Source organism: Enterobacter sp. V89_11, from assembly GCF_029967775.1.
Classification (GTDB): domain Bacteria; phylum Pseudomonadota; class Gammaproteobacteria; order Enterobacterales; family Enterobacteriaceae; genus Enterobacter; species Enterobacter ludwigii.
This window is the reverse complement of sequence record NZ_JASCAN010000001.1, coordinates 1-57,671: the sequence shown is the minus strand read 5'-3', so window position 1 is coordinate 57,671 and position 57,671 is coordinate 1. Positions and strand designations below refer to the sequence as shown.

Annotated in this window: 54 protein-coding genes and 1 other annotated feature (1 of these 55 running past the window's edge); of the genes, 41 read left to right on the top strand and 13 right to left on the bottom strand. The window is 51.0% G+C overall.

Annotation, left to right across the window (positions count from 1 at the left end; genetic code table 11):
• Positions 1–1,556: the 5' portion of a TerC family protein gene (locus QLG09_RS00270; RefSeq protein WP_126487905.1), read on the bottom strand. 28 nt of this gene lie to the left of the window's left edge; 1,556 of the gene's 1,584 nt are visible here — the first part of the coding sequence; the start codon lies at positions 1,554–1,556; its stop codon lies beyond the left edge, outside the window.
• Between the two features lie 692 nt (positions 1,557–2,248).
• Between QLG09_RS00270 and QLG09_RS00265 the strand changes: the two genes are divergently transcribed.
• The 32 genes from QLG09_RS00265 to ugd all read left to right on the top strand — a co-directional run bounded on the left by QLG09_RS00265 (position 2,249) and on the right by ugd (position 39,012).
• Positions 2,249–3,388 (top strand): polysaccharide export protein, encoded by a 1,140-nt coding sequence (locus tag QLG09_RS00265; protein ID WP_014170829.1) that lies wholly within the window; start codon positions 2,249–2,251, stop codon positions 3,386–3,388.
• A 6-nt stretch (positions 3,389–3,394) separates the two neighbouring features.
• The gene (gene wzb, locus QLG09_RS00260) at positions 3,395–3,838 is read left to right on the top strand and encodes a low molecular weight protein-tyrosine-phosphatase Wzb (protein ID WP_063215308.1); all 444 of its coding nucleotides are present in this window, start codon (positions 3,395–3,397) and stop codon (positions 3,836–3,838) included.
• A 2-nt stretch (positions 3,839–3,840) separates the two neighbouring features.
• Positions 3,841–6,003, top strand: a complete 2,163-nt coding sequence (gene wzc, locus QLG09_RS00255) for a tyrosine-protein kinase Wzc (RefSeq protein ID WP_020883260.1) — start codon at positions 3,841–3,843, stop codon at positions 6,001–6,003.
• A 22-nt stretch (positions 6,004–6,025) separates the two neighbouring features.
• Positions 6,026–6,868, top strand: a complete 843-nt coding sequence (gene wcaA, locus QLG09_RS00250) for a colanic acid biosynthesis glycosyltransferase WcaA (protein WP_014170826.1) — start codon at positions 6,026–6,028, stop codon at positions 6,866–6,868.
• Positions 6,868–7,359 (top strand): colanic acid biosynthesis acetyltransferase WcaB, encoded by a 492-nt coding sequence (gene wcaB, locus QLG09_RS00245; RefSeq protein WP_014170825.1) that lies wholly within the window; start codon positions 6,868–6,870, stop codon positions 7,357–7,359. The genes wcaA and wcaB overlap by 1 nt, the downstream gene beginning before the upstream one ends.
• Positions 7,356–8,573 carry a colanic acid biosynthesis glycosyltransferase WcaC gene (gene wcaC, locus QLG09_RS00240; protein ID WP_282488664.1) on the top strand — a complete coding sequence of 406 codons (1,218 nt, stop codon included), beginning with the start codon at positions 7,356–7,358 and terminating at the stop codon, positions 8,571–8,573. Before wcaB ends, wcaC begins: the two co-directional genes overlap by 4 nt.
• Positions 8,548–9,768: a colanic acid polymerase WcaD gene (gene wcaD / locus QLG09_RS00235; RefSeq protein ID WP_020883262.1), complete on the top strand. Its 1,221-nt coding sequence runs from the start codon at positions 8,548–8,550 to the stop codon at positions 9,766–9,768. Before wcaC ends, wcaD begins: the two co-directional genes overlap by 26 nt.
• Before the next feature lie 16 nt (positions 9,769–9,784).
• On the top strand, positions 9,785–10,531 hold the full coding sequence (gene wcaE / locus QLG09_RS00230; RefSeq protein ID WP_014170821.1) for a colanic acid biosynthesis glycosyltransferase WcaE: 747 nt from the start codon (positions 9,785–9,787) through the stop codon (positions 10,529–10,531).
• A gap of 15 nt (positions 10,532–10,546) precedes the next feature.
• Positions 10,547–11,095, top strand: a complete 549-nt coding sequence (gene wcaF / locus QLG09_RS00225; protein ID WP_020883264.1) for a colanic acid biosynthesis acetyltransferase WcaF — start codon at positions 10,547–10,549, stop codon at positions 11,093–11,095.
• 24 nt (positions 11,096–11,119) lie between these two features.
• Positions 11,120–12,241 carry a GDP-mannose 4,6-dehydratase gene (gene gmd, locus QLG09_RS00220; protein ID WP_014170819.1) on the top strand — a complete coding sequence of 374 codons (1,122 nt, stop codon included), beginning with the start codon at positions 11,120–11,122 and terminating at the stop codon, positions 12,239–12,241.
• A 2-nt stretch (positions 12,242–12,243) separates the two neighbouring features.
• Positions 12,244–13,209, top strand: a complete 966-nt coding sequence (locus tag QLG09_RS00215) for a GDP-L-fucose synthase (protein WP_014170818.1) — start codon at positions 12,244–12,246, stop codon at positions 13,207–13,209.
• A 2-nt stretch (positions 13,210–13,211) separates the two neighbouring features.
• Entirely contained in the window at positions 13,212–13,691 is a 480-nt protein-coding gene (locus QLG09_RS00210) for a GDP-mannose mannosyl hydrolase (RefSeq protein WP_072126435.1), read from the top strand.
• Positions 13,688–14,911: a colanic acid biosynthesis fucosyltransferase WcaI gene (gene wcaI / locus QLG09_RS00205; protein ID WP_014170816.1), complete on the top strand. Its 1,224-nt coding sequence runs from the start codon at positions 13,688–13,690 to the stop codon at positions 14,909–14,911. The genes QLG09_RS00210 and wcaI overlap by 4 nt, the downstream gene beginning before the upstream one ends.
• Before the next feature lie 3 nt (positions 14,912–14,914).
• Positions 14,915–16,351 (top strand): mannose-1-phosphate guanyltransferase, encoded by a 1,437-nt coding sequence (gene cpsB / locus QLG09_RS00200; protein ID WP_282488662.1) that lies wholly within the window; start codon positions 14,915–14,917, stop codon positions 16,349–16,351.
• 109 nt (positions 16,352–16,460) lie between these two features.
• Positions 16,461–17,831, top strand: a complete 1,371-nt coding sequence (gene cpsG / locus QLG09_RS00195) for a colanic acid biosynthesis phosphomannomutase CpsG (protein WP_032680630.1) — start codon at positions 16,461–16,463, stop codon at positions 17,829–17,831.
• A gap of 62 nt (positions 17,832–17,893) precedes the next feature.
• The gene (gene wcaJ / locus QLG09_RS00190) at positions 17,894–19,288 is read left to right on the top strand and encodes an undecaprenyl-phosphate glucose phosphotransferase (RefSeq protein ID WP_014170813.1); all 1,395 of its coding nucleotides are present in this window, start codon (positions 17,894–17,896) and stop codon (positions 19,286–19,288) included.
• 1 nt (position 19,289) lies between these two features.
• A complete protein-coding gene (gene wzxC, locus QLG09_RS00185; protein WP_282488661.1) occupies positions 19,290–20,768 on the top strand; it encodes a colanic acid undecaprenyl disphosphate flippase WzxC in 1,479 nt (492 codons plus the stop codon).
• Positions 20,769–20,785: 17 nt separating this feature from the next.
• On the top strand, positions 20,786–22,066 hold the full coding sequence (gene wcaK, locus QLG09_RS00180) for a colanic acid biosynthesis pyruvyl transferase WcaK (RefSeq protein ID WP_024908095.1): 1,281 nt from the start codon (positions 20,786–20,788) through the stop codon (positions 22,064–22,066).
• Entirely contained in the window at positions 22,063–23,283 is a 1,221-nt protein-coding gene (gene wcaL / locus QLG09_RS00175) for a colanic acid biosynthesis glycosyltransferase WcaL (protein ID WP_014170810.1), read from the top strand. Before wcaK ends, wcaL begins: the two co-directional genes overlap by 4 nt.
• Positions 23,284–23,295: 12 nt before the next feature.
• Complete coding sequence (gene wcaM / locus QLG09_RS00170; protein ID WP_025203690.1) at positions 23,296–24,687, top strand: colanic acid biosynthesis protein WcaM; 1,392 nt, start codon at positions 23,296–23,298, stop codon at positions 24,685–24,687.
• A 177-nt stretch (positions 24,688–24,864) separates the two neighbouring features.
• A complete protein-coding gene (galF, locus tag QLG09_RS00165) occupies positions 24,865–25,761 on the top strand; it encodes a GalU regulator GalF (RefSeq protein WP_040017950.1) in 897 nt (298 codons plus the stop codon).
• 351 nt (positions 25,762–26,112) lie between these two features.
• Entirely contained in the window at positions 26,113–27,198 is a 1,086-nt protein-coding gene (rfbB, locus tag QLG09_RS00160; RefSeq protein WP_073396117.1) for a dTDP-glucose 4,6-dehydratase, read from the top strand.
• A complete protein-coding gene (gene rfbD / locus QLG09_RS00155; protein WP_282488660.1) occupies positions 27,198–28,097 on the top strand; it encodes a dTDP-4-dehydrorhamnose reductase in 900 nt (299 codons plus the stop codon). Before rfbB ends, rfbD begins: the two co-directional genes overlap by 1 nt.
• Before the next feature lie 51 nt (positions 28,098–28,148).
• Positions 28,149–29,027 carry a glucose-1-phosphate thymidylyltransferase RfbA gene (rfbA, locus tag QLG09_RS00150; protein ID WP_014170805.1) on the top strand — a complete coding sequence of 293 codons (879 nt, stop codon included), beginning with the start codon at positions 28,149–28,151 and terminating at the stop codon, positions 29,025–29,027.
• 3 nt (positions 29,028–29,030) lie between these two features.
• Positions 29,031–29,567 (top strand): dTDP-4-dehydrorhamnose 3,5-epimerase, encoded by a 537-nt coding sequence (gene rfbC, locus QLG09_RS00145; RefSeq protein ID WP_073396114.1) that lies wholly within the window; start codon positions 29,031–29,033, stop codon positions 29,565–29,567.
• 58 nt (positions 29,568–29,625) lie between these two features.
• Positions 29,626–30,867, top strand: coding sequence for an oligosaccharide flippase family protein (locus QLG09_RS00140; protein ID WP_073396113.1), 1,242 nt, complete (start codon positions 29,626–29,628; stop codon positions 30,865–30,867).
• Positions 30,864–31,745: a glycosyltransferase family 2 protein gene (locus tag QLG09_RS00135; protein WP_158521557.1), complete on the top strand. Its 882-nt coding sequence runs from the start codon at positions 30,864–30,866 to the stop codon at positions 31,743–31,745. The genes QLG09_RS00140 and QLG09_RS00135 overlap by 4 nt, the downstream gene beginning before the upstream one ends.
• 9 nt (positions 31,746–31,754) lie before the next feature.
• Entirely contained in the window at positions 31,755–32,870 is a 1,116-nt protein-coding gene (locus tag QLG09_RS00130) for a glycosyltransferase family 4 protein (protein WP_073396110.1), read from the top strand.
• An 84-nt stretch (positions 32,871–32,954) separates the two neighbouring features.
• A complete protein-coding gene (locus tag QLG09_RS00125) occupies positions 32,955–34,871 on the top strand; it encodes an acyltransferase family protein (RefSeq protein ID WP_073396108.1) in 1,917 nt (638 codons plus the stop codon).
• Between the two features lie 4 nt (positions 34,872–34,875).
• The gene (locus QLG09_RS00120) at positions 34,876–36,039 is read left to right on the top strand and encodes an EpsG family protein (RefSeq protein WP_073396107.1); all 1,164 of its coding nucleotides are present in this window, start codon (positions 34,876–34,878) and stop codon (positions 36,037–36,039) included.
• 146 nt (positions 36,040–36,185) lie between these two features.
• Positions 36,186–37,592, top strand: a complete 1,407-nt coding sequence (gndA, locus tag QLG09_RS00115) for an NADP-dependent phosphogluconate dehydrogenase (RefSeq protein ID WP_073396105.1) — start codon at positions 36,186–36,188, stop codon at positions 37,590–37,592.
• Between the two features lie 253 nt (positions 37,593–37,845).
• Positions 37,846–39,012 (top strand): UDP-glucose 6-dehydrogenase, encoded by a 1,167-nt coding sequence (gene ugd / locus QLG09_RS00110; RefSeq protein ID WP_042716014.1) that lies wholly within the window; start codon positions 37,846–37,848, stop codon positions 39,010–39,012.
• Positions 39,013–39,065: 53 nt separating this feature from the next.
• Here the strand turns inward: ugd and QLG09_RS00105 are convergent, their stop codons facing one another.
• The gene (locus QLG09_RS00105) at positions 39,066–40,070 is read right to left on the bottom strand and encodes an NAD-dependent epimerase (protein WP_073396104.1); all 1,005 of its coding nucleotides are present in this window, start codon (positions 40,068–40,070) and stop codon (positions 39,066–39,068) included.
• 191 nt (positions 40,071–40,261) lie between these two features.
• Between QLG09_RS00105 and wzzB the strand changes: the two genes are divergently transcribed.
• Positions 40,262–41,242, top strand: coding sequence for an LPS O-antigen chain length determinant protein WzzB (wzzB, locus tag QLG09_RS00100; protein WP_078774584.1), 981 nt, complete (start codon positions 40,262–40,264; stop codon positions 41,240–41,242).
• 41 nt (positions 41,243–41,283) lie between these two features.
• Here the strand turns inward: wzzB and hisIE are convergent, their stop codons facing one another.
• The 9 genes from hisIE to hisL form a co-directional block, all read right to left on the bottom strand.
• Positions 41,284–41,895 (bottom strand): bifunctional phosphoribosyl-AMP cyclohydrolase/phosphoribosyl-ATP diphosphatase HisIE, encoded by a 612-nt coding sequence (gene hisIE / locus QLG09_RS00095; RefSeq protein ID WP_014170795.1) that lies wholly within the window; start codon positions 41,893–41,895, stop codon positions 41,284–41,286.
• On the bottom strand, positions 41,889–42,665 hold the full coding sequence (gene hisF / locus QLG09_RS00090) for an imidazole glycerol phosphate synthase subunit HisF (protein WP_138614299.1): 777 nt from the start codon (positions 42,663–42,665) through the stop codon (positions 41,889–41,891). Before hisF ends, hisIE begins: the two co-directional genes overlap by 7 nt.
• Positions 42,647–43,384 carry a 1-(5-phosphoribosyl)-5-[(5-phosphoribosylamino)methylideneamino]imidazole-4-carboxamide isomerase gene (gene hisA, locus QLG09_RS00085; protein WP_282488658.1) on the bottom strand — a complete coding sequence of 246 codons (738 nt, stop codon included), beginning with the start codon at positions 43,382–43,384 and terminating at the stop codon, positions 42,647–42,649. The genes hisF and hisA overlap by 19 nt, the downstream gene beginning before the upstream one ends.
• A complete protein-coding gene (gene hisH / locus QLG09_RS00080) occupies positions 43,384–43,974 on the bottom strand; it encodes an imidazole glycerol phosphate synthase subunit HisH (protein WP_020883288.1) in 591 nt (196 codons plus the stop codon). Before hisH ends, hisA begins: the two co-directional genes overlap by 1 nt.
• Positions 43,974–45,041, bottom strand: a complete 1,068-nt coding sequence (gene hisB / locus QLG09_RS00075) for a bifunctional histidinol-phosphatase/imidazoleglycerol-phosphate dehydratase HisB (protein WP_282488657.1) — start codon at positions 45,039–45,041, stop codon at positions 43,974–43,976. The genes hisH and hisB overlap by 1 nt, the downstream gene beginning before the upstream one ends.
• Positions 45,038–46,099 carry a histidinol-phosphate transaminase gene (gene hisC, locus QLG09_RS00070; protein WP_032678504.1) on the bottom strand — a complete coding sequence of 354 codons (1,062 nt, stop codon included), beginning with the start codon at positions 46,097–46,099 and terminating at the stop codon, positions 45,038–45,040. The genes hisB and hisC overlap by 4 nt, the downstream gene beginning before the upstream one ends.
• Positions 46,096–47,400 (bottom strand): histidinol dehydrogenase, encoded by a 1,305-nt coding sequence (gene hisD / locus QLG09_RS00065; protein ID WP_079232036.1) that lies wholly within the window; start codon positions 47,398–47,400, stop codon positions 46,096–46,098. Before hisD ends, hisC begins: the two co-directional genes overlap by 4 nt.
• A 5-nt stretch (positions 47,401–47,405) precedes the next feature.
• Positions 47,406–48,305 carry an ATP phosphoribosyltransferase gene (gene hisG / locus QLG09_RS00060; RefSeq protein WP_000886595.1) on the bottom strand — a complete coding sequence of 300 codons (900 nt, stop codon included), beginning with the start codon at positions 48,303–48,305 and terminating at the stop codon, positions 47,406–47,408.
• A gap of 45 nt (positions 48,306–48,350) precedes the next feature.
• Positions 48,351–48,474, bottom strand: a sequence feature (His leader region).
• The gene (gene hisL, locus QLG09_RS00055; RefSeq protein WP_001364200.1) at positions 48,450–48,500 is read right to left on the bottom strand and encodes a his operon leader peptide; all 51 of its coding nucleotides are present in this window, start codon (positions 48,498–48,500) and stop codon (positions 48,450–48,452) included. Its footprint overlaps the feature before it by 25 nt.
• A gap of 174 nt (positions 48,501–48,674) precedes the next feature.
• Between hisL and QLG09_RS00050 the strand changes: the two genes are divergently transcribed.
• From QLG09_RS00050 to plaP, 4 genes are all read left to right on the top strand, one after another.
• Complete coding sequence (locus tag QLG09_RS00050) at positions 48,675–49,499, top strand: SDR family oxidoreductase (protein WP_014170788.1); 825 nt, start codon at positions 48,675–48,677, stop codon at positions 49,497–49,499.
• A gap of 41 nt (positions 49,500–49,540) precedes the next feature.
• Positions 49,541–50,470, top strand: a complete 930-nt coding sequence (locus QLG09_RS00045; RefSeq protein WP_282488656.1) for a LysR substrate-binding domain-containing protein — start codon at positions 49,541–49,543, stop codon at positions 50,468–50,470.
• Between the two features lie 218 nt (positions 50,471–50,688).
• Positions 50,689–50,751 (top strand): membrane protein YoeI, encoded by a 63-nt coding sequence (gene yoeI / locus QLG09_RS00040; RefSeq protein ID WP_099458931.1) that lies wholly within the window; start codon positions 50,689–50,691, stop codon positions 50,749–50,751.
• Positions 50,741–52,099, top strand: coding sequence for a putrescine/proton symporter PlaP (gene plaP / locus QLG09_RS00035; protein WP_014170786.1), 1,359 nt, complete (start codon positions 50,741–50,743; stop codon positions 52,097–52,099). The genes yoeI and plaP overlap by 11 nt, the downstream gene beginning before the upstream one ends.
• 59 nt (positions 52,100–52,158) lie before the next feature.
• Here the strand turns inward: plaP and sbcB are convergent, their stop codons facing one another.
• Complete coding sequence (gene sbcB, locus QLG09_RS00030) at positions 52,159–53,586, bottom strand: exodeoxyribonuclease I (protein ID WP_169809771.1); 1,428 nt, start codon at positions 53,584–53,586, stop codon at positions 52,159–52,161.
• Between the two features lie 207 nt (positions 53,587–53,793).
• On the opposite strand from sbcB, the gene dacD reads away from it, so the two are divergent.
• The 4 genes from dacD (at position 53,794) to QLG09_RS00010 (ending at position 57,220) form a co-directional block, all read left to right on the top strand.
• A complete protein-coding gene (gene dacD / locus QLG09_RS00025) occupies positions 53,794–54,960 on the top strand; it encodes a serine-type D-Ala-D-Ala carboxypeptidase DacD (protein ID WP_014170783.1) in 1,167 nt (388 codons plus the stop codon).
• A gap of 131 nt (positions 54,961–55,091) precedes the next feature.
• Positions 55,092–55,565: a DNA gyrase inhibitor SbmC gene (gene sbmC / locus QLG09_RS00020; protein ID WP_032678501.1), complete on the top strand. Its 474-nt coding sequence runs from the start codon at positions 55,092–55,094 to the stop codon at positions 55,563–55,565.
• A 92-nt stretch (positions 55,566–55,657) separates the two neighbouring features.
• Positions 55,658–56,716, top strand: coding sequence for an FUSC family protein (locus QLG09_RS00015; protein WP_020883296.1), 1,059 nt, complete (start codon positions 55,658–55,660; stop codon positions 56,714–56,716).
• Positions 56,717–56,884: 168 nt separating this feature from the next.
• Positions 56,885–57,220, top strand: coding sequence for a DUF496 family protein (locus QLG09_RS00010; protein ID WP_008499467.1), 336 nt, complete (start codon positions 56,885–56,887; stop codon positions 57,218–57,220).
• 49 nt (positions 57,221–57,269) lie between these two features.
• On the opposite strand, the gene QLG09_RS00005 is transcribed toward QLG09_RS00010, so the two are convergent.
• The gene (locus QLG09_RS00005; RefSeq protein ID WP_063858300.1) at positions 57,270–57,602 is read right to left on the bottom strand and encodes a gamma-glutamylcyclotransferase family protein; all 333 of its coding nucleotides are present in this window, start codon (positions 57,600–57,602) and stop codon (positions 57,270–57,272) included.
• Between the last annotated feature and the right edge of the window lie 69 nt (positions 57,603–57,671).

Below are 57,671 nucleotides of genomic sequence, written 5' to 3'. Positions count from 1 at the left end.
TCCCGCAGTGGAGTGAGCTGCACCTTCTGTACACGGTGGCTCTCAACCTGCAACGTTTTAAGCAGATAGTCCCCCACCTGAACCTCTTCTCCCGGCTGCGGGATACGCTGCAAATATTCCATCAGCAGACCGGCAATAGTGTGGTATTCGCGTTTTTCATCCAACGGCAGCGGCACATATTGCACCAGGTCTTCCAGCGGCATATGGCCGTTCGCCGTCCACGACCCGTCGGCATTTTTCTGGATGTCGTGGCGCGCATCAATCTCATCCACCTCGTTGGGCAAATTACCGGCGATGGTTTCCATGACGTCGCTGAGCGTGACCAGTCCTTCAACGGAACCGAATTCATCCACCACAAAGGCAAAGTGAGTGCGCGCGTTACGGAACTGCTCAAGGGCAGAAAGCAGCTGCAGTCCTTCAGGGAAGACCAGCGGCTGGCGTACCAGGGCGCGCAGATTGAGTGCTTCACCGTGCAGCTGCTGTTGCAGCAGGTCGATGACGTGCACCACGCCCAGCAACTCCTCTTCCTCTTCACCGCCGGTGACAACCACGCGGGTGTGCTGGTTTTTATCCAGCAGGGCGCGAATGTGCTCCTCCGGTGCCGTCAGGTCTATATGCTCGATGTCATGCCGTGATGTCATGATGCTGCTGACCGTCCGCTGATTCAGATTGAGCACCCGCTCAATCATCAGTCGCTCCTGCGGATTAAAGATCAGCCCGTCACTGTGATCGGCAAGCATCGCGGCGGATTCCGCATCCAGTTCTGCATCCTCTTTTTTCCCGCTCAGCAGGCGCATGACCGTGTCGGCCGTGCGTTGACGTAACGTCTGATTCGCTGAGAGGAAGCGGCGACGGTTGAATATCGCCAGCTGGTTCAGCGCTTCAATCATTACTGAGAAACCAATGGCGGCATACAGATAGCCTTTCGGAATGTGGAATCCAAACCCGTCTGCCACCAGGCTAAAGCCAATCATCAGCAGGAAACTCAGGCAGAGAATAACAATGGTCGGGTGGCTGTTAACGAACCGGGTCAGGGCTTTACTTGCCATCACCATCAGCGTAATGGCAATGATCACTGCGGCCATCATCACGGCCAGGTGGTCAACCATCCCGACGGCGGTGATCACCGAGTCCAGTGAGAAGACGGCGTCCAGCACCACGATTTGCGCCACCACAGGCCAGAATTTTGCCCCGCGTCGCTGGGTCGGGTTTTCACTGTCTTTGCCTTCGAGCCGCTCATTAAGTTCAACCGTCGCTTTAAACAGCAGGAACAAGCCACCGAAGAGCATGATCAGGTCACGGGCGCTGAAGCTCAGGCCGTGAACGGAGAACAGAGGCTGTGTCAGCGTGACCAGCCAGGAGATAGAGGCCAGCAGCAGCAACCGCATCACCATCGCCAAAAGCAGGCCCGTTACGCGAGCGCGGTCACGCTGAGAAGGGGGCAGTTTTTCGGCGAGGATGGCGATAAAGACCAGATTATCAATACCGAGCACCAATTCGATGACGACCAGCGTCACCAGTCCGGCCCAGATTGATGGATCGGCAATCCATTCCATAGTAATAGCAATACCTTCTGTTATATGACGAATGTCACACTTCGATCATGGATAAAGCGGCGGGAAATTGCAATGCCGGGCTGAGATTTCTCTTAATAAGGCCGAACAAAAAGAGAGCAATACGCTGGCGCTGTAAATAAGGTAATTACTTATATTTTATTACGCACAGTACATTTTAGGATATATCGCAATTAATGGTTTTTATTGTTGCTTTGTCAATATAAAGAAAATCCTAAAAGGTCAAAACTTTGCTCTTAATATTAATCTTAAAAACAGTTATTAGGACAGTTGTCTCCTTGCCTGCTATTAGGTTAGCTGCAACAATTCCTCCAGCATCAAATGTTAAATCTCCTTGTTGCTATTATTGTTTCGGTCTTCAGGAATGGTTATTGATTATCCGTCGGGCGTTTTTGCGGCTGATATATTTCCAGAAGACCTTGTTCAAGAGGGTGTCTATCCATAACACATTGTTTAGTCAGTGGATTGGTAACTGAAAGCCAAGGGCGGTAGCGTGCCTGAAAGCGTGTGAATCAGCCTCGATTATTCTGTCAATAGCCAATGGATGAATAAGCTTTTTTTAGGACTGATGCCAGTTATATTTCTATTTGATTAACTGCATGCTGAAACCCAATACGACCCGGCTTATTTTAAATTGCACAGGATAATTACTCTGCCAAAGTGATAAATAATCAATGATGAAATCCAAAATGAAATTGATGCCATTATTGGTGTCTGTGACCTTGATGAGTGGTTGTACGGTCTTTCCCGGCAGCAATATGTCAACAATGGGTAAGGATGTGATCAAGCAGCAGGATGCCGATTTTGATCTCGACAAAATGGTGAATGTTTATCCACTCACGCCACGTCTGGTCGAACAATTACGCCCACGTCCGAATGTTGCTCAGCCGAATATGTCTCTGGATCAGGAGATTGCCTCCTACCAGTACCGCGTGGGGCCGGGTGATGTCATCAACGTCACCGTCTGGGACCACCCTGAACTGACCACACCAGCGGGCCAGTACCGTAGCTCAAGCGACACCGGTAACTGGGTACAGTCAGACGGCACCATGTTCTATCCCTATATTGGCAAGGTACACGTTGCCGGGAAAACGCTCGCCGAAATCCGCAGTGATATTACCGGCCGCTTAGCGCAGTACATCGCCGATCCGCAGGTGGACGTTAATATCGCCGCATTCCGCTCGCAAAAAGCCTATATCTCCGGACAGGTGAATAAATCCGGCCAACAGGCCATCACCAACGTACCGCTGACCGTTCTGGATGCCATTAACGCCGCCGGCGGTTTAACCGACGGTGCCGACTGGCGCAACGTGGTTCTGACGCACAACGGCAAAGAGCAGCGCATTTCGCTGCAGGCGCTGATGCAAAACGGTGACCTGACTCAGAACCGTCTGCTCTATCCGGGCGACATTCTCTACGTACCGCGCAATGACGATCTGAAAGTGTTCGTGATGGGCGAAGTTAAGAAACAGAGCACCCTCAAAATGGACTTCAGCGGCATGACCCTGACCGAAGCGCTGGGTAATGCAGAGGGTATTGATCTGACCACCTCCAACGCCACCGGTATCTTCGTGATCCGTCCGCTGAAAGGTGAGGGCAGTGCGAAAGGCAAGATTGCCAACATCTACCAGCTGGATATGTCCGATGCGACGTCTCTGGTGATGGCAACGGAGTTCCGTCTCCAGCCATACGATGTGGTGTATGTCACCACCGCACCGGTTGCCCGCTGGAACCGTCTGATCAACCAGTTGCTGCCAACCATCAGTGGCGTTCGCTACATGACGGATACGGCGCGCGACATTCATACCTGGTAATCCGCGATGTTTAACAAAATTCTGGTGGTATGCGTGGGGAACATTTGCCGTTCCCCCACGGCTGAACGGCTGCTGAAACTCTACCAGCCCGAACTGACCGTTGACTCCGCAGGGCTGGGTGCGCTGGTCGGTAAAGGTGCCGATGAGCGCGCAACGAGCGTGGCCCGCGATCATAACCTTTCGCTCGACGGGCACATCGCCCGTCAGGTCACCGGCCGTATGTGCCGGGAGTATGACCTGATCCTGACGATGGAAAAACGCCATATCCATGCGCTGTGTGATATCGCACCGGAGATGCGCGGCAAGGTGATGCTGTTTGGTCACTGGGACAATGAACGCGAAATCCCCGATCCATATCGCAAAAGCCATGAGGCCTTCGAGGCGGTATACACCTTACTTGACCAGTCTGCCCGTCAGTGGGCGCAGGCACTGAAAGCTCAGCAGGGATAACAATGACAGAAAAAACAAAACCTTCTGCCGCCCCGACTTCGGGCAGTGATGAAATCGATATTGGTCGCCTGGTCGGCACCGTCGTAGAGGCAAAGTGGTGGGTGCTTGGGATCACCGCCGTGTTTGCCGCGGCGGCCGTCGTCTATACGCTGTTTGCGACGCCCATCTACAGTGCCGATGCGCTGGTGCAGATTGAGCAGAATACCGGTAACTCGCTGGTGCAGGACATTGGCTCCGCACTGGCGAACAAACCGCCGGCCTCCGATGCGGAAATTCAGCTGATCCAGTCGCGCCTGGTTCTGGGTAAAACCGTTCACGACCTCGGCCTTGATATTTCCGTCACCAAAAATACCTTCCCGATCTTTGGTGCCGGCTGGGACCGTCTGATGGGACGCAGCAACGACACGGTCAAAGTGACTGACTTTGTGCTGCCAAAAGGAAGCGCGGATCAGACCTTTACCCTGACGGTGTTAGGCCCGAAACAGTACCAGTTGACCAGCGATGCGGGCTTTAGCGCGCGCGGTGAAGTGGGGCAGATGCTGACGAAACAGGGTGTCAGCATGATGGTCAGCGCGATCCACGCCCAGGAGGGCGGTGAATTTACCGTGACCAAATTCTCCACGCTGGGAATGATTAACAATCTGCAGAACAACCTCACCGTCACCGAAAACGGCAAGGACACCGGTGTCCTGAGCATGACCTTTACCGGTGAAGATAAGGATCAGATCCGCGACATCCTCAACAGCATCACCCGCAACTATCTTGAGCAGAACGTTGAGCGTAAATCGGCTGAAGCGGCGAAAAGCCTGGCATTCCTCGCTAAACAGCTTCCGGAAGTCCGCGCTCGTCTGGATGATGCCGAGAACAAGCTGAACGCCTATCGTCAGGATAAAGACTCTGTCGACCTGCCGCTGGAAGCGAAATCCGTTCTCGACTCGATGGTTAACATTGATGCGCAGCTTAACGAGCTGACCTTCAAAGAAGCGGAGATTTCCAAGCTTTATACCAAGCGTCACCCGGCCTACCGTACGCTGCTTGAGAAACGCCGCACGCTGGAAGAAGAGAAGGCGAAACTCAACGACCGCGTCACTGCGATGCCTAAAACGCAGCAGGAAATCGTACGTCTGACCCGCGATGTGGAATCCGGACAGCAGGTGTACATGCAGCTGCTGAATAAACAGCAGGAGCTGAAAATCACCGAAGCCAGTACCGTTGGTGATGTGCGCATCGTTGACCCGGCCATCACCCAGCCTGGGGTGTTGAAGCCGAAGAAAGCCCTCATCATTCTCGGCAGCATTATTCTGGGTCTTATCCTCTCCATCGTTGGCGTGCTGCTTCGCTCGCTGTTCAACCGTGGAATCGAAAGCCCGCAGGCACTGGAAGAGAGCGGTATCAACGTCTACGCCAGCATCCCGCTGTCGGAGTGGCAAAAATCGCGTGACAGCGTCAAAACCACCAAAGGCGTTAAGCGTTACAAACAAAGCCAGCTGCTGGCCGTGGGTAACCCAACCGATCTGGCCATCGAAGCGATTCGTAGTCTGCGTACCAGTCTGCACTTCGCCATGATGCAGGCCAAAAACAACGTCCTGATGCTGACCGGTGTCAGCCCGTCAATTGGTAAGACCTTTGTTTGTGCCAACCTGGCGGCGGTGGTGAGCCAGACCAATAAACGGGTGCTGCTGATCGACTGTGATATGCGTAAGGGCTATACCCACGAACTGCTGGGTACCAATAACGTCAACGGGCTGTCGGAAATCCTGCTGGGCAAAGGTGAGATTAGCCAGAGTGCAAAACCGACGACGGTGCCGAAGTTTGACCTTATTCCGCGTGGTCAGGTGCCGCCAAATCCATCAGAGCTGCTGATGAGTGAACGTTTTAGCGAGCTGGTGGAGTGGGCGAGCAAAAACTATGACCTGGTGTTGATTGATACCCCACCAATTCTGGCGGTGACCGATGCCGCCATTGTGGGCCGCCATGCCGGCACCACGCTGATGGTGGCGCGTTACGCGGTGAACACGCTGAAGGAAGTGGAAACCAGCCTGAGCCGCTTCGAGCAAAACGGAATTGAAGTGAAAGGGGTGATCCTGAACTCCATCTTCCGTCGTGCGACCGGTTACCAGGACTACGGTTACTACGAGTACGAATACAAGTCTGACAGTCACTAATCGTTAGCTTTCGGGGAAGACCATGACTACACAACGCCCTTTAGTTTCTATTTATATGCCGACATGGAATCGTCAGCAGCTGGCGATCCGCGCAATAAAATCTGTGCTGCGACAGGATTACGATAACTGGGAACTGATCATCGTTGATGACTGTTCTTCCTCGTACGAACAGCTGCAAAAGTTTGTGACTGACCTTAACGACCCGCGCGTGGTTTACACGCACAACGAGATTAACTCCGGTGCGTGCGCGGTGCGTAACCAGGCGATTATGCAGGCTAAAGGCCAGTATCTGACCGGCATCGACGACGATGACGAATGGACGCCGAACCGTCTGTCGATCTTCCTGTCGCACAAAGCACAGCTGGTGACGCATGCGTTTTTGTATGCCAACGACTATGTCTGTCAGGGTGAAGTTTACTCGCAGCCTGCCAGCCTGCCGTTGTATCCGAAATCGCCTTACTCACGCCGCCTGTTCTATAAACGCAACATCATCGGTAATCAGGTCTTTACCTGGGCGTGGCGCTTTAAGGAGTGCCTGTTCGATACCGAGCTGAAGGCTGCGCAGGATTACGACATCTTCCTGCGCATGGTGATGGAGTATGGCGAGCCGTGGAAGGTGGAAGAGGCGACGCAGATCCTGCATATCAATCACGGGGAGATGCAAATTACCTCGTCGCCGAAGAAATTCTCTGGTTACTTCCACTTTTACCGCAAGCACAAGGACAAGTTCGACCGTGCCAGCCGGAAGTATCAGCTGTTTACCCTCTATCAGATCCGCAATAAGCGCATGAACTGGCGCACGCTGCTCACGTTGTTGTCCGTGCGTAACGGCAAGCGTCTGGCTGATGGACTTCGGGGGAAATAATGTTTCTGGAAGATTGCCGCGCTAACAGCTGGAGCCTGCGCCCGTGCTGCATGGTTCTGGCGTACCGCATCGCGCATTTTTGCTCGGTGTGGCGCAAGAAAAATGTTTTAAACAATCTCTGGGCAGCACCGGTGCTGGTGCTGTACCGCATCATTACTGAATGTTTTTTTGGTTATGAAATTCAGGCCGCTGCCACCATTGGTCGCCGTTTTACCATTCATCACGGTTATGCCGTGGTGATCAACAAATTCGTTGTAGCCGGTGATGATTTCACTATTCGCCACGCGGTCACCATCGGTAACCGTGGGCCCGACAGCCTGGCCTGCCCGGTGATTGGCAATAACGTCGAGCTGGGTGCGAACGTGGTCATCATTGGCGACATCACGATTGGTAACAACGTCACGATAGGCGCAGGCAGCGTGGTGCTGGACAGTATTCCGGATAACGCGCTGGTGGTGGGTGAGAAAGCCCGCGTGAAGGTGATCAAATGAACATTCTGCAATTTAACGTCCGTCTCGCAGAGGGCGGGGCGGCCGGTGTGGCGCTGGATCTTCACCAGCGCGCGCTGCAAAAAGGACTTCAGTCTCGTTTTATTTACGGTTATGGCAAAGGCGGTAAGAAAAGCGTCAGCCACGATAACTACCCGCAGGTGCATAAGCACACGCCGCGCCTGACTTCCGTGGCCAACATTGCCTTGTTCCGCCTGTTTAACCGCGATCTGTTTGGCAATCTTAATACCCTTTATCGCACCGTGACGCGCTCCCAGGGGCCGGTTGTGCTGCATTTCCACGTGCTTCACAGCTACTGGCTGAATCTGGAAGAGGTGGTAGCGTTTTGCCAGAATGTGCAGGCCCACAAACCGGATACCCGCTTCGTCTGGACGTTGCACGATCACTGGAGCGTGACCGGTCGCTGCGCCTTTACCGACGGGTGTGAAGGCTGGAAAAGCGACTGCCAGAAGTGCCCAACGCTGAGCAACTATCCGCCGGTGAAAGTAGATCGTGCCCATCAGCTGGTGGCCGGAAAGCGCCAGCTGTTCCGCGACATGCTCTCGCTCGGCTGTACGTTTATCTCTCCAAGCCAGCACGTGGCCGATGCCTTTAACAGTCTGTATGGGGCAGGGCGCTGTCAGATCATCAATAACGGTATCGACGTGGCGACGGAAGCGATTCTGGCCGAACTTACCCCGGTTGCAGAAACCCCGGGTAAACCAAAAATCGCTATCGTTGCGCATGACCTGCGTTACGACGGCAAAACCAATCAGCAGCTGGTGCGCGACATGATGGCGCTGGGTGACAAGATTGAACTGCACACCTTCGGCAAGTTCTCGCCGTTCGAAGGGGCTAACGTGGTGAATCACGGGTTTGAAACCGACAAGCGCAAACTGATGAGCGCCCTCAATGGGATGGATGCGCTGGTATTCAGTTCGCGCGTGGATAACTACCCGCTGATCCTGTGCGAAGCGCTCTCCATCGGTGTGCCGGTGATTGCCACCCACAGCGATGCGGCACGTGAAGTGCTGGAAAAATCGGGCGGGACCACGTTTGCGGAGCATGAGGTGCTGCCTCTGGTGCAACTGTCGAAGGCGCAGATCGCGCAGGCCGTTTTTGGTACCGACCTGGAATCGTTCCGCAACCGCAGCCGCAAGGCCTACAGTGGACAACAGATGCTGGAGGAATATGTCTCGTTCTATCAGAGTCTGTAGTTATCTGCTGCTGCCGCTGATTTACCTGCTGGTCAACGTCAAAATTGCCCAGCTTGGCGAAAGCTTCCCGATAACCATAGTGACCTTCTTGCCCGTTCTGCTTCTGCTGTATGTCGACAAAATCAACCTCAAGAAGCTGATGATGGCCTTAGGGCTGGGCGTGGGTCTGACGCTATTTAACTACATCTTTGGTCAGTCTCTGGATGCCAGTAAATACGTCACCTCCACCATGCTGTTTGTTTATATTGTCATTATTATTGGCATGGTCTGGAGTATTCGTTTCAAGGTTATTTCGCCACACAATTATCGGAAAATCCTTAGGTTCTTTTATATTGCCGTTGCGTTAATTGTTATGCTTGCTGCACTGGAAATGGCGCAAATTATTTTGACCGGTGGCAGTAGCCTGATGGAGATAATTTCGAAATATCTCATTTACAGTAACAGCTATGTATTGAACTTCATCAAGTTTGGCGGAAAGCGTACGACAGCCCTCTATTTTGAACCGGCGTTTTTTGCTCTGGCACTAATCTCAATTTGGCTCAGCATCAAACAGTTTGGTATCAAAACCCCTAAGACCGATGCTATGATTCTTGCAGGAATTGTTCTGTCAGGATCGTTCTCAGGGGTAATGACATTTATCCTGTTTTACCTGCTGGAGTGGGCGTTCCAGTACCTGAACAAAGATGCGATTAAGAAAAAACTGCCGCTGGCGATTATCTCTCTGACAGTATTTATGGTTGGCGTGATATTTGCCTTCCCGTACATCTCAGAACGCCTGGGAGATTTGGGAACCGAAGGCTCGTCATCCTATTATCGTATCATTGGTCCACTGGTGATGGTGGGTTATTCCTTAACCCATATCGATGGTGTAGTAAGATTCGGCTCACTTTACGAATATGTTGCATCATTCGGAATCTTTAACGGTGCGGATGTCGGTAAAACCATAGACAATGGCCTGTATCTGTTAATTATCTATTTTTCGTGGTTCGCCGTACTGTTGACACTGTGGTATCTGTTTAAAGTTTTCAAAATGATGATTAACGCGTTTGGTGATAACCAGAACTTTCGCGTGCAGCTTTATCTGTTTACACCGGTGTCGTTGTTTTTTACCGGGTCAATATTTAGCCCGGAATATGCTTTCTTGATTGTCTGTCCGTTTATTCTGCGCAAAGCGCTTAATATTACGAACGTATGACGAAATGAGGTGATTTATGTTTCTTAGCGTCATTACTGTCGCTTTTCGTAATTACGAAGGGGTGGTAAAAACCTGGCGCTCGCTGCGCAACCTGGCGCGCGATCCAAGCCTCACCTTTGAGTGGATTGTGGTCGATGGCGGCTCGAACGATGGTACGGCGGAGTTTCTGGAAAAACTCAACGGTGAGTTCAACTTACGTTTCATCAGCGAGAAAGATAAAGGCATCTACGATGCGATGAATAAAGGCATCGACATGGCGCAGGGCCGTTATGCCATCTTCCTGAATTCCGGTGACGTATTTCATGAGGATGTGGCGTTATTTGCCCGTCAGCTGGCGCGCCAGAAAGAGGATGCGATGTACATTGGCGACGCGCTGCTCGATTTTGGCGATGGCCATAAAGTTTGCCGCAGTGCGAAACCCGGCTGGTATATCTACCACAGTTTGCCAGCCAGCCATCAGGCCATTTTCTTCCCGGTAAAAGGTCTGAAAAAACAGCCTTACGATCTGCAGTATAAAGTTTCTTCAGATTATGCGCTGACTGCCAGCCTGTATAAATCAGGTTACCCGTTCCGTCGAATTAAAGGGCTGGTATCTGAATTTTCAATGGGCGGCGTGTCAACGTCTAATAATCTGGAACTGTGCCAGGATGCCAGAAATGTGCAGCGTAAAATATTAGGCGTGCCGGGGTTCTGGGCGGAATTATCTTATTTATTACGTCTGCGTACCACGGGTAAAACGAAAACCTTATATAACAAAGCCTGAATATAAGGAAACGTAATGCAGGATCTTAAAGGTTTCTCCGTGCCGAAAGGCTTTCGGGGCGGGAGTGGTATTAAAGTGCAGTTGTGGTGGGCCGTACAGGCCACCTTATTTGCCTGGTCACCGCAAATACTGTACCGCTGGCGAGCTTTTTTATTGCGACTGTTTGGCGCAAAAATCGGAAAAAACGTAGTCATTCGCCCGTCGGTAAAAATTACCTACCCGTGGAAATTAACGCTTGGGGATTATGCGTGGGTAGGGGATGACGCGGTGTTATATACCCTTGGCGATATTACGATTGGTGCTAATTCGGTGGTTTCACAGAAGTGTTATTTGTGCACCGGCAGTCACGATTTTATGAGTCAGCATTTTGATATTACCGCCACTCCGATTGTGATTGGCGAAAAATGCTGGCTGGCGACAGATGTTTTTGTTGCACCTGGTGTTTCTGTTGGCGATGGCACGGTAGTCGGTGCCCGCAGCAGCGTTTTTAAATCGCTACCGGCAAATAAAATTTGCCGTGGCAACCCCGCAGTGGTGATACGCGAACGCGTTGAAACTGATTAAATTCATAAGTAGAGGAATATAAACATGTCTAAAGTCGCTCTCATCACCGGCGTTACCGGACAGGATGGTTCTTACCTGGCAGAACTGCTGCTGGAAAAAGGTTATGAAGTACACGGTATTAAGCGTCGTGCTTCTTCATTCAACACCGAACGTGTGGATCACATTTATCAGGATCCTCATGCGGCGAACCCGAAATTCCATCTGCACTACGGCGACCTGACCGATACTTCCAACCTGACCCGTATTCTGCAGGAAGTGCAGCCGGATGAAGTGTACAACCTGGGCGCGATGAGCCACGTTGCGGTCTCCTTCGAATCTCCGGAATACACCGCTGACGTTGACGCAATGGGTACGCTGCGTCTGCTGGAAGCGATTCGCTTCCTCGGCCTTGAGAAGAAAACCCGTTTCTACCAGGCATCCACCTCTGAGCTGTACGGTCTGGTGCAGGAAATTCCTCAGAAAGAGACTACCCCGTTCTACCCACGTTCTCCGTACGCCGTGGCGAAATTGTACGCGTACTGGATCACCGTGAACTACCGTGAATCCTACGGCATGTATGCCTGTAACGGCATTCTGTTCAACCACGAATCCCCACGTCGTGGTGAAACTTTCGTTACCCGTAAAATCACCCGCGCTATCGCTAACATCGCACAGGGTCTGGAATCTTGCCTGCACCTCGGCAACATGGATTCCCTGCGTGACTGGGGCCATGCCAAAGACTACGTAAAAATGCAGTGGATGATGCTGCAGCAGGAAAAACCAGAAGACTTCGTTATCGCAACCGGCGTGCAGTACTCCGTACGTCAGTTCGTTGAGATGGCTGCCGCTCAGCTGGGTATCAAACTGCGCTTCGAAGGTACCGGCGTGGAAGAGAAAGGCATCGTGGTTTCCGTAACGGGCCATGACGCACCGGGCGTGAAACCTGGCGACGTGATTGTACAGGTTGACCCACGTTACTTCCGTCCTGCTGAAGTGGAAACCCTGCTGGGCGACCCAACCAAAGCACACGAAACACTGGGCTGGAAACCAGAAACGACTCTGCAGGAGATGGTTTCCGAGATGGTTGCCAAAGATCTTGAAGCAGCGAAAAAACACTCCCTGCTCAAGTCTCATGGCTACGAGGTTGCCATCGCGCTGGAGTCCTGAGAATGACAAAACAACGTATTTTTGTCGCGGGTCATCGCGGAATGGTGGGTTCCGCGATTGTTCGCCAGCTTGAACAGCGCGGTGATGTTGATGTGATTGTCCGTACCCGTGACGAGCTGAACCTGCTCGACAGCAAAGCGGTACAGGACTTCTTCGCCAGTGAACGTATTGACCAGGTGTATCTGGCGGCGGCGAAAGTGGGCGGCATTGTTGCCAACAACACGTATCCGGCGGATTTCATCTACGAGAACATGATGATTGAGAGCAACATCATTCACGCAGCGCATCTGCACAACGTGAATAAGCTGTTGTTCCTCGGCTCATCCTGTATCTACCCGAAAATGGCGAAGCAGCCGATCGCTGAGAGCGAACTGCTGCAGGGCACGCTGGAAGCAACCAACGAGCCGTATGCGATTGCCAAGATTGCCGGGATCAAGCTGTGCGAATCCTACAACCGTCAGTATAACCGCGACTATCGTTCGGTGATGCCGACCAACCTGTACGGACCGCATGACAACTTCCACCCGAGCAATTCGCACGTGATCCCGGCGCTGCTGCGTCGTTTCCACGAAGCAACGGCCGAAAATGCACCGGATGTGGTGGTGTGGGGCAGCGGGACGCCAATGCGTGAATTCCTGCATGTGGATGACATGGCGGCTGCCAGCATCCACGTAATGGAGCTGGATCGTGAGGTGTGGCAGGAAAACACCGAACCGATGCTGTCGCACATTAACGTCGGTACTGGCGTGGATTGCACCATTCGTGAGCTGGCGCAAACCATCGCGCAGGTGGTGGGTTACAAAGGCCGCGTGGTCTTTGACGCCACCAAACCGGACGGCACGCCGCGCAAACTGCTGGACGTGACCCGTCTGCATCAGCTGGGCTGGTATCACGAGGTATCACTGGAGCAGGGGCTGGCAAGCACCTACCAGTGGTTCCTTGAAAACCAGCACCGCTTCCGGGGGTAATGATGTTTTTAAGTCAGGAAGATTTTGCCACGGTAGTGCGTTCCACTCCGCTCATCTCAATTGATTTGGTGGTGGAAAACGAACGCGGCGAGTTCTTGCTGGGAAAACGAACCAACCGTCCTGCACAGGGCTTTTGGTTCGTGCCCGGCGGGCGCGTGCAGAAGGATGAGACGCTGGAAAATGCTTTTGAGCGTCTCACTCTGGCGGAACTGGGCCTGCAACTGCCGATGGCGGCAGGCCAGTTTTACGGGGTCTGGCAGCACTTCTATGACGATAACTTTTCGGGCACCGGTTTCACCACGCACTATGTGGTGCTCGGTTTTCGCCTGAAGGTGAGTGAGGCAGACCTGCGTCTGCCTGATTCTCAGCATGACGACTACCGCTGGCAGACGCCAGAGGCGTTGCTGGCCAGTGACAATGTGCATGACAACAGTCGTGCCTATTTCCTGGCCGATCGTCAGTCCGGAGTGCCGGGCTTATGAAAATTCTGGTGTACGGAATCAACTATTCGCCGGAGTTAACCGGCATCGGTAAATACACCGGCGAAATGGTCGAGTGGATGGCGAGCCAGGGACATGACGTGCGGGTCATTACCGCGCCGCCATACTACCCGGAATGGAAAGTAGGTGAGCGCTATTCAGGCTGGCGCTACCGTCGCGAAGAGGGTGCCGCGACCGTCTGGCGTTGCCCGCTGTACGTGCCGAAACAGCCTTCAACGCTGAAGCGGTTACTTCATCTGGGCAGCTTTGCCCTGAGCAGTTTCTTCCCGCTGATGGCGCAACGTCGCTGGAAGCCGGATCGCATTATCGGTGTAGTGCCAACGCTGTTCTGCACCCCAGGCATGCGCCTGCTGGGCAAACTCTCCGGCGCGCGCACGCTGCTTCACATTCAGGATTATGAAGTGGACGCCATGCTCGGCCTGGGAATGGCCGGCAAAGGTAAGAGCGGGAAGGTGGCGAAACTCGCCAGCGCCTTCGAGCGCAGCGGCCTGCATAACGTGGATTATGTCTCGACCATCTCGCGCTCAATGATGAACAAAGCGCAGGAGAAGGGCGTACCGGCGGAAAAAGTGATCTTTTTCCCCAACTGGTCTGAAGTGGCGCGTTTTCGCGACGTGACAGACAGTGATGCTCAGGCGCTACGCGCTCAGCTCGGTCTGCCTGACGACCAAAAAATCATTCTTTACTCAGGCAACATCGGCGAGAAGCAGGGGCTTGAGAGCGTCATCGACGCCGCACAGCAACTGAGCCATCAACCCTGGATGTTTGTCATCGTCGGGCAGGGCGGCGGAAAAGCGCGACTGGAAAAAATGGCCAACGAACGCGGCCTGACGAACGTGAAATTTTTCCCGCTTCAGTCTTACGAGGCACTGCCTGCGTTGCTGAAGATGGGCGACTGCCATCTGGTAGTACAAAAGCGCGGTGCGGCAGACGCGGTGCTACCGTCCAAGCTGACCAACATTCTGGCAGTGGGCGGTAACGCGGTGATCACGGCGGAAGCCGAAACAGAATTAGGCCAGCTGTGCGACAGCTATCCGGGGATCGCCGTTTGCGTGGAACCGGAATCGGTCCCGGCGCTGGTCACTGGCATTGAACGGGCACTTGCCATGCCAAAAACGAACACGGTGGCACGTGAATATGCCGAACGCACGCTCGAGAAAGAGAACGTGCTGAGCCAATTTATTGCAGATATACGGGGATAAATCATGAGTCAAACCACTTTGTATCCGGTTGTGATGGCAGGTGGCTCTGGTAGCCGGTTGTGGCCGCTGTCCCGCGTGCTCTATCCAAAACAGTTCCTCTGCCTGAAAGGGGAGCTCACCATGCTGCAGACGACGGTTAACCGCCTGCAGGGTGTGGAGTGTGAAAGCCCGGTGGTGATTTGTAACGAACAACACCGCTTTATTGTCGCCGAGCAGCTGCGCCAGCTGAACAAACTCACAGAAAATATCATTCTGGAGCCTGCCGGACGTAACACCGCCCCCGCGATTGCGCTGGCAGCGCTGGCGGCCAAACGCAGCAGCCCGGATTGCGATCCGCTGATGCTGGTTCTGGCGGCAGACCATGTTATTCAACAGGAAGAGTCGTTCCGCGAGGCGGTACGCGCGGCTATTCCTTACGCCGAAAACGGCAAACTGGTGACTTTCGGCATCGTGCCGGACCTGCCGGAAACCGGCTACGGGTATATTCGTCGTGGCAATGTGACCCCGGGCGAAGGCGACAGCGTAGCGTTTGACGTGGCGCAGTTTGTCGAAAAACCGAATCTGGAAACCGCGCAGGCGTATGTGGCCAGCGGTGAATATTACTGGAACAGCGGGATGTTCCTGTTCCGCGCTGGCCGCTACCTGGAAGAGCTGCGCAAATATCGCCCGGATATTCTGGACGCCTGCGAGAAAGCGATGGCGGTAGTGGATCCGGATCTCGATTTTATCCGCGTTGACGAAGCGTCTTTCCTCGCCTGCCCGGAAGAGTCAATTGACTATGCGGTAATGGAACGCACGGCCGATGCCGTTGTGGTACCGATGGATGCGGGCTGGAGTGATGTTGGCTCCTGGTCCTCCCTGTGGGAGATCAGCGCCCATACCCCGGAGGGTAACGTCCATCACGGTGATGTTATCAGCCACAAAACGGAAAACAGCTATGTCTACGCCGAGTCCGGTCTGGTGACCACAGTTGGCGTGAAGGATCTGGTGGTCGTACAGACGAAAGACGCCGTGCTGATTGCTGACCGTAATGCCGTGCAGGACGTTAAAAAAGTGGTGGAGAAGATCAAGGCCGATGGTCGCCATGAACACCATATCCACCGCGAAGTGTATCGTCCGTGGGGCAAATATGACTCCATCGATGCCGGTGAACGTTACCAGGTGAAACGCATCACCGTGAAACCGGGGGAGGGGCTGTCGGTACAGATGCACCACCACCGTGCCGAGCACTGGGTCGTGGTGGCGGGTACCGCCAAAGTCACGATTGATGGCGAAGTGAAACTGCTGGGCGAAAACGAGTCAGTCTATATTCCGCTGGGAGCCACGCACTGTCTGGAAAACCCGGGGAAAATTCCTCTCGACTTAATTGAAGTGCGCTCCGGTTCGTACCTGGAAGAAGACGATATTGTCCGTTTCCAGGACCGTTACGGGCGGGTATAGCGCCGTCTCTAAAGCCGGATAGCGTTTCGCGCATCCGGCCTGCGAATGAATAAAAACAAATTTGCCTGTTAATCGGGCGGGCCAACTGTTGCCTGAAAAAGGGGTCATCATGGAAAAATTAACCTGTTTTAAAGCCTACGATATTCGCGGCAAGCTGGGCGAAGAGCTGAATGAAGATATCGCGTGGCGCATTGGCCGCGCATACGGCGAATATCTTAAGCCACAAACGATTGTCCTGGGCGGCGATGTGCGCCTGACCAGTGAGTCCCTGAAGCTGGCGCTGGCAAAAGGGCTGCAGGATGCGGGAGTGGACGTGCTGGATATCGGCTTGTCCGGCACCGAAGAGATTTACTTTGCCACCTTCCACCTCGGCGTGGACGGCGGTATCGAAGTGACGGCCAGCCATAACCCGATGGACTACAACGGTATGAAGCTGGTGCGCAAGGGCGCGCGTCCTATCAGCGGCGATACCGGTCTGCGTGACGTGCAGCGTCTCGCCGAAGCTAACGATTTCCCGCCGGTGAATGAAGCGAAACGCGGCAGCTATAAGCAGATCGACCTGCGTAAAGCGTACATCGACCACCTGCTGGGCTACATCAACGTTGCAAACCTGAAACCGCTGAAGCTGGTGATCAACTCCGGTAACGGCGCGGCCGGCCCGGTGGTGGATGCGCTCGAAGCCCGCTTTAAGGCCCTGAACGTGCCGGTAACCTTCGTTAAGGTCCATAACACCCCGGACGGCAACTTCCCGAACGGTATCCCGAACCCGCTGCTGCCGGAGTGCCGCGACGACACCCGTAACGCGGTCATCGAACACGGTGCCGATATGGGTATCGCCTTTGACGGCGATTTCGACCGCTGTTTCCTGTTCGACGAAAAAGGCCAGTTCATCGAAGGCTACTACATTGTCGGCCTGCTGGCGGAAGCGTTCCTTGAGAAAAACCCGGGCGCGAAGATCATTCACGATCCGCGTCTGTCCTGGAACACCGTGGATGTGGTGAACGCCGCGGGCGGCCAGCCGGTAATGTCCAAAACCGGTCATGCCTTCATCAAAGAGCGTATGCGCGAAGAAGACGCCATTTATGGCGGCGAGATGAGCGCCCACCACTATTTCCGTGATTTTGCCTACTGCGACAGCGGGATGATCCCGTGGCTGCTGGTGACCGAGCTGCTGTGTCTGAAAGGGCAGACCCTTGGCGAGCTGGTACGCGACCGCATGGCGGCCTTCCCGGCAAGTGGCGAAATCAACAGCAAACTGGCGCAGCCGGCCGAGGCCATTGCCCGCGTGGAGCAGCATTTTGCCCTCCATGCGCTGGAAATTGACCGTACCGACGGCATCAGCATGGCGTTCCCGCAGTGGCGTTTTAACCTGCGCTCTTCAAATACCGAGCCGGTGGTGCGCCTGAACGTGGAATCCCGCGCGGATACCGCGCTGATGGAAGCGCGAACGAAGGACATTCTGGCGCTGTTGAATCAGTAAATAGCTTTCCCCCTCACCCTGATGTGGGGTGAGGGGGCAGGTGTTGAACTAAAGGAACAACGATGACGAATCTAAAAAAACGCGAACGAGCGAGAACGAATGCATCGTTAATCTCCATGGTGCAGCGTTTTTCTGATATCACCATCATGGTCGGCGGATTATGGGTGGTGAGTTGGGTAAGCGGGCAATCCTTCTTCTACATGCATCTGCTCATGGCGCTGATTGCGCTGGTTGTGTTCCAGATGATCGGGGGGATGACCGACTTCTACCGTTCGTGGCGTGGTGTGAAAATGACCACCGAACTGATGCTGTTGCTGCAGAACTGGACATTAAGCCTGATCTTCAGTGCAGGTCTGGTGGCATTCAGCCATGATTTTGATAATCGCCTGGTGACGTATCTGTGCTGGTACCTGATTACCAGCGTCGGCATGGTGGTATGCCGCACCCTGATCCGTTTTGGCGCCGGCTGGCTGCGTAACCGCGGTTATAACCGTCGCTTTGTCGCCGTGGCGGGGGATTTGCCGGTAGGGAAGGTGCTTCTCGATAGCTTCCGCAAAGAGCCATGGTTAGGTTTTGAAGTGGTCGGGATTTATCACGACGCGAAGCCTGGCGGCGTGCCTTCAGACTGGGCGGGTAATTACGAACAGCTTATTGAGGACGCGAAAGCCGGCAAAATTCATAACGTCTACATCGCGATGCAGATGAAAGATGAATCCCGCATTAAGAAACTGATGCGTGAACTGGCCGATACCACCTGTTCGGTGATCCTGATCCCGGACGTCTTTACCTTTAACATCCTCCACTCCCGTATTGAAGAAGTGAACGGCGTGCCGGTCGTGCCGCTGTATGACACCCCGCTGTCGGGTATCAATCGTGTGCTCAAGCGCCTGGAAGATATCGTGCTCTCTTCACTGATCTTACTGCTGATCTCGCCGGTGCTGTGCTGCATTGCCCTGGCGGTGAAGCTGAGCTCCCCGGGCCCGGTTATCTTCCGTCAGACCCGCTACGGCATGGACGGTAAGCCTATCATGGTGTGGAAATTCCGCTCAATGAAGGTGATGGAGAACGACAAGGTCGTGACCCAGGCGACGCAGAACGATCCACGTGTGACGCGGGTGGGGAACTTCCTGCGCCGTACCTCGCTGGATGAGCTGCCACAGTTTATCAACGTCTTTACCGGTGGCATGTCGATTGTCGGACCCCGTCCCCATGCCGTGGCTCACAACGAACAGTACCGCTCGCTGATTGAAGGCTACATGTTGCGCCATAAAGTGAAGCCAGGCATTACCGGCTGGGCGCAGATCAACGGCTGGCGCGGCGAGACCGACACGCTGGAAAAAATGGAAAAACGCATCGAATTCGACCTGGAGTACATTCGTGAATGGAGCCTCTGGTTCGATATCAAGATCGTCTTTCTGACCATCTTCAAAGGTTTCGTGAACAAAGCGGCGTACTAAGATGAGCTTACGTGAAAAAACCATCAGCGGCGCCAAATGGTCAGCGATGGCGACCATTGTCATCATTGGCCTCGGCCTGGTGCAGATGACGGTGCTGGCGCGCATTATCGATAACCACCAGTTCGGTCTGCTGACTGTCTCGCTGGTGATTATCGCGCTGGCCGATACGTTGTCTGACTTCGGCATTGCTAACTCGATTATCCAGCGCAAAGAGATCAGCCATCTGGAACTGACCACGCTCTACTGGCTGAACGTTGGGCTGGGGGTGTTCGTTTTCGTGCTGGTGTTCCTGTTGAGCGATACCATCGCCAGCGTGCTGCACAACCCCGATCTGGCACCGCTGATGCGTACGCTCTCGTTTGCTTTTGTGGTGATCCCGCACGGGCAACAGTTCCGCGCGCTGATGCAGAAAGAGCTGGAATTCAACAAGATTGGGATGATCGAGACCAGCGCTGTTTTCGCAGGGTTTACCTTTACCGTGGTCAGCGCCCATTTCTGGCCGCTGGCCATGACCGCTATCCTCGGGTATCTGGTTAACTCTGCCGTGCGTACGCTGCTGTTCGGCTACTTTGGCCGCAAGATTTACCGTCCTGGGCTGCATTTCTCTCTCGCTTCGGTGTCATCCAACCTGCGTTTTGGCGCGTGGCTCACCGCCGACAGCATCATCAACTATGTCAACACCAACCTCTCCACGCTGGTGCTGGCACGCATCCTCGGCGCGAGCGTCGCGGGCGGGTACAACCTGGCGTACAACGTTGCGGTAGTACCACCAATGAAGCTCAACCCGATTATCACCCGCGTACTGTTCCCGGCGTTCGCCAAAATTCAGGATGACACCGAGAAGCTGCGCGTCAATTTTTACAAGCTGCTCTCTGTGGTGGGCATTATCAATTTCCCGGTTTTGCTGGGGCTGATGGTGGTCTCGAGCAACTTCGTGCCGCTGGTGTTTGGCGAGAAGTGGAACAGCATTATCCCGATCCTGCAGCTGCTGTGCGTGGTGGGGCTGCTGCGATCCGTTGGCAACCCGATTGGCTCACTGCTGATGGCTAAAGCGCGGGTTGATATTAGCTTCAAATTCAACGTGTTTAAAACGTTCCTGTTTATTCCGGCGATTATCGTCGGTGGACATATGGCCGGCGCCATTGGGGTCACGCTTGGTTTTCTGCTGGTGCAGATCATCAACACCATTCTGAGCTACTTCGTGATGATCAAGCCGGTGCTGGGCTCCAGCTACCGGCAGTACATTCTTAGCCTGTGGCTGCCGTTTTATCTGTCACTGCCTACCCTTGCAGTGAGCTATGGACTGGGCATCGTGCTCACTGGCCATCTGCCGCTCGCGGCCATGCTGGCAATACAGGTCGCAGCAGGTGCACTGGCGTTTGGCGTGATGATTGTGCTGTCACGTAATGCGCTGGTGGTGGAGATGAAGCGCCAGTTTTGCCGTAACGAAAAAATGAAAACGCTGCTTCGCGCAGGCTAGTTATTTAAGAGGCCATTATGAAATTACTTATTCTTGGCAACCATACCTGCGGCAACCGTGGCGACAGCGCCATTCTGCGCGGTTTATTGGATGCGATTAACACCCTTAAGCCTGAGACTGAAGTGGACGTGATGAGCCGTTATCCGGTCAGCTCTTCCTGGTTATTGAACCGCCCGGTAATGGGCGACCCGCTCTACAGCCAGATGAAGCAGCACAACAACGCCGCCGGCGTGATGGGACGCGTGAAGAAAGTTCTGCGCCGTCGCTATCAGCACCAGGTGTTGCTGTCCCGTGTAACTGATACCGGCAAGCTGCGTAACATCGCCATTGCTCAGGGCTTCACGGATTTCGTTCGACTGCTGTCGGGCTACGACGCCATTATTCAGGTCGGCGGATCGTTCTTCGTCGATCTTTACGGTGTGCCGCAGTTTGAGCACGCACTCTGCACATTCATGGCGAAAAAACCGCTGTTTATGATTGGTCACAGCGTCGGGCCGTTCCAGGATCCGCAGTTTAACCAGCTGGCAAACTATGTCTTCGGCCACTGCGATGCCCTGATCCTGCGTGAGTCGGTAAGCCTCGATATGATGAAACGCAGCGAGATTGACACTTCGAAAGTGGAACACGGGGTGGACACCGCCTGGCTGGTGGATCATCAGGACGACAGTTTCCAGGCGAGCTACGCAGTGCAGCACTGGCTGGACGTGGCGGCGAAACAGAAAACGGTCGCCATCACCCTGCGCGAACTCGCACCGTTTGATAAACGTTTAGGCACCACCCAGGCGGCGTATGAGAAAGCGTTTGCTGACGTGGTTAACCGCGTGCTGGACAGCGGATACCAGGTGCTGGCGCTTTCAACCTGTACCGGCATCGACAGCTATAACAAAGATGACCGCATGGTGGCGTTGAACCTGCGCAACCTGGTAAACGATCCGTCCCGTTATCACGTAGTAATGGATGAACTGAACGACCTCGAGATGGGCAAATTGCTCTCAGCCTGTGACCTCACCGTAGGCACGCGTCTGCACTCGGCGATCATTTCGATGAACTTTGGCACGCCGGCCATTGCGATTAACTACGAGCACAAGTCAGCCGGTATTATGCAGCAGCTTGGCATGCCTGAAATGGCCGTTGATATTCGTCATCTACTGGATGGTTCGCTTGGCGCGATGGTGGGCGATACCCTGGGGCAATTGCCTGCCATCAATGAACGCCTGGCCGTCGCGGTGAAAGCCGAGCGCGAGAAGGGTATTGGGATGGTGAAATCGGTGCTCGACCGCGTCCGGGAGGGGAAATGAAGGTTGGTTTCTTCTTACTGAAATTTCCGCTGTCGTCTGAAACCTTTGTGCTGAACCAAATCACCGCGTTTATCGATATGGGATACGACGTGGAGATCATCGCCCTGCAAAAGGGCGATACACAAAATACCCATGCGGCGTATACGCAGTATGGACTGGAGGCGAAAACCCGCTGGCTGCAGGACGAGCCCTCAGGAAGAGTAAATAAGCTGCGCCACCGGGCCAGCCAGACCTTACGCGGGATCCATCGTGCGTCGACCTGGCGCGCGCTGAATGTTTCCCGCTATGGCGCGGAATCTCGCAACCTGATCCTGTCCGCCATTTGTGGTCAAACGGCGCAGCCGTACCGCGCCGATGTGTTTATTGCTCACTTTGGCCCGGCGGGCGTGACCGCCGCCAAACTGCGTGAGCTGGGGGTGATTGACGGTAAGATTGCGACCATCTTCCACGGTATCGACATCTCCAGCCGCGAAGTATTGAACCACTACACGCCGGAGTATCAGCAGCTTTTCCGCCGTGGCGACATGATGCTGCCCATCAGTGACCTGTGGGCCGGGCGTCTGAAAAACATGGGCTGTCCGCAGGAAAAAATCACCGTTTCGCGTATGGGCGTGGATTTAGAGCGCTTTACCCGCCGCCCGGTCAAGGTGCCGGGAAAACCGCTGCAGATTATCTCTGTGGCGCGTCTGACGGAGAAAAAAGGTCTGCACGTGGCCATCGAAGCCTGCCGCCAGCTGCGAGCGCGCGGCGTGGATTTCCGCTATCGCATTCTCGGTATTGGCCCGTGGGAGCGTCGTCTTCGCACGCTTATCGAACAGTATCAGCTGGAAGATTACGTGGAGATGCCAGGCTTTAAGCCAAGCCACGAGGTGAAGGCCATGCTGGATGAGGCGGACGTATTCCTGCTGCCTTCCGTCACCGGCGCCGATGGCGACATGGAGGGGATCCCGGTTGCGTTAATGGAGGCGATGGCCGTTGGTATTCCGGTGGTGTCGACCCTGCACAGCGGGATCCCGGAGTTAATCAAGTCTGATTACTCCGGCTGGCTGGTACCGGAGAATAATGCGATGGCCCTTGCGGATCGTTTAGCCGAATTTAGCGGCATCGACCAGCAGGCGCTGGAGCCCGTTATCCACAACGCCCGACAAAAAGTTGAAGCAGATTTTAACCAGCAGGTGATTAATCGCCAGTTAGCGAGCCTGCTGCAAACGTTGTAACGCCGAGGTTGTATGCTGAAAAAGATTACCCGACGCACCTTTGTCTCTTCTTTATCCGTCCTGGCGGCTACGCCGCTGCTGTCGTCCCGCATTGCGCGGGCGGCAACCGGAAAGACGGTCTCTGTTAACCAGTACAACAACAACGACTGGATCGCCGCCTTTAAGCAGGCATTTAACGAAGGCGACACCGTTGTTGTCCCTGCCGGGCTCACCTGTAAAAACATCAATACGGGCATTTTCATTCCTGACGGTAAAACGCTGTTGATCCGCGGTGCGTTAACGGGCAATGGTCGCGGACGCTTCGTGCTGCAGGAAGGCAGTAAAGTAATTGGTGAAGGTGACGGTCGCACGGAGAACATTACGCTGGACATTCGCGGTTCAGACTGTGTGATTAAAGGGCTGGCAATGAGCGGCTTTGGACCGGTGACGCAGATCTACATTGGCGGCAAAAAGCCGCGCGTCATGCGCAACCTGCTGATTGATAACATCAGCGTAAGCCAGGCGAACTATGCCATCCTGCGTCAGGGATTCCATAATCAGATAGATGGCGCGCGCATCACCAACAGTAAATTCAGCCATCTCCAGGGCGACGCGATTGAGTGGAACGTCGCCATTAATGACCGTAACATCCTGATCTCCGATCATGTGATTGACAACATTAACTGTACGAACGGCAAGATCAACTGGGGCATCGGCATTGGTCTCGCCGGCAGCACCTACGACAACGATTATCCGGAAAAGCAAACCGTGAAGAACTTCGTGGTGGCAAATATCACCGGCAGCAACTGTCGTCAGTTAGTCCACGTCGAAAACGGTAAGCACTTTATTATTCGCAATATTAAGGCCAAGAATATCACTCCTGACTTCAGCAAGAAGGCGGGAATAGACAACGCCACGGTGGCCATTTATGGCTGTGATAATTTCATTATTGATAATGTCGATATGGTCAATAGTGCCGGCATGCTGATCGGCTACGGTGTAATAAAGGGCGACTATCTCTCGATACCTCAGAACTTTAAGCTGAACGACATTCGCCTGGATAATCGCCAGCTTGCGTACAAACTGCGCGGAATACAAATTTCCTCCGGCAACGCCACCTCCTTTGTGGCCATCACCAACGTTGAGATGCAGCGGGCTACGCTTGAGTTGCACAACAAACCGCAGCACCTCTTCCTGCGTAATATCAACGTAATGCAGGAAGCCGCCGTCGGCCCGGCGCTGAAGATGAATTTCGACCTGCGTAAGGATGTCCGAGGCAAGTTTATGGCTAAAGATGAGACCTTACTGTCGCTGGCGAACATCAAGGCTGTGAATGAGAAAGGGCAGAGCTCCGTGGATATTGACCGCGTGGACCAGCAGGTGGTGAATACGGAGCGGCTGAATTTTGCGCTCCCGCACAGATAATCGACAATTGCTTTTTTTTGCGACTATTCCTGGCACAGAAACGCGATCTATTCAGATTACAACTACTGTTTTTTGTGATGTGGTCCCCTAACATCATATAAGAATCACGGCAAATCATGCTGGCGAAAACAGGTTAAAGAGCTATAATTCGTCAACCATTTTAAGGTGGAAGAAATAATGATTAATTTGAAAGCAGTCATTCCGGTAGCAGGCCTGGGCATGCATATGTTGCCAGCCACAAAAGCCATTCCTAAAGAGATGCTGCCGATTGTCGACAAACCGATGATTCAATACATTGTCGATGAAATTGTTGCTGCAGGGATCAAAGAAATCGTCCTGGTTACGCACTCCTCCAAGAATGCGGTAGAAAACCACTTCGACACCTCTTACGAACTCGAAGCGTTGCTTGAGCAGCGCGTAAAACGCCAGCTGCTGGCTGAAGTGCAGTCTATCTGCCCTCCTGGCGTAACCATCATGAACGTGCGTCAGGCACAGCCGCTGGGTCTGGGCCACTCCATTCTTTGCGCACGCCCGGTCGTGGGTGACAACCCGTTCATCGTTGTTCTGCCGGATATCATTATCGACAGCGCATCTGCCGATCCGCTGCGTTACAACCTGGCGGCAATGGTGGCGCGCTTCAACGAAACGGGCCGCAGCCAGGTGCTTGCTAAGCGCATGAAAGGCGATCTCTCCGAGTACTCTGTTATCCAGACTAAAGAACCGCTGGAGACGGAAGGGCAGGTGAGCCGTATCGTTGAGTTTATCGAGAAACCGGATCAGCCGCAGACGCTGGATTCTGACCTGATGGCCGTTGGCCGTTATGTTCTCAACGCGGATATCTGGGCCGAGCTGGAAAAAACCGAGCCGGGTGCCTGGGACCGTATCCAGTTGACCGATGCGATTGCTGAACTGGCTAAGAAGCAGTCTGTTGATGCGATGCTGATGACCGGTGACAGCTACGACTGCGGTAAGAAACTGGGCTATATGCAGGCATTTGTGAAGTATGGCCTGCGTAACCTGAAGGAAGGTCAGAAGTTCAGAAGCCGGATTGAGAAGTTGCTGGCTAACGACTGATCCCTCTCTGTCTTTTGAATAAGCGGCAGTTATCATTTGGCTATGTAAAACATAACCAAAATGGTGACTGCCGTTTTTTGTTATTAATTATAATGATAACATGGGGTTATCTGATTCAAATGTGGACTGATTTGTAACGATTTGTGCTTGTTTCTAAGACCATTTAGGATGACAATTAACGCCAGTTTTTTGTCTGTTATCAGACTCCCAAATCCTTTATTCAACATTCGCTCAGTGCACTGGTAGCTGTTAAGCCAGGGGCGGTAGCGTGCAAAATTTCTGAATCCACAGTTATATGGCTGGTTTCAGGGCATCAATATCTCGACATATTCAATAGACGGAACAGATAACGTGAAAATTCTTGTGACGGGTGGAGCAGGTTTTATCGGCTCAGCGGTGGTACGACATATTATCAAAAATACCCAGGATGACGTCGTCAATGTGGATAAGCTCACCTATGCTGGTAACCTTGAGTCGCTTACTGACGTTTGCGATAGCGGTCGATATGTCTTTGAGCGTGCGGACATTTGTGACAAAGCTGCTATGGACCGTATCTTCGCTGAGCATAAACCGGATGCCGTAATGCACTTGGCGGCAGAAAGCCACGTTGATCGCTCCATCACAGGTCCGGCTGCATTTATTGAAACCAATATCGTTGGCACTTATGTCTTGCTCGAGGCGGCTCGCGCGTATTGGTCAACACTGGATGATACCGCGAAGAAAGCGTTCCGTTTCCATCATATATCTACGGACGAAGTGTACGGTGATTTACCGCACCCTGACGAGCATCCAGCCTCAATCGATTTGCCGATGTTCACTGAAACCACCGCCTATGCGCCAAGTAGCCCTTATTCTGCCTCAAAAGCTTCCAGCGACCATCTGGTTCGCGCATGGCTGCGCACTTACGGTTTCCCAACAATCGTGACCAACTGCTCAAATAATTATGGCCCGTATCACTTTCCTGAGAAGCTGATCCCGCTGGTGATTTTGAATGCTCTGGACGGTAAAGCGCTGCCTATTTACGGTAAAGGCGACCAGATCCGTGACTGGCTGTATGTTGAAGATCATGCGCGTGCGCTGTACACCGTCGTAACCCAGGGTAAAACGGGTGAGACATACAACATCGGCGGGCATAACGAAAAGCAAAATCTGGACGTGGTCCACACCATTTGCGATCTGCTGGATGAAATCGTGCCGAAAGAAGGTTCCTATCGCGATCAGATTACTTACGTCGCTGACCGCCCCGGGCATGACCGCCGCTACGCGATTGATGCGCATAAAATTGGCGTTGAGCTGGGATGGAAGCCTGAAGAGACCTTCGAAAGCGGTATCCGTAAGACCGTGGAATGGTATCTGAGCAACAAGGACTGGGTTAACAACGTTAAAAGCGGTGCTTACAAGACCTGGATCGAACAGAATTACGGAGAACGTCAATAATGAACATTCTTCTGTTCGGCAAGACAGGACAAGTGGGCTGGGAGCTACAGCGCGCACTCGCACCGTTAGGGAACGTGATTGCACTTGACGTGCATTCCAAAGAATACTGCGGGGATTTTAGCAATCCGGAAGGCATCGCTGAAACCGTCCGCACCATCAGACCTGACGTCATCGTCAACGCAGCGGCGCATACCGCAGTCGATAAAGCTGAATCAGAGCAGGAATTCGCTCAGTTGCTCAACGCAACCAGCGTCGAGGCAATTGCGAAAGAAGCGGCTAAAATCGGTGCCTGGGTTGTTCACTATTCTACTGATTACGTCTTTCCAGGCGATGGCAAAACGCCATGGCGCGAAACGGATGCGACCGCACCTCTTAATGTGTATGGACAGACCAAGCTCGACGGTGAAAAAGCGCTCCAGGCACATTGCGCTAAATACCTGATTTTCCGCACAAGTTGGGTTTACGCCGGCAAAGGCAATAACTTTGCAAAAACAATGCTTCGCCTGGCGAAAGCGCGTAAAGAACTCTCCGTAATCAATGATCAGGTTGGTGCGCCAACAGGCGCTGAGTTACTGGCTGACTGTACCGCGCATGCTATCCGTGTGGCCATGGTAAAACCTGAAGTGGCTGGCCTCTATCATCTCGTTGCATCAGACACGACCACCTGGTATGACTATGCCGCGTTAGTCTTCGATGAAGCCAGAAAGGCGGGGATTGAACTGGAAATTGAAAAGCTCAATGCCGTTCCTACCACCGCGTATCCTACGCCTGCGCGTCGTCCTCAGAATTCGCGTTTAAATACAGAGAAATTCCAGCGCAACTTTGGCCTGGTTTTACCGGCATGGGATGTTGGCGTTAAGCGAATGCTCGCCGAGCTTTTTTCCGCTGAATCAATCTAACATTAAATAATTGCCCGGCTTCGGGCAATTTGCATTTATAGAGAAATTACAATGGCTACGCGTAAAGGTATTATTCTTGCTGGTGGATCCGGCACTCGTCTCTACCCAGTTACTATGGCAGTGAGCAAGCAATTGCTGCCAATTTATGACAAACCAATGATTTACTATCCGCTGTCAACACTGATGCTGGCGGGGATCAAAGATATTCTCATCATCAGTACTCCGCAGGATACTCCGCGCTTTGAACAACTTCTGGGCGACGGCAGCCAGTGGGGATTAAACCTTCAGTATAAAGTTCAGCCAAGCCCTGATGGACTTGCACAGGCCTTTATTATTGGCGAAGAGTTCATTGGTGACGATAGCTGCGCGCTGGTGCTGGGCGATAACATTTTCTATGGCCATGATCTGCCGAAGCAGCTTGAAGCTGCGTTGAATAAAGATGATGGTGCAACTGTATTTGCCTATCACGTTAACGACCCTGAACGCTATGGCGTTGTGGAGTTTGATAAAAACGGTACGGCAATCAGCCTGGAAGAAAAGCCGCTGGAGCCTAAGAGTAACTATGCCGTTACGGGCCTTTACTTCTACGATAACGACGTTGTAGAAATGGCTAAAAACCTGAAACCTTCTGCGCGCGGTGAGCTTGAAATTACGGATATCAACCGTATTTATCTTGAGCAGGGACGTCTGTCAGTTGCCATGATGGGACGTGGTTATGCCTGGCTGGATACCGGTACGCACCAGAGCCTGATTGAAGCAAGTAACTTCATCGCAACAATTGAAGAGCGTCAGGGGCTGAAGGTCTCCTGTCCGGAAGAGATTGCGTATCGCAAAGGGTTTATTGATGCGGAGCAGGTAAAGAAGCTGGCTGAGCCGTTGAAGAAAAATGCATATGGCCAATACCTGCTGAAGATGATTAAAGGTTACTAAGACATGAACGTAATTAAAACTGATATACCAGATGTATTAATTTTTGAACCAAAAGTATTTGGTGACGATCGTGGTTTTTTCTTTGAAAGTTTCAGTCAGAAAGTTTTTGAAGAGGCGGTAGGACGTAAAGTTGAGTTTGTGCAGGATAATCATTCAAAATCCTGCAAAGGAGTTCTGCGTGGTTTGCATTATCAACTGGAACCCTATGCACAGGGCAAACTGGTGCGCTGTGTTGCAGGGGAAGTATTTGATGTCGCGGTTGATATTCGTAAGAGTTCATCTACATTTGGTAAATGGGTTGGAGTAAGCCTTTCAGCAGACAATAAACGCCAGTTGTGGATACCAGAAGGCTTTGCACATGGCTTTCTGGTTATAAGTGAAACAGCCGAATTCGTTTATAAGACTACAAATTACTATCATCCAGAAAGCGACAGAGGTCTCATTTGGAATGATCCCGAGCTAAAAATATCCTGGCCATTAGAAGATGAACCGCAGCTTTCAGCGAAAGATCTAAATCAACCAAAATTCAACACTCTCTGAGTTGAACTAAGCCCTACTTGTAAAATAGATAGGGCTTGGTATATACCCATATAACTATATGCATAAATTTATTAGAGATGTCCCTGTAAAATCTATTTTACACCTTTTTTTAGTAAGAGGAAGTATTTACCTCTTTCCCTTTATTACACTTCCGGTTATAACAAGAAGTCTGGGTGTTACACAGTTCGGTATCTTATCTATATTCCTTGCAGCCCAACAATATCTTGTTATGCTTGTTGAATATGGGTTTACATTAACCGGCGCTAGAGATATATCAAGATCGTTAGAAAAAAAAGAAGATAACATTATTCTTTGTGAAATTCTGGTTTGCAGGCTTTTAATATTCATTTTCTGTTCGGTACTTGTGGTTGCGACTTATTTTATATTAATAGATTATGGATTCGCTGGCTGCTATATAATTCTACTATTTACTGTATTAAGCTCAGTTTGTAATCAGACACATTTCTTTATTGGGAAAGAAAAGACTGGTTTTATAGTTATATCTACTTCTATCACACGCGTTGTTTCAATATTAATAGTTGTTCTCTTTGTAAGAAATAAGGATGATATATATATTGCAATGCTTGCCTATTCTATAAATGTGGCATTGCCAAATATAATATCGACTTTTTACCTGCATTATTATCTTAAATATCAAACCGTTAGTAAAGTATTAGTTAGAAACATACTATTAAGATTTCGAAGCGGATTTGATATTTTTATATCCAATGTGTTTACCAATATATATAGTTCTTTAACATTAATATATCTTGGCTCGGTGAAAGGTCCTACTGAAACAGGTTATTATTCCAGCGCTGATAAGTTAAAATCCGCTGCTCAAGGGATCTTATCTCCAATAGCACAAGCATTTTTCCCAAGGATTTCAAAAAAAGAAGGGAAGGAATTTTATGATCTATGGAGGAAATCAACATTTATTCTTGTAAGTTTTTCGGTTGTGATTGTTATAGGGCTAATGTTATTTAGCAAAGTAGTGTATGCAATTTTCTTGGGTAAACAGTTTATTGCGGGACTGCCTATATATTATATTTTATCCTTTAGTATTATATCAATATCTTTTGGAATTGCGTATGCCCAAAATTTGTATTTAACGCAAGGGAAAACCAAACTTCTTAGAACTATATATTTCGTTGTTTCCATTCTTCATTTATTACATATGCCATTGCTTGTTCACTTTTATGGGGCCATTGGTGCGGCTCTTTCTGTCTTAATAACCGAATCATTAGCCTCACTATTTATGTTTTGTTTCAGGAAAAAATGTTTCTCAGGGAGTCAAAATTGAATATTTATGCATTGATAGTAACATTTAATCCCGATCTAGACTCTTTTGGGAATAATATAGCTGCGATCGCCAAACAAGTTGAAAAAGTTATTGTTGTTGATAATAGTAATGATGCGAATTGCCAGCTCGATTTGAAAAGTTTCCTTGAAGGAGTAAACGATGTAATTCTCATTCAGCCTAATGAAAATTTAGGCATAGCATATGCGCAAAATATCGGATTTGTATATGCTATGAAAAATAAAGCTGATTACATCATCACTTTTGATCAGGACTCATCAGTTGAGGATGGTTTAATTGATGCGTTATATAGTGAATATCAGAGAATCAAAGAACAAAGTTACATAAAAATTGCATGTATTGGTCCATCTGTTATTAATGAAAGGGATAATACAAGATATGAAAAATACTTCCGGAATAGTATTGCAATAACTGACACAGTATTTAGTGTTAAATCAATCATATCATCTGGTACCTTGTATAATATTGATGTGTTCGCCGCAATTGGCTTTAATAAAGCCGAATGGTTTATTGACTCGATTGATATCGAGTGGTGTTATAGAGCCAGATATCTTGGATATCATGTTTTGATGACAACAACCGTCGCAATGCGTCATAACTTAGGTGCCAAGGATTTGAAGCTTCCGATTGGGAAATCGATCAATATAGGATCGCCTTTCAGACTCTATTATGTATATCGCAACTGGATCTTCTCTTTACGTGAGCCACATTTCGAAATAAGTTACAAAATTAAATTATTAATTATGATGCCGCTGAAATTCTTTATTTTCTCGAATGTATCCCCCCGCAAGACTAGGATGGGGTTTATGCTTCGTGGAATAAAAGATGGCATCATGAAAAAACATTCTTTCTTGAAATAAGTTGCTCAAATGAAAATATCTATTACGGCGAATACAAGTTGGTATATTTATAACTTCCGCCGCAACACTATTCGTACACTTATTAGCGCTGGCCATGAGGTAATTGCTGTATCTCCTGATTCAGATTATAAAGATAAATTGGAATCGCTGGGTTGTAAGTATTTTCAAATTAAAATGCAAAGATGGGGGAAAAATCCATTTGTTGATTTGCTAACATTTTATGATTTCTATAAAATTTTCAAAAAAGAAGGGGTTAATCTCACCCTCAACTTTACTCCCAAAAATAATATATATGCAACTTTTGCTGCATCCCTTTTAAATATTAAAGTTATTAATAATATTGCAGGGTTAGGGGTTATCTTTATTCAAAAGAATATATTCTCGAAACTTGTTGCATTTCTATATAAAACTAGTCAAAAAAAAGCTGACTTTATATTTTTTCAAAACGATGAAGATAAAAAATTGTTTCTTGATCTCCATATTGTTACTGAAAAACAATGTGACCGTTTACCTGGATCCGGTGTAGATTTATCTCGTTTTGAATATACACCATTTGAAGCAAAAAAAAATATCCGGTTCTTGCTCGTAGCACGTTTAATTGCTGAGAAAGGGATACGTCTCTATGCTGATGCTGCCAAAGAATTGAGAGAAAAATATCCGCATACTGAATTTTGTCTTCTTGGTCCATTGGATGAGAGCAGCGCATCAGCCATCAAGTCGCAAGAATTAGATGAATGGCAGAAAAGGGGTATTGTTAATTATCTTGGATTTACTGACTACGTTGAAGATGAATTAAAAAAAGCGGATTGTATTGTTCTGCCTTCTTACTATAGAGAAGGTGTACCTAAATCTCTATTGGAAGCTGCAGCGATTGGTCGTCCTATTATCACCACAAATAATATTGGTTGCCGTGAAGTAGTTGACGATGGTATCAACGGCTATTTATGCGAACCTCGATCGGTAAGCAGTCTTGTTGAATGCCTTGAAAAATTTTTACAGTCTTCTGGTTCCGATAAAGAAAAAATGAGTCGAAATAGTCGCGATAAAGTTCAACGAGATTTCGATGAAAGAGTGGTAATCAGTAAATATATTAATGTTATTGAATATATCTCGAGATCTGATTAATTGCTTTGCCGTTTATCTTCAAATGGTAAACTTTTACTATCCTTGGGCTATAACAATATCAATTCCAGTTATTAGGGGTTTGCATTGAAATTCCGTAAAGATATTAATGGGTTGAGGGCATTTGCAGTCCTTGCAGTTATGATTTATCACTTTAAACCTGAGTGGGTTCCTGGTGGATTTGCTGGTGTTGATGTTTTTTTTGTTATATCCGGTTATCTGATGACAGGAATAATTTCCACTGCTATTGAGTCAAAATGCTTTAATTTAATTGGTTTTTATGTTGCCAGAGTAAATCGTATCATTCCGGCATTAACTCTCGTATGTCTTGCATTACTTATTGTCGGATGGTTTGTATTAGTACCTGTTGATTATCGTACACTTGGAAAACATGTCACGAGTAGTCTATTCTTTATATCTAATATCATTTACTGGTTAGAATCAGGTTATTTTGATCTAAATTCTCACGAGAAATTCTTGCTTCACACTTGGTCTCTATCAGTTGAATGGCAATTTTATCTTATTTATCCATTCCTTTTTATTGGCTTACACAAACTGTTCAATCTCAATACTATAAAGAAAATCATTGTGGGGTTGACAGTCGTTTTTTTTCTGTTGAATGTATATATGACGCAACACTGGCCGGATGCTGCATATTTTTTATTACCATCTCGAGTTTGGGAAATGTTACTAGGGGGCATCGCGTTTCTTTATCCTTTAAAGTTAGACAGCCAATATAAAAATTATATAGAGAAAACAGGTCTGGCTTTAGTAATAATTTCATTCTTTGTCATTAACAGTCATACTGCTTGGCCTGGTTACTTCGCGTTGTTACCTGTACTCGGTGCATTTTTCATAATTTGGGGGGATCAGGGTAACAGTATTGCAACAGGTAATCCATTATCCCAATTTTTGGGGAAAATCTCTTACTCCGTGTATCTCTGGCATTGGCCATTAGTAGCTTTTAGCTATTATTACGACATCACTAATGCTTGGATTGTCGGTATTCCATTGTCTATTATATTTGGGTATATTAGTTATCGTTATGTTGAGTTAATTAAATGGAATAAAATTATCCAATGGAAATTGATATTTAAGGTCAAGCCATTAATTTTGGCTATAATTGTTGTTGCTTGCGCATCGTTCACTTATGCAAAAAATGGTGTGCTTAGTCGTTATTCTGAGGACCGGATCGTACTCATGAATAACCTTTCGCAATACATAACTATGCCTCTACGAGAAAACGGCTATTGTTTTTATTCATTTAATGATTCCCAGTCGCTCAAAGTTGATCGTCGCGCTGGAACTCAATGTTATCTTGGTGATGCTAATAAAAAAGCTGAGACTCTCATCTTTGGCGATTCATTTGCTGGTCAATTTGATCCATTGTGGAAAAATTTTGCACAAAAATATAATATAAATCTGCAGTCAGTTTCTACAAACTGGTGTTTCCCATCATTCAATGATGATTATACAGGTAGTAAAGCCCATGCTGCATTTAAGCAATGCTTAGAAAATAGAAGGTTTCTTAAAGACGCAATTCAAAACAAAAAATATAAATATCTTATATTAGCATCCGATTGGAATGCCATTTATCAACAAGGTTATATCAATGACGTGAAGTCGGTTATAGATTTTGCATTGACAAATAATATCAAGATTATAATGATTTCTGCGCCAGTTTTATATCGAAAAAACCCACTAAATAAATTTCAGAGATATATACTTGACGGTGGAGATTTGAATATAAATGATTTGAAATTGCCGGAGCATGGAAATAACTATGTTCGGCAATATTTAATTGATGATCCAAATATCTTTTATATTAATCAAGATGATATGTTCAATTCAAATGGATTGTTTGTAAAAGATGGTTATTTAGTTCCTTATAGCCTCGATGGTATGCATATTTCACTTGTAGGCGCTACTGAAGCATATAAGCATTTTAGTCAGAGTAAAGATTACTCACTACTTGTAAAATATATGCATTTAACTAAGGATTGATGGAATGATTGCCATGCCTTGGATTGTTATAGTTATTTGTTTTACATTTTGCACTGTAATTTGCTTACTTAATCAAGCCTATTCAAAAATTCTTTCTTTTGCTTTAACGTTGATGTTTACTCTTTTTGCTACTCTTTATTATTTTAATGGTGTAGATTGGCTGAATTATTATTACGTTTTTGACTATTTCCAAAAACAATTTGATATTAGATATGATTTATTGTTTAACACTTACTTATTTGGCATGGCAAATGTAACAGACATTTTTCAGATAGCTATTTTTATTTTTTATTTTTTTTGTTTCTACTTATTATATAGGTTGACTTTATCTAGTGTTATTGTTCTTAACGGACCAGCCTTTATCACTTGTGTCGTTATGCTAGGCGGATTATCTCTAGTTTTGGATCAGATAAGACAGTTTGCAGCAATTACGATTAGTTTTTTTGCCTGTAATAGTTTAATGCGAGATAATCGGCGGGGGTTTTATAAGTATCTTATTATTGCTGTACTATTTCACTACTCTGCAATCTTTGTATTATTGTTTAGATTTTTTTATAGAATGAGAAAGGCTCAGATCGTATTTGCAGGTGGTGCTATTATAGGTATATTTGTTTTTTTGGGCGGCGTTGTGCTTTTAAATCTGGGCCTAGTCGCAAATATTCCTGTGGTAGGTCCAGAACTTTATAGAAAAGCTACCCTTTACACACGAGATATCAATTCATTTAAGGCAGAAATTGGTTTCGGCGCATTTGTGGATGTTTTAATTATTAGCTATTATTTGGCCAAGAGGAATATGGTCGATGCCTATCTGGATAGAATGTGGTCCTTAGCATTCATTTGTTCCTGTTTCCACCTTGGTTTCTACTTTATGCCAGCATTTTCGCGATTTAACTATTTTGCTTTTATTCCTCTGGCTTATATCTTCAGTCACGCACTTACAACCCAAAGGAATAAAATGGGATTTATACCGGTTGTAGTGATAGTTAGTGCAGTCTCTATGATGATAATTATTGTAACAGCAAAAACATTCTCTGATCCAAACAGACCTTCCTGGAACGAGTATTCTGTAGATGCGGCTTTCTACAATACTAATGAATTAGATCAGTTACGAAGCAATCGTTGCGCAATGCTTCAAATCGACGCGAGTGATTTTTGTGCAGCATATTAATCACTTTTACAATAATTGCTTTAATTTGTAACATTCAGATTGAACACGAGTTTTTATTGTACCTTTAGATATCATCCTGAGTTAATATCATTAAAACATTCAAGCCGCGCATAAGTCGCAGCGACCACACCTGACAGGAGTATGTAATGTCCAAGCAACAGATCGGCGTTGTCGGTATGGCAGTGATGGGGCGCAACCTGGCGCTCAACATCGAAAGCCGTGGTTATACCGTCTCCGTTTTCAACCGCTCCCGTGATAAGACTGAAGAAGTGATTGCCGAGAATCCAGGCAAGAAACTGGTTCCTTTTTATACGGTGAAAGAGTTTGTTGAGTCTCTGGAAACGCCCCGTCGTATCCTGTTAATGGTTAAAGCGGGTGCAGGTACTGATGCTGCTATCGACTCTCTGAAACCTTTCCTCGAAAAAGGCGACATCATCATTGATGGCGGTAACACCTTCTTCCAGGACACCATTCGTCGCAACCGTGAACTGTCTGCTGAAGGCTTCAACTTCATCGGTACCGGTGTTTCCGGTGGTGAAGAGGGCGCACTGAAAGGCCCATCTATCATGCCTGGTGGTCAGAAAGAAGCCTATGAGTTGGTTGCGCCAATCCTGACCAAAATCGCTGCGGTTGCGGAAGACGGCGAGCCGTGTGTGACCTATATTGGTCCAGACGGTGCGGGCCATTATGTGAAGATGGTTCACAACGGCATCGAATACGGCGACATGCAACTCATCGCAGAAGCTTACTCTCTTCTGAAAGGCGGCCTGAACCTCTCTAACGAAGAGATGGCTGAAACCTTTACCGAGTGGAACAAAGGTGAGCTGAACAGCTACCTGATTGACATCACCAAAGATATCTTCACCAAGAAAGATGAAGAGGGTAAATACCTGGTTGATGTGATTCTGGACGAAGCTGCGAACAAAGGTACCGGTAAATGGACCAGCCAGAGCTCTCTGGATCTGGGTGAACCGCTGTCTCTGATCACCGAATCCGTATTTGCGCGTTACATTTCTTCCCTGAAAGAGCAGCGTGTTGCGGCATCCAAAGTGCTGTCTGGCCCACAGGCTAAACCCGCCGGTGACAAAGCTGAATTCGTCGAGAAAGTTCGCCGTGCTCTGTACCTGGGTAAAATCGTCTCCTACGCGCAGGGCTTCTCTCAGCTTCGTGCCGCTTCAGACGAAAACAACTGGGATCTGAACTACGGCGAAATCGCGAAGATCTTCCGTGCGGGTTGCATTATTCGCGCTCAGTTCCTGCAGAAAATTACTGATGCGTACGCTGGAAATGCCGGTATCGCGAATCTGCTGCTGGCACCGTACTTCAAGAAAATCGCGGACGAATACCAGCAGGCGCTGCGTGACGTGGTTGCTTACGCTGTGCAGAACGGTATCCCTGTACCGACCTTCTCCGCTGCGGTGGCGTACTATGACAGCTACCGTGCTGCCGTGCTGCCAGCGAACCTGATTCAGGCGCAGCGTGATTACTTCGGTGCGCATACCTATAAACGTACCGATAAAGAAGGTGTGTTCCATACCGAATGGCTGGATTAATCTGATTTAACTCAGCCTGATAATTAAGCCCGGTGATGCTCACCGGGCTTTTTTTATCACGAATAAGCCCATCTGGACTTGCTTTGTCCAGCGAGCGTCTTTCAACGCCGTATAAACCACTGCATTTTCACATTTTCGCAGCCAGGCTTTCGCCTTGACAGCCGCTCAACTTAAGAGGTAAAAACCTCAACAGTTGTTTATTGCGGTGGTGTACTTACGCCTCCTGAAACTTAAACTTGAAGAAGTTGAACGAATGAAAATAACTATCTCCGGAACAGGCTATGTAGGCCTATCAAACGGCATTCTGATCGCACAAAACCATGAAGTGGTGGCGTTGGATATCGTTCAGTCTAAAGTGGATATGCTTAATCAAAAGCAATCCCCGATTGTCGATAAAGAAATCCAGGAATACCTCGCCAACAAACCGCTGAATTTCCGTGCAACGACGGACAAAGAAGACGCCTACCGCGACGCAGATTTCGTCATCATCGCCACACCAACGGATTACGACCCTAAAACCAACTACTTCAACACTTCAACCGTGGAAGCGGTGATCAAAGATGTTATCGCAATCAACCCAAAAGCGGTGATGATCATCAAATCGACCATTCCAGTAGGCTTCACCAAATCGATTAAAGAAGAGTTGGGTATTGATAATGTCTTCTTCTCGCCAGAATTTCTGCGCGAGGGCAGGGCGTTATACGATAACCTGCATCCATCCCGTATCGTGATCGGTGAGCGTTCTGAGCGTGCGGAGCGCTTCGCCGCACTGCTGCAGGAAGGAGCAATCAAGAAAGATATTCCGGTACTGTTCACTGACTCCACCGAAGCCGAGGCAATCAAGCTCTTCGCTAATACCTATCTGGCAATGCGCGTGGCCTACTTCAACGAGCTGGACAGCTATGCAGAGAGTCTGGGCCTGAACACCCGCCAGATCATCGAAGGCGTGTGCCTCGACCCGCGTATTGGTAACCATTACAACAACCCGTCGTTTGGCTACGGCGGTTACTGCCTGCCAAAAGATACCAAACAGCTGCTGGCAAACTATCAGGCGGTGCCTAACAATTTGATTTCCGCGATTGTGGATGCCAACCGCACGCGTAAAGACTTCATTTCTGATTCCATTCTCGCGCGTCAGCCAAAAGTGGTGGGTGTCTATCGTCTGATCATGAAGAGCGGTTCTGATAACTTCCGCGCCTCTTCCATTCAGGGGATCATGAAGCGTATTAAGGCGAAAGGCGTGCAGGTCATTATCTATGAACCAGCGATGCAGGAAGACGAGTTCTTCCACTCCCGTGTGGTTCGCGATCTGGACGCTTTCAAGAAAGAAGCGGATGTGATTATCTCGAACCGTATGGCGGAAGAGCTGGCAGACGTGGCGGATAAGGTTTATACCCGCGATCTGTTTGGTAGCGACTAATCTCCTTTCTACCGCACATAAAAAACCCGGCTCATGCGCCGGGTTTTTTTGTATTAAACCTTATAGAAATTACGGTACCAGTCGACAAAGTTTTTCACTCCGTCTTTTACCGAGGTCTGCGGTTTAAATCCAATGACGTCATACAACGCCTTCGTATCGGCGCTGGTTTCCAGCACGTCACCGGGCTGGATGGGCATCATGTTTTTTTCTGCCTTTTTACCTAACGCATCTTCCAGCGCGGTAATGTAATCCATCAATTCGACAGGCGAGCTGTTACCGATGTTGTAGACGCGATACGGCGCGGAGCTGGTCGCTGGCGAACCGGTCTCAACGGTCCAGTTCGCATCAGCCTGAGGGATCACATCCTGCAGGCGGATGATCGCTTCAGCGATATCATCGATGTAGGTGAAGTCACGCTTCATCTTGCCGTAGTTGTAGACATCGATACTCTTGCCTTCAATCATCGCTTTGGTGAACTTGAACAGCGCCATGTCCGGGCGTCCCCACGGACCGTACACGGTAAAGAAACGCAGGCCCGTCGTGGGCAGGTTGTACAGGTGGGAATAGGTATGCGACATCAGTTCATTGGCTTTTTTGGTCGCGGCATAAAGTGAGACAGGGTGATCGACCGAATCGTCAGTCGAAAAAGGCATCTTGCGATTCAGACCGTAAACGGAGCTGGAAGACGCATACAGAAGATGTTGTACCTTATGATGGCGACAGCCTTCCAGCACGTTGAGGTGCCCTACCAGGTTGGCATCAGCATAGGCGTGAGGATTTTCAAGCGAGTAGCGTACGCCTGCCTGTGCGGCCAGGTGGATGACGCGATCAAATTTCTCACGGGCGAACAGTGCTGCCATGCCTTCACGATCGGCCAAGTCCAGCTTGTGTAAGGTGAAATTGCCAGATGTCAGCAGATCCAGACGTGCCAGCTTAAGATTGACATCATAGTAGTCATTTAGATTATCAATCCCCACAACATGGTGTCCTGCATCCAACAAGCGCTTGCTGACATTTGAACCAATAAATCCCGCCACGCCCGTAACCAAAAATTTCATACCTTTCCTCGTTAACTTTTCGGTCTAATTGATGCCGGAAGCATCAGAACTGCTATATGATAGCGCGTTAGACGTGAGTTACATAACCAATCTTTCCGATATAACTCATCGGATTCTTATAGAAAAATTGCCAGTAACAGATACACTATACTTTATGATTATTTTTGCCCTTTTTATTCGTTAGGGACAGTATGACGCAAAACAACAATAACCCGGTCACGCGTAGCAATGACCTGGAGCAACTTGATTTCATCGATTTAGTGATGCAACTGTGGCGTGGAAAGTTGATTATTGGAGCTTTTGTCGCAGTTTTTATCATCCTTGCAGGTATCTATATCAGTGTAGTAGAAGAAAAGTGGACATCGTCGGCCATCATCTCACAGCCTGATGCGGCGCAAATCGCGACGTACTCGAATGCTTTAAACATACTTTATGGCGGTGCAGCCCCCTCAATGCTCGATATTCAAACCAGAGTGATTGGACGTTTCAACTCTTCTTTCTCTGCTTTATCTCAGGCACTTGAAAACCAGGAAATTCCGGAAAAGCTGACGATTGAGCAGGCAGTTAAAGGACAATCATTGCCATTAAGTGTCTCTTATACCGGGGAATCTGCGGAGGCTGCTCAGAAGCAGCTGGCCCAATATATTCAACAGGTAGACGAGCAGACGGCGAAAGAACTGGCGCTTGACCTAAAAGATAACATTAAGCAGCAGATCACAACCCTGAATGACTCCCTGGAGAACCAGGAGAAAGTCTCTCAGGAGCAAAAAGATTTGCGTATCAAACAGATTACGGAAGCGCTGAAGAACGCAGAAGCAGCGAAAATCACCTCTCCACAGATTCAGCAAACTCAGGACGTGACGCAGGAAACCATGTTCCTGCTGGGCAGCGAAGCGTTAAAATCGATGATTGAAAACGAAGCTTCACGTCCGCTGGTGTTCTCTGGAGCGTACTATCAGACTAAGCAGAACTTGCTGGATATCGAGAAGTTGAATGTTAACCCGGACACCATTCATGTCTATCGCTATGTCATGAAACCGGATCTGCCTGTTTATCGTGACAGTCCGAAAAAGGCCATCACTCTGATCCTTGCTGTCCTGCTTGGCGGGATTATCGGTTCAGGTGTGGTGTTGGGTCGCAACGCGTTGCGGAACTACAAACCAAAAGCGTGATTCTCATCAGATAAAAAAACCGGGGACATTCCCCGGTTTTTTTATTTATGTCTCTTACGTAGATTCTCAATCACCGCCGTCAAATCCAGCTCCTGATCCTGCAGCAGTACCAGCAGGTGATACATCAAATCCGACGCCTCGTTCGTCAGCTCCTCGCGGTCATGCACAGTCGCGGCCAGTGCTGTCTCAACGCCTTCTTCCCCTACCTTTTGCGCAATACGTTTAGTCCCGCTGGCGTACAGCTTAGCCGTATATGAACTCTCAGGATCCGCCGTTTTACGCTCAGCGAGTAACTGTTCCAGCTGATACAGGAACAGCCACTGGTGGCTTGCATCGCCGAAGCAGCTGCTGGTCCCTTTGTGGCAGGTTGGGCCGATCGGATTCGCCAGCACCAGAAGCGTATCGTTATCGCAGTCCGGCGTAATGCTGACCACATTCAGGAAATGGCCAGAGGTTTCCCCTTTGGTCCACAGGCGTTGTTTGGTACGCGAGAAAAAGGTGACCTTGCCGCTGTCGATGGTTTTGGTTAGTGCATCCTGGTTCATATATCCCAGCATCAGCACTTCACCTGAGACGGCATGCTGTACAACCACCGGCAGTAATCCGTCAGTTTTTTCCCAGTCCAGTTGTGCCTGTTGTTGCTCTGTTAACATACCCTGATCTCCACGCCCTGGTCGGCCAGGTACGTTTTTAACTCACCAATATTAATAATCTGTTTGTGGAACACGGAGGCCGCCAGCGCGCCGTCAACGTTTGCATCGCGGAAGGATTCGAGGAAGTGTTCCATGGTGCCTGCACCGCCGGAAGCAATCAGCGGTACGTGGCAAACCGCGCGGACTTTTTTCAGCTGCTCGAGGTCGTAGCCGTTACGCACGCCGTCCTGGTTCATCATGTTCAGCACAATTTCGCCTGCGCCACGTTTCTGGACTTCCTGCACCCAGTCCAGCGTCTCCCATTGGGTTACGCGGGTCCGGCTTTCATCGCCGGTGTACTGGTTGACATGGTATTTACCCGTTGCGGCGTCATACCAGGTGTCGATCCCCACGACAATGCACTGTACGCCAAAGCGATCGGCCAGACGGGTAATCAGCTCCGGGTCTGCCAAAGCAGGGGAGTTAATGGAAATCTTATCGGCACCAAAGGAGAGAATTTTTGCCGCGTCTTCCGCAGATTTAATCCCGCCTGCCACGCAGAAGGGAATATCAATCACTTCTGCCACGCGCGCCACCCAGCTTTTATCCACGACGCGGCCATCGCTGGAGGCGGTGATATCGTAAAACACCAGCTCATCTGCGCCTTCTTCAGCGTAGCGTTTTGCCAGCGGGACGATATCGCCAATGATTTCGTGGTTGCGGAACTGCACGCCTTTCACTACCTGGCCGTCACGTACGTCCAGGCAAGGGATTATCCGTTTTGCCAGCATTGAATCGCCTCCGTCACAGTAAATTTACCTTCCAGCAGGGCCCTGCCCACAATCACGCCCTGTACACCCGTTCCGCGCAGCGCGGCAATATCAGCGATATCACCAATACCCCCCGATGACTGGAAGGCCACCTGCGGATAACGCGCGCAGACTTCTTGGTATAAAGAAACGTTAGAGCCTGCCAGCGTGCCGTCGCGGGAGATATCGGTGCACAGCACGTGCTTCAGGCCAACGGGCAGATACCTCTCGACCAGCTCTTCCAGCGTCACCCCGGAATTTTCCTGCCAGCCGCTGACTGCAACCTGCTTGTTACCCTGTTCGTCGATACGAACATCCAGCGCCAGCACCAGCGCGTCAGCGCCAAAGCGGCGGAACCAGGCTTTAACCTTTTCAGGATCGTTAACGGCAGTCGAGCCGACGACCACCCGCACCACGCCAGCGTCCAGCAGCGCCGCAACGTCATCTTCCGTACGCACGCCACCGCCTACCTGGACCGGCACATCTACGCCGGCCACCAGTTTTTTAAGAAGTGGGATTTGACGTTTTGTCGGATCTTTTGCGCCAGTCAAATCCACCAGGTGCAGCACCTGCGCGCCCTGGGCAGCATAATCCTGCAGACGTGGCAAGGGGTCGTTACCGTAGTCGCGTTGCTGCCCGTAATCGCCCTGATGGAGACGGACAACCGTGCCGTCGATTAAATCTAAAGCGGGAATAATCATTACATCTCCAGGAAGTTTTTCAGCAACTGTGCACCTGCGGCACCGGAGCGTTCCGGGTGAAACTGCACGCCGAAGAAGTTATCTTTCTGCACCGCCGCGGTAAATGCTTCGCCGTAATTGCACTGGGCAATGGTGTACGGATTTACCGGCATGGCGTAGCTGTGCACGAAGTAAAAATAGGCCCCGTCTTCAATGCCGCGAAACAGTCTGTCACCGGCTTTGGCATAAACACGGTTCCAGCCCATGTGCGGCAGAGGCAGACCGTGATCGGTCATTTTCGGCACGTCTTCGTCGATAATCCCGAGCAGATCAACGCCGTTACTCTCTTCACTGCGTCGGCCCAGCAGCTGCATGCCGAGACAAATTCCCAGCACCGGTTGAGTACAGGCTTTGATGAGACTCACCAGCTCACGCTCGTGGATCTGATCCATCGCCGCCTGCGCTGTCCCTACGCCGGGCAGAAAAAGCTTATCGGCGCGCAGTACGACGTCCGGGTCGCGACTCACGTCCGGTGCATAGCCGTGACGGGCAATTGCCGATTTTACGGAGTTCAGGTTGGCGCATCCGGTATCCAGAATCACCACATTCATTACAGCACTCCTTTCGATGAGGGCAGGGCGTCACCTTCCACACGAATCGCCTGGCGAAGGGTACGGCCAAAGGCTTTGAACAGGCTTTCCACGCGGTGGTGGTCGTTCTTGCCCTTGGTCTTGAGGTGCAACGTCAGGCCCATGGTGTAGGACAATGAACGGAAGAAGTGTTCAACCATTTCGGTGCTGAGGTCGCCCACGCGCTGGTAGGTGAAATCCGCTTTGTATTCCAGGTGTGGGCGCCCGGAGATATCCATTGCGCAGCGCGCCAGGCACTCGTCCATCGGCAGCACAAAACCAAAACGGTTGATGCCGCGTTTGTCGCCGAGTGCCAGTTTCAGCGCTTCACCCAGCGCCAGGCCGGTATCCTCCACGGTGTGGTGATCGTCGATATACAAATCGCCTTTCACGGCGATCTCCATGCGGAAACCACCATGGGTCGCGATCTGGTCCAGCATATGGTCAAAGAAACCCACACCGGTGTGGATCTTGCTGCCGCCTTCACGATCCAACCAGACCTTAACGTCGATTTGCGTCTCTTTGGTGTTGCGCTCAACGTGCGAGTAGCGGTCACGCTGGGTCAACTGCTCACCAATTTTTGCCCAGTTAAGGGTGGAACGGTCATAGCGCAGCCCGGAGATACCCATGTTCTCCGCCAGTGTAATATCGGTCATGCGATCGCCAATGACATAGCTATTGGCTTTATCCAGCACGTCATCCGTCAGGTAGCGTTCGACCAGCTTTACCTTCGGCTTGCGGCAGTCACATTCATCGGCAGGCAGGTGTGGGCAGATCAGCACCTCATCAAATTCAACGCCCTGAGAGGTCAGCACCTGCATCATCAGGTTATGTGGGCCGTCAAAATCCGCCTGCGGGAAACTGTCGGTACCCAGCCCGTCCTGGTTAGTGATCATCACCAGCTTATAGCCGGCTTTCTGCAGCTTGAGCAGCACCGGGATTACATCGGGTTCAAAAGCCAGTTTGTCGAAACGATCGACCTGAAAATCGGTTGGCGGCTCCGAAATAAGGGTACCGTCACGATCGATAAAGAGGGTCTTCTTGCTCATACTTTCTCCGCTTTCAGGGCGTCAATCACGCGCTGACTCTCTGCACGGGTGCCTACGGTAATACGCAAACAGCCGCTTAAGGATGGTTGTTTATTTTGGTCTCGTAAGATAATGCCCTGATCCCATAAAGATTTAAATACGGCACTCGACGCGGTAAAGCGTACCAGGATGTAGTTGGTTTCAGAGTCGAATACCTGCTCCACGCAGGGAATATCTTTCAGGGCAGTGACCAGATACTGCCGTTCTTCAAGGATTTGTGCCACGCGTTCGCGCATCGCCTTGATCCCCTGAGGGGCCAAAGCCTGCGCCGCAATGTCGGCAACCGGCGTAGAGAGGGGATATGGCGCAATCACTTTCATCAGCAGGTCGATGACTTCTTTATTGGCCAGCGTAAAGCCGCAGCGCAGGCCAGCGAGAGCGAAAGCTTTTGACAGCGTACGCAGTACAACCAGGTGCGGGTACTCCTCGAGCCAGCCAGCCAGCGTCGCCTGCGGGCAGAACTCAATATAGGCTTCGTCAGCCACCACCAGCGCTTTACCGCGCGTCATCTCCAGCAGGGTTCGAATGTCCTGCGGGTTGATAATCTGCCCGGTCGGGTTATTTGGACTGCAGACGAACACCACTTTCACGCCGTCAAGATTGTCGGCAATCCCCTGCAGATCGAGCTGCCAGTCTTCCAGCGAAAGCACGTTACGGCACGCCACGCCAAAGGTTTCTGCGCTGACGCTGTACATTCCGTAGGTTGGCTGGCAGTACATCACCGCGTCTTTACCCGGTTCGCAGAAGGCTCGAATCAGCAGTTCAATGCCTTCATCTGCCCCCCGGCTGACCAGCACCTGCTCAGGCTTTACGCCTGCGTACCGGGCGTAATTTTCGATAACCGCTTTCGGCTGGCATTCCGGATAGCGGTTCAGCGTTTGCTGCGACAGCTCGAACTGTACGGCCGTCGGGTATTCGTTGGCGTTCAGCCAGACATCACCGTTGCCACCCAAACGACGAGCAGACTGATAAGGCGTCAGGCGACGGACATTTTCGCGGGCTAATTCTTCAATGCTCATGCTTGCTCCTTCAGGGCTGCAACGCGCAGCGTAACGGCGTTTTTGTGGGCGGTCAGACGTTCGGCGGCGGCCAGGGTCTCAATGGTGGAGGCCAGAGAGGCAAACCCCTCGCGGGACAGCTCCTGTACGGTCATGCGTTTCTGGAAATCCGCCAGCCCGAGGCTCGAACAGGTTGATGTATAGCCGTAGGTTGGCAGAACGTGGTTGGTGCCGGAAGCGTAATCGCCGGCGGATTCCGGTGACCAGTCGCCAAGGAAGACCGAACCTGCGCTGGTAATGCTGTCAACCAGATCGCGCGCATTGCGGGTCTGGATAATCAGGTGTTCCGGGCCGTACTGGTTGGAGATGGCAATGCACTGCGCCAGATCGCGCGCCACAATCAGGCGGCTTGCTGAGAGTGCCTGGCGTGCCGTGTCGGCGCGCGGCAGGTCGGCAAGCTGACGTTCAACGGCTTCACCCACGCGTTTTGCCATATCCGCATCCGGCGTCAGCAAAATAACCTGTGAGTCCGGGCCATGTTCTGCCTGGGATAACAGATCGGAGGCGACGAAGTCCGGCGTTGCACCGCTGTCGGCAATCACCAGTACCTCAGAAGGACCGGCAGGCATATCAATTGCGGCACCGTCCAGACGCTGGCTGACCTGACGCTTTGCTTCGGTCACATACGCGTTGCCCGGGCCAAAAATTTTGTCCACTTTAGGAATGGATTCGGTACCAAACGCCAGCGCGGAAATTGCCTGTGCACCCCCCACTTTATACACCGCCTGTACGCCACACAGTTTTGCCGCATAGAGAATTTCATCGGCAATCGGAGGCGGCGAGCACAGTACTACTTTCTGACAACCGGCGATGCGTGCCGGGGTTGCCAGCATTAATACGGTAGAGAACAGCGGGGCGGAACCACCGGGGATGTAAAGCCCCACCGACGCAACCGGACGCGTGACCTGCTGGCAGCGTACGCCGGGCACGGTTTCCACATCGACCGCCTGCAATATCTGCGCGGTGTGGAAGGTATCAATGTTTTTCACCGCGACGGCCATCGCCTGTTTGATCTCGTCACCGAGGCGGCTTTCCGCGTCCGTGATTTCCTGTTCGGTTACCTTTAAAGCGCCAACCTCGGTTTTATCAAACTTTGCGCTGTATTCCCGCAGCGCATCGTCGCCACGGGCTTTGACGTTATCAAGGATCTCGGCCACGGTGCGGGTAATGCTTTCTGAGGCAGAAATCGCCGGACGCATCAGCAGCGCGCGCTGTTGTTCTTGCGAACAATCGTTCCAGTTGATGATTGTGTTAAAGCTCATGGCCATCACTCCATCATTTTCTCAATTGGCAGCACCAGAATTGAGCTTGCGCCCAGCGCCTTCAGTTTTTCCATGGTTTCCCAGAACAGGGTTTCGCTACTGACCATGTGCATGGCGACGCGCTGCTGGTCACCGGCCAGAGGCAGGATGGTCGGGCGCTCTGCGCCCGGCAGCAGGGCAATGACCTCATCAAGACGTTCGGTTGGCGCGTGCATCATGATGTATTTCGATTCACGGGCCTGAATCACGCCCTGAATACGGGTCAGCAGTTTGTCGATCAGCTGTTGTTTCGCATCGGCCATTTCGCCGTCGCGCTGGATAAGGCACGCTTTGGAGCGGTAAATCACTTCCACTTCGCGCAGACCGTTCGCTTCCAGCGTGGCGCCCGTAGAGACGAGGTCACAGATGGCGTCAGCCAGACCCGCGCGCGGTGCCACCTCAACAGAGCCGTTCAGCAGGCAGGATTTAAACTGCACGCCTTTCTGATCCAGGTAACGTTTCAACAGGTGAGGGTAGGAGGTGGCGATACGCTTGCCGTTCAGCGCGGCCGGGCCGTCCCAGGCTTCATCGACAGGCGTGGCCAGCGACAGGCGGCAGCCACCGAAGTCCAGACGACGCAGGGTAAAATAGCGTGGATCTTCACCCTGGGCACGGCGGGTCAGGAGCTCTTCTTCCAGCACGTTTTCACCGATGATGCCGAGGTCAACAACGCCATCCATCACGAGGCCGGGAATATCGTCATCACGCACGCGCAGAATGTCGATGGGCATATTTTCAGCCAGGGCAATCAGGCGCTGGGTGTGCAGGTTGATTTTAATCCCGCAGCGGGCGAGCAGTTCGCGTGAATCATCACTCAAACGGCCTGATTTTTGAATAGCTATGCGTAAACGTGAGTTATCTAACATTCTGTTTTCCTCGTTAACCTGTTTTAACCTGTCTGAATTTGGTCCAAAAAAAAGCCCCCGGAAGAAGATCTTCCGGGGGCTTTTTCATGCGTTCATGCACCACTGGAAGATCCAAACGTCTTCCAGCACACATCGCCTGAAAGACTAGTCAGGATGATGGTGATGATGGTGGTGTTTAAATTGAACGCGTGTCATAAAATTCTCGATGAATGCTTATTCATTTGATGTCTTTTAACCTAAACCAGTTGTATGACTGATTGCAAGGGCTTTTTTTGATCATTAATTCATTTCATATTGACGCTATGAATTGTGTGTTCTGCCGGGCTGGCGTAGCCTTAAGAAAGACGAGTAAAAGTCAGGAGAATTCGCATGAAAAAGGTCGCGATTGTCGGTTTAGGTTGGCTGGGAATGCCGCTGGCGATGTCATTAGCCGCAAAAGGCTGGCAGGTGACCGGAAGCAAAACCACGGCGGATGGGGTAGAAGCGGCGCGCATGTGCGGTATTGACGGCGTCGAGCTGCGTCTGGAACCCGAACTGGTGTGTGATGCTGACGATCTGGACACGCTGATGAACGTTGATGCGCTGGTGATTACGTTACCGGCACGGCGCAGTGGCCCGGGCGAATCATTTTATCTGCAGGCGATGCAGGAGATTGTCGACAGCGCGCTGGCGCATCACGTCCCACGCATTATTTTTACCAGCTCAACCTCGGTCTACGGCGATGTTGACGGCGTGGTGAAGGAGACCTCTGAGCGTCATCCCGTTACCGCGAGCGGTAAAGTGCTGAAAGAGCTGGAAGACTGGCTGCATCATCTTCCCGGCACCCAGGTCGATATTGTACGGCTGGCAGGTCTGGTTGGCCCCGGACGACATCCAGGGCGCTTCTTCGCGGGAAAATCCGCGCCAGACGGACAACATGGCGTCAATCTTGTGCATCTTGATGACGTAATTGCCGCAATAGAACTACTCTTACAGGCTCCAAAAGGTGGGCACATCTATAATATATGTGCGCCTTCTCATCCAGCGCGTAGCACGTTTTACCCGCTGATGGCACGCCAGCTGGGTCTGGTTCCGCCTGTTTTTGGTGAAGCAAAGGACGAAAGTAAAGGCAAAATTGTTGATGGCAATCGCATTTGTCATGAGCTGGGGTTTGAGTATCAATATCCCGATCCGCTGGTGATGCCGATGGAATAAGTTTCTCAGCGGAAACGATCGCACACCGGAAGGGGGCGAACATGAAACCGCTGCTGGATGTTCTTATTATTCTGGATGCACTGGAAAAAGAGGGGAGCTTTGCCGCTGCTTCGGCAAAGCTCTTCAAAACCCCGTCGGCGCTGAGCTATACCGTTCATAAACTGGAAAGCGATCTTAATATCCAGATCCTCGATCGCTCTGGCCACCGCGCCCGTTTTACCCGTACCGGGCAGATGCTGCTGGAGAAGGGGCGCGACGTCCTGCATACCGTTCGCGAACTGGAAAAACAGGCCGTCAAACTGCACCAGGGATGGGAGAACGAACTGGTCATCGGCGTTGATGATACTTTTCCGTTTTCTCTTCTGACGCCGCTGATTGAGGCGTTCTATCAGCACCACAGCGTAACCCGGTTAATCTTCATTAATGGCGTGCTGGGCGATTCATGGGATGCCTTAACTCAGGGCAGGGCCGATATTTTTGTCGGTGCGCTGCATGAACCGCCCCAGTTAAGTGATTTCGGTTTCGCCCGGCTGGGTGTGCTGGAGCAGGTTTTCGCCGTCGCGCCACACCATCCGCTCGCGCAGGAGCCGGAACCCCTTAACCGGCGCACGATTAAAGGCTACCGCGCCATTGTGGTCGGTGACAGCTCGCGTCCCGACTGTGCGGCCTCCACGCAGTTGCTTGATGAGCAGGAGGCGATCACGGTGTTCGACTATAAAACCAAGCTGGAGCTGCAAATCAGTGGCCTGGGGTGCGGCTATTTACCCCGCTATCTGGCACAGCGGTTTTTAGACAGCGGTGCGCTTGTTGAAAAACAGGTGCTTGCACAAAGCAGCAATGAATCGGTGTGGGTCGGCTGGAATGAACAAACTGCGGGGCTGGCAAGTGCCTGGTGGCGGGACGAAATTTTAGCAAATACTGCTATTGCTGCCGTTTACTCGCAAAGCAGCGTCGAGAAATCAGCCAGTTAGAAAAAAGAAAATCGCCCCGGGCGTTGCAAAGTATTGCCTTTTGTATCCGATGTGGGGCAAAATGCGCCGCTGCAACCAAATGAATAATCGACGATATAAAAGGCGTCGGTTATTTTTTTTTGCACGTATGAAACGAAACTAAAAACCAAGAGGCCGGGCTTCGTACCGGATAGATATTTACTAAAATCCGACAGTTGTTGTCGCTGAGGAATACAGAAATGGGGCAATTTTTCGCTTACGTGGCGGTTATCACCGTAAAGGAGAATAACTATGTCGCATAACGCAACTCCAAACACCTCTCGCGTGGAATTACGTAAAACCCTTACGTTAGTTCCGGTTGTTATGATGGGCCTTGCCTATATGCAGCCAATGACGCTGTTCGATACATTCGGTATCGTATCAGGCCTCACAGACGGTCATGTGCCGACGGCTTACGCCTTCGCACTGATTGCGATCCTCTTTACCGCGCTGAGCTACGGTAAACTGGTCCGTCGCTATCCGTCTGCCGGTTCCGCCTACACCTACGCCCAGAAATCCATCAGCCCGACCGTTGGCTTTATGGTGGGCTGGTCTTCGCTGCTCGACTATCTGTTCGCGCCGATGATCAACATTCTGCTGGCTAAAATTTATTTTGAAGCACTGGTGCCGTCGATCCCTTCGTGGATGTTCGTCGTGGCGCTGGTGGCCTTTATGACGGCGTTCAACCTGCGCAGCATCAAGTCCGTTGCGAACTTTAACTCCGTTATTGTTGTGCTTCAGGTCATCCTGATTGCCGTGATTCTGGGCATGGTTATCTTTGGTGTCTTCCACGGTGAAGGCGCAGGTACCCTGGCGAGCAGCAAGCCTTTCTGGTCTGGTGATGCGCATGTGATCCCGATGATTACCGGGGCAACCATTCTGTGCTTCTCCTTTACCGGTTTTGACGGCATCAGCAACCTGTCTGAAGAGACCAAGGACGCAGAGCGTGTTATCCCGCGTGCTATCTTCCTGACGGCGCTGATTGGTGGTCTGATCTTTATCTTTGCGACCTACTTCCTGCAGCTGTACTTCCCGGATATCTCTCGCTTTAAGGATCCGGATGCCTCTCAGCCAGAAATTATGCTCTACGTGGCGGGTAAAGCGTTCCAGGTTGGCGCGTTGATCTTCTCCACCATCACGGTACTGGCATCCGGCATGGCCGCGCACGCAGGCGTTGCACGTCTGATGTATGTAATGGGTCGTGACGGCGTATTCCCGAAAAGCTTCTTCGGCTACGTTCACCCAACCTGGCGTACGCCGGCGATGAACATCATCCTGGTCGGCGCTATTGCTCTGCTGGCGATTAACTTTGACCTGGTGATGGCAACTGCGCTGATTAACTTCGGTGCGCTGGTGGCGTTCACCTTTGTTAACCTGTCGGTTATTTCTCAGTTCTGGATCCGTGAAAAGCGTAATAAAACGCTGAAAGACCACTTCCAGTATCTGTTCCTGCCGATGTGTGGTGCGCTGACCGTGGGTGCGCTGTGGGTTAACCTGGAAGAGAGTTCCATGGTGCTTGGCCTGATTTGGGCGGGTATCGGCCTGGTTTACCTGGCGTGCGTCACGAAGAGCTTCCGTAACCCGGTTCCTCAGTACGAAGACGTTGCGTAAGAACTAAGTAAAAAAAAACCGGAGACCATCGCCTCCGGTTTTTTTTCGCCCAAAATCTGTCAGACGATTTCCTGCGCATACTGATACAGCGCTTTTAACAGCGCCTGCTTTTCAGCATTTCCTTCATACTGGCTATACAGCATCTCCAGCTCCTGCGCGTAGCTCTGCAGAAACTCCGGTGTAAACACATGACGACGATGCTGAAGCCAGCGCGCCTGTTCGGTTTCATCCAGCGTTCCAGGATAGTTGCGCGCGCGATAATTAAACATCAGTTTTTCGATACGTGCGTCCGCGAAGGTAATATCCAGCGCGGGTAAGTTACGCGGTTCGGTTTGCAGAACAATATTCATTGCCGCACGGTCTGCGTCGCTGAAAAAGCCGTTGTACAGCTGCGCATCGACGTTGTCTGACGGAACAAAGGGTTCGGCTTCGGCAAAGATCGCCACCGCTTTCTCACGCACCTGCGGGTTTTCACGCAGCACCTTGAGGTTATCCAGGCAACGCTGACGGTTAATCCCCAGCCTGTCGGCATCCTCTGCGCGCAGCGTATTGGCCTGGGCCAGGACCGGACATTTATTGATATGGACCAGTTTGACCGGCACCGCGGGCAGATCGCCGAGTTCATCTTTCGGGGTATAGAGCCGTTCGCGCAGCGTATCGCTGTCGAGATCGAGCAGCGGTGTAATATCACCGGCTAAATCCACCATAATCACGGCATTACGGTTATCCGGATGCCAGGCCAGCGGTGCGACCCAACTGGTATTGCCGCGCCAGGCGCCAAACATACCGGAGATATGCACCAGCGGTTTCATCTGCGGCACATCAATCAGCGTGGTGAGTTTCTGCTTGCTGCGGTGGGTCAGCAGATAGTCAAACAGCCGTGGCTGAGCGGCTTTTACCAGCTTTGCCATAGCAATGGTGGCGTAGACATCGGCCATCGCATCGTGGGCATTACTGTGCTCAATACCGTTTGCACGCGTCAGGTGTTCCAGTCTGAAGCTCGGCAGCCCTTCATCATTCTCAGGCCAGTTGATGCCTTCCGGGCGCAGCGCATAGCAGGCACGCATAATGTCGAGCAAATCCCAGCGCGAGTTGCGGTTCTGCCAGCTCCAGGCATAAGGATCGTAGAAGTTGCGGTAGAAGATATTGCGCGTCACTTCGTCATCGAAACGGATGTTGTTGTAACCGACCACGCAGGTATTCGGGACGGTGAACAGGTCGTGAATGCGCCGGGCGAATGCGGCCTCGTTCACGCCTTTGTCCCGGGCTTCCTGTGGGGTGATCCCGGTGACCATTACCGCGCCGGGCTGGGGCAGGTAGTCATCGGCCGGCTTACAGTAAAAGACCTCAGGCTCGCCAATGATGTTGAATTCATCGTCGGTACGGATGGCCGCAAACTGTGCCGGTCTATCCAGCGCCGGGTGGGTGCCAAAGGTTTCGTAGTCGTGGAACAAAAATGTAGGGCGCGCGGCTGAATCAGACACCAGTAATACCATCCTGTTAAAAAATGACGTCTCTATGGTAAACGATCGTGCAGGTCAGTCCGAATAAAAAGCGCCATCACCGTGCAAATTTGCGAGGCCGCTTCAGCGTAAAATCTGCTTTCTGTCACATTTTTTTGCAATTAAGCCAGGTAACGACAACAGAACTCCCGTAAAAAGGTCATCGATTTTTAATGACCTGAGGATATACCGTTGAAACGCCGTCTGTTTATTGCTGTTTCTTTACTCGCTTCGAGTGTCTCTTCTGCCTTCGCGGCCGATCCGCTGGATTTTTCGCCGCAGCCTCCGGCCATTCAGGCGGGCTCCTGGGTGCTAATGGATTACACGACTGGTCAGATCTTAACGGCGGGCAACGAACATCAACAACGTAATCCGGCGAGCCTGACCAAGCTGATGACGGGCTACGTTGTCGATCGGGCCATCGACAGCCACCGCATTACCCCGGATGACATCGTTACCGTTGGCCGCGACGCGTGGGCAAAAGGGAACCCGGTGTTTGAAGGATCGTCGCTGATGTTCCTGAAAGAGGGCGATCGCGTCTCGGTGCGTGACCTGAGCCGTGGACTGATTGTGGATTCCGGTAACGACGCCTGCGTGGCGCTGGCGGATCACGTAGCGGGTGGTCAGCCGCAGTTTGTGAAGATGATGAACGACTATGTACAAAAGCTGAACCTGCGCGATACCCACTTTGAAACCGTCCACGGTCTGGACGCGCCGGGCCAGCACAGCTCTGCCTATGACCTGGCCGTGCTCTCCCGGGCTATCATTCACGGCGAGCCAGAGTTCTACCATATGTACAGCGAAAAGAGCCTTACCTGGAACGGGATCACCCAGCAAAACCGTAACGGCCTGCTGTGGGATAAAACCATGAACGTTGATGGCCTGAAAACGGGGCACACGTCGGGAGCGGGCTTTAACCTGATTGCGTCAGCGGTTGACGGTCAGCGTCGTTTAATCGCGGTGGTGATGGGCGCTGACAGCCCGAAAGGGCGTGAGGAACAGGCCCGGAAGCTGCTGCACTGGGGGCAGCAGAACTTTGATACGGTGCAGATCCTGCATAACGGCAAAAAAGTGGGAACAGAGCGTATCTGGTACGGCGATAAAGAGCAGGTGGAACTGGGCACCGACCAGGATTTCTGGCTGGCCTTGCCTAAAACAGAAGTTCCTAACATCAAAGCCAAGTACGTGCTGGATAAAAAAGAGCTGGAAGCGCCGATTGCGGCTCATCAGCGGGTAGGGGAAATCCAGCTTTACGATCGTGACAAAGTCGTGGCGCACTGGCCGCTGGTGACGCTCGAAGCGGTGAATAAAGGCGGCCTCTTCTCCCGTCTGAGCGATTATCTGCATCACACGCTGTAACGGCCTGCGTTAAAGCTCATGAGCAGACTGGCGCGGTTGCGAGTCTGCTCACATAATAAACACTCCTCGTTTGCTGAACAGTTAAAACCTGCTTTATAGTGTATAAATATACAGTAATAAAAGGAGGCAGCATGGACTACAGCATCAAGCAGCAACAGAAACGTAAAATCGCCGGCTTTCATCTGGTCGGGCCGTGGGACAAAACGGTAAAACAGGGCTTCGAACAGTTAGTCATGTGGGTGGATGGACGTCACATTCAGCCGCTGGAGTGGGTTGCGGTTTACTACGATAATCCGGACGAGGTCCCGGCAGAAAAATTGCGCTGTGACACGGCCGTAACGGTACCGGACGATTTTGTCATTCCTGAAAACAGCGAAGGCGTCATGATGACGGAAATCGCCGCTGGAGAGTATGCGGTGGCGACGGCGCGCGTTGAAAACCATGACTTCGCGACCCCATGGAACCAGTTCTTTAATTCCCTCTTGCAGGACAACAGCTACCAGATGGCCCCTAAACCCTGCTTCGAGCGCTACCTTAATGATGGTAACGCGGACGGTTACTGGGACATCGAAATGTATATTGGTGTAGAGCACAAAGCCGGTTAAGCCTGGTTATTACAGGGTTTTTCAGCCGGGTGTGATCCGCCCGGCTGAAAACACAGTACAATTGTGATTTGCCCTGTAGCTGGAGAGCGGGTGTGCGTCCCGACAAATCATTAACCCCTTTTGAAATTCGTCTGTACAAACACTACCGCGTGGTACATGGGTGCCGTATCGCGCTGGCCTTTGTGTTGACGTTTGTGCTGGTTCGTTTGCTGGATGTTCCTGAGGGAACATGGCCGCTTATCACGCTGGTGGTCGTGATGGGGCCTATTTCGTTCTGGGGGAACGTTGTTCCACGCGCCTTCGAGCGCATTGGCGGTACCGTTTTAGGCTCTGCCCTGGGGCTTATCGCGCTGAAGCTTGAGCTTATCTCGTTTCCGGTTATGTTGATCTGGTGCGGTGCCGCGATGTTCCTTTGCGGCTGGCTGGCTTTAGGCAAAAGGCCCTATCAGGCGCTGCTGATTGGTATCACGCTGTCGGTGGTGGTCGGTGCACCGGCGGGGGATATGACGACTGCCCTGTGGCGAAGCGGGGACGTTATCCTCGGCTCACTGCTGGCTATGCTCTTTACCGGCATCTGGCCACAGCGTGCTTTTCTGCACTGGCGTATTCAGATGGCTAACTATGTCACCGCATTCAACCGTGTCTATCAGGCCGGATTTTCCCCTAACCTGGTTGAACGTCCCCGGCTGGAAAAACATCTGCAAACGATCCTCAACGATGTGGTCAGGATGCGCGGGCTGATTACCCCGGCCAGCAAAGAAACCCATATCCAGAAATCCATTTTCGAAGCCATTCAGACGGTAAGCCGCAATCTGGTATGCATGCTTGAGTTGCAAATCAACGCGCACTGGGCTTCTCGTCCCAGCCACCTTTTAATGCTCAACGCCCATACCTTAAAAGAGACGCAGCAGATGACGCAGCAAACGCTGTTGACCATCGCCCACGCGCTTTATGAAGGTAACCCGCAGCCCATCCTGGCGAACAGTGAACGTCTGAATGAGATCGTTGCGGAGCTGAAGCAGTTAATGAATGAGCGTCAGAGCGATAACGTTGCGGAAACGCCTATTCATGGTTATGTCTGGCTGAGTATGGAGCTGGCGCGGCAGCTGGAGCTACTGTCGCATCTCATTTGCCGGGCGCTGCGCAAATAAAGAGCAGCTATCTCCATATGTGACGCCTGCTGCTTCGATTCAGCATCAATTGGGGTTATGATAGCTTTAAACGATATACTCATTGTCATTCGCAGCCGCTGTCAGTAAGGTTATTGTTACAACGGTTGCTTTAACGAATCCGAATCTCACATTATCAGGGGTGTAAAAATGGAAACTACCAAGCCTTCGTTCCAGGATGTTCTGGAATTCGTCCGCCTGTTCCGCCGCAAAAACAAACTGCAGCGTGAAATCCAGGACGTTGAGAAGAAGATCCGTGACAACCAGAAACGTGTCCTGCTGCTCGATAACCTGAGCGACTACATCAAGCCAGGCATGAGCGTTGAGGCTATTCAGGGCATCATCGCCAGCATGAAGAGCGACTACGAAGACCGCGTTGATGACTACATCATCAAAAACGCTGAGCTGTCTAAAGAACGCCGTGATATCTCCAAGAAACTGAAAGTAATGGGCGAAATCAAAAACGGTGAAGCCAAAAGCGAGTAATCGCCGATGAATACAAAAAAGGCTCTCTGGTGACAGAGAGCCTTTTTTATTACGCAGTACGCGGCTGTAGCTGATAAATCCAGGCGTTGACCTGTTTTCCATGCGGCGTGGTCACATTGACCTCAACCCGATCGTAGCCGTCTTCAAATTCGTCCAGCATTGGCCAGTGTGCACTCAGGCTATCAGAGATAAACAGAAAGCCCTCCACGCGTGGGCCGTCCGGATGCAGCACTATCCCCGGAAAATCTGCCGCCGCGCCCCAGCCACGTTCGTAAAACGTCCCGGTGACAAAACCGGCCTGCCATTCGCCACCGATGTTTTCAAGAATATGTGCATTCGCGTGACCCGGGCGTAGCGTGCCGTAGACAAACAGAGCGTTCATTTTCCCTCACCAGCAAAGCAAAAAGCCTGCTATAAAAGCAGGCTTTTTAAATTTGGCTCCTCTGACTGG

Bases quoted from the DNA above. Each gene is read 5' to 3' on its own strand.
- QLG09_RS00265 (WP_014170829.1), top strand. From the start codon at position 2,249: ATGATGAAATCCAAAATGAAATTGATGCCATTATTGGTGTCTGTGACC.
- wzb (WP_063215308.1), top strand. From the start codon at position 3,395: ATGTTTAACAAAATTCTGGTGGTATGCGTGGGGAACATTTGCCGTTCC.
- wzc (WP_020883260.1), top strand. From the start codon at position 3,841: ATGACAGAAAAAACAAAACCTTCTGCCGCCCCGACTTCGGGCAGTGAT.
- wcaA (WP_014170826.1), top strand. From the start codon at position 6,026: ATGACTACACAACGCCCTTTAGTTTCTATTTATATGCCGACATGGAAT.
- wcaB (WP_014170825.1), top strand. From the start codon at position 6,868: ATGTTTCTGGAAGATTGCCGCGCTAACAGCTGGAGCCTGCGCCCGTGC.
- wcaC (WP_282488664.1), top strand. From the start codon at position 7,356: ATGAACATTCTGCAATTTAACGTCCGTCTCGCAGAGGGCGGGGCGGCC.
- wcaD (WP_020883262.1), top strand. From the start codon at position 8,548: ATGTCTCGTTCTATCAGAGTCTGTAGTTATCTGCTGCTGCCGCTGATT.
- wcaE (WP_014170821.1), top strand. From the start codon at position 9,785: ATGTTTCTTAGCGTCATTACTGTCGCTTTTCGTAATTACGAAGGGGTG.
- wcaF (WP_020883264.1), top strand. From the start codon at position 10,547: ATGCAGGATCTTAAAGGTTTCTCCGTGCCGAAAGGCTTTCGGGGCGGG.
- gmd (WP_014170819.1), top strand. From the start codon at position 11,120: ATGTCTAAAGTCGCTCTCATCACCGGCGTTACCGGACAGGATGGTTCT.
- QLG09_RS00215 (WP_014170818.1), top strand. From the start codon at position 12,244: ATGACAAAACAACGTATTTTTGTCGCGGGTCATCGCGGAATGGTGGGT.
- QLG09_RS00210 (WP_072126435.1), top strand. From the start codon at position 13,212: ATGTTTTTAAGTCAGGAAGATTTTGCCACGGTAGTGCGTTCCACTCCG.
- wcaI (WP_014170816.1), top strand. From the start codon at position 13,688: ATGAAAATTCTGGTGTACGGAATCAACTATTCGCCGGAGTTAACCGGC.
- cpsB (WP_282488662.1), top strand. From the start codon at position 14,915: ATGAGTCAAACCACTTTGTATCCGGTTGTGATGGCAGGTGGCTCTGGT.
- cpsG (WP_032680630.1), top strand. From the start codon at position 16,461: ATGGAAAAATTAACCTGTTTTAAAGCCTACGATATTCGCGGCAAGCTG.
- wcaJ (WP_014170813.1), top strand. From the start codon at position 17,894: ATGACGAATCTAAAAAAACGCGAACGAGCGAGAACGAATGCATCGTTA.
- wzxC (WP_282488661.1), top strand. From the start codon at position 19,290: ATGAGCTTACGTGAAAAAACCATCAGCGGCGCCAAATGGTCAGCGATG.
- wcaK (WP_024908095.1), top strand. From the start codon at position 20,786: ATGAAATTACTTATTCTTGGCAACCATACCTGCGGCAACCGTGGCGAC.
- wcaL (WP_014170810.1), top strand. From the start codon at position 22,063: ATGAAGGTTGGTTTCTTCTTACTGAAATTTCCGCTGTCGTCTGAAACC.
- wcaM (WP_025203690.1), top strand. From the start codon at position 23,296: ATGCTGAAAAAGATTACCCGACGCACCTTTGTCTCTTCTTTATCCGTC.
- galF (WP_040017950.1), top strand. From the start codon at position 24,865: ATGATTAATTTGAAAGCAGTCATTCCGGTAGCAGGCCTGGGCATGCAT.
- rfbD (WP_282488660.1), top strand. From the start codon at position 27,198: ATGAACATTCTTCTGTTCGGCAAGACAGGACAAGTGGGCTGGGAGCTA.
- rfbA (WP_014170805.1), top strand. From the start codon at position 28,149: ATGGCTACGCGTAAAGGTATTATTCTTGCTGGTGGATCCGGCACTCGT.
- rfbC (WP_073396114.1), top strand. From the start codon at position 29,031: ATGAACGTAATTAAAACTGATATACCAGATGTATTAATTTTTGAACCA.
- QLG09_RS00140 (WP_073396113.1), top strand. From the start codon at position 29,626: ATGCATAAATTTATTAGAGATGTCCCTGTAAAATCTATTTTACACCTT.
- QLG09_RS00130 (WP_073396110.1), top strand. From the start codon at position 31,755: ATGAAAATATCTATTACGGCGAATACAAGTTGGTATATTTATAACTTC.
- QLG09_RS00120 (WP_073396107.1), top strand. From the start codon at position 34,876: ATGATTGCCATGCCTTGGATTGTTATAGTTATTTGTTTTACATTTTGC.
- gndA (WP_073396105.1), top strand. From the start codon at position 36,186: ATGTCCAAGCAACAGATCGGCGTTGTCGGTATGGCAGTGATGGGGCGC.
- ugd (WP_042716014.1), top strand. From the start codon at position 37,846: ATGAAAATAACTATCTCCGGAACAGGCTATGTAGGCCTATCAAACGGC.
- QLG09_RS00105 (WP_073396104.1), bottom strand. From the start codon at position 40,070: ATGAAATTTTTGGTTACGGGCGTGGCGGGATTTATTGGTTCAAATGTC.
- wzzB (WP_078774584.1), top strand. From the start codon at position 40,262: ATGACGCAAAACAACAATAACCCGGTCACGCGTAGCAATGACCTGGAG.
- hisIE (WP_014170795.1), bottom strand. From the start codon at position 41,895: ATGTTAACAGAGCAACAACAGGCACAACTGGACTGGGAAAAAACTGAC.
- hisF (WP_138614299.1), bottom strand. From the start codon at position 42,665: ATGCTGGCAAAACGGATAATCCCTTGCCTGGACGTACGTGACGGCCAG.
- hisA (WP_282488658.1), bottom strand. From the start codon at position 43,384: ATGATTATTCCCGCTTTAGATTTAATCGACGGCACGGTTGTCCGTCTC.
- hisH (WP_020883288.1), bottom strand. From the start codon at position 43,974: ATGAATGTGGTGATTCTGGATACCGGATGCGCCAACCTGAACTCCGTA.
- hisB (WP_282488657.1), bottom strand. From the start codon at position 45,041: ATGAGCAAGAAGACCCTCTTTATCGATCGTGACGGTACCCTTATTTCG.
- hisC (WP_032678504.1), bottom strand. From the start codon at position 46,099: ATGAGCATTGAAGAATTAGCCCGCGAAAATGTCCGTCGCCTGACGCCT.
- hisD (WP_079232036.1), bottom strand. From the start codon at position 47,400: ATGAGCTTTAACACAATCATCAACTGGAACGATTGTTCGCAAGAACAA.
- hisG (WP_000886595.1), bottom strand. From the start codon at position 48,305: ATGTTAGATAACTCACGTTTACGCATAGCTATTCAAAAATCAGGCCGT.
- QLG09_RS00050 (WP_014170788.1), top strand. From the start codon at position 48,675: ATGAAAAAGGTCGCGATTGTCGGTTTAGGTTGGCTGGGAATGCCGCTG.
- QLG09_RS00045 (WP_282488656.1), top strand. From the start codon at position 49,541: ATGAAACCGCTGCTGGATGTTCTTATTATTCTGGATGCACTGGAAAAA.
- plaP (WP_014170786.1), top strand. From the start codon at position 50,741: ATGTCGCATAACGCAACTCCAAACACCTCTCGCGTGGAATTACGTAAA.
- sbmC (WP_032678501.1), top strand. From the start codon at position 55,092: ATGGACTACAGCATCAAGCAGCAACAGAAACGTAAAATCGCCGGCTTT.
- QLG09_RS00010 (WP_008499467.1), top strand. From the start codon at position 56,885: ATGGAAACTACCAAGCCTTCGTTCCAGGATGTTCTGGAATTCGTCCGC.
- QLG09_RS00005 (WP_063858300.1), bottom strand. From the start codon at position 57,602: ATGAACGCTCTGTTTGTCTACGGCACGCTACGCCCGGGTCACGCGAAT.